The organism is Pseudomonas sp. Ag1, from assembly GCF_000278565.1.
Lineage (GTDB): Bacteria > Pseudomonadota > Gammaproteobacteria > Pseudomonadales > Pseudomonadaceae > Aquipseudomonas.
The window spans coordinates 1-48916 of the sequence record NZ_AKVH01000070.1 but is presented as its reverse complement, the minus strand read 5'-3'; the positions used below and the strand labels follow the sequence as shown (position 1 = coordinate 48916).

Annotated in this window: 66 protein-coding genes and 1 pseudogene; 51 read left to right on the top strand and 16 right to left on the bottom strand. The window is 56.4% G+C overall.

Features of this window, described 5'->3' with window-relative positions; translation table 11 throughout:
- Positions 1-300: 300 nt before the first annotated feature.
- The 4 genes from A462_RS27325 to A462_RS35040 all read right to left on the bottom strand — a co-directional run bounded on the left by A462_RS27325 (position 301) and on the right by A462_RS35040 (position 3169).
- Positions 301-1497 carry a tyrosine-type recombinase/integrase gene (locus tag A462_RS27325; protein WP_008431903.1) on the bottom strand — a complete coding sequence of 399 codons (1197 nt, stop codon included), beginning with the start codon at positions 1495-1497 and terminating at the stop codon, positions 301-303.
- Between the two features lie 680 nt (positions 1498-2177).
- A complete protein-coding gene (locus A462_RS27330) occupies positions 2178-2510 on the bottom strand; it encodes a hypothetical protein (protein WP_008431900.1) in 333 nt (110 codons plus the stop codon).
- 156 nt (positions 2511-2666) lie between these two features.
- Positions 2667-2900 carry an Arc family DNA-binding protein gene (locus A462_RS27335; protein ID WP_008431899.1) on the bottom strand — a complete coding sequence of 78 codons (234 nt, stop codon included), beginning with the start codon at positions 2898-2900 and terminating at the stop codon, positions 2667-2669.
- A 134-nt stretch (positions 2901-3034) separates the two neighbouring features.
- Positions 3035-3169 carry a hypothetical protein gene (locus tag A462_RS35040; protein ID WP_274517794.1) on the bottom strand — a complete coding sequence of 45 codons (135 nt, stop codon included), beginning with the start codon at positions 3167-3169 and terminating at the stop codon, positions 3035-3037.
- Positions 3170-3434: 265 nt separating this feature from the next.
- Between A462_RS35040 and A462_RS27340 the strand changes: the two genes are divergently transcribed.
- The 4 genes from A462_RS27340 (at position 3435) to A462_RS33090 (ending at position 5863) form a co-directional block, all read left to right on the top strand.
- Positions 3435-3662 carry a hypothetical protein gene (locus A462_RS27340; protein ID WP_008431898.1) on the top strand — a complete coding sequence of 76 codons (228 nt, stop codon included), beginning with the start codon at positions 3435-3437 and terminating at the stop codon, positions 3660-3662.
- Between the two features lie 88 nt (positions 3663-3750).
- Positions 3751-4080, top strand: a complete 330-nt coding sequence (locus A462_RS27345) for a type II toxin-antitoxin system RelE/ParE family toxin (RefSeq protein ID WP_008431897.1) — start codon at positions 3751-3753, stop codon at positions 4078-4080.
- Entirely contained in the window at positions 4073-5182 is a 1110-nt protein-coding gene (locus A462_RS27350) for a HigA family addiction module antitoxin (RefSeq protein WP_008431896.1), read from the top strand. Before A462_RS27345 ends, A462_RS27350 begins: the two co-directional genes overlap by 8 nt.
- Positions 5183-5431: 249 nt before the next feature.
- A complete protein-coding gene (locus A462_RS33090; RefSeq protein ID WP_083853181.1) occupies positions 5432-5863 on the top strand; it encodes a hypothetical protein in 432 nt (143 codons plus the stop codon).
- 53 nt (positions 5864-5916) lie between these two features.
- On the opposite strand, the gene A462_RS35170 is transcribed toward A462_RS33090, so the two are convergent.
- Positions 5917-6105, bottom strand: a complete 189-nt coding sequence (locus A462_RS35170; RefSeq protein WP_443200824.1) for a DUF2188 domain-containing protein — start codon at positions 6103-6105, stop codon at positions 5917-5919.
- 113 nt (positions 6106-6218) lie between these two features.
- Here A462_RS35170 and A462_RS27360 point away from each other — a divergent pair, with 113 nt between their 5' ends.
- The gene (locus tag A462_RS27360) at positions 6219-7355 is read left to right on the top strand and encodes a hypothetical protein (protein WP_008431891.1); all 1137 of its coding nucleotides are present in this window, start codon (positions 6219-6221) and stop codon (positions 7353-7355) included.
- 313 nt (positions 7356-7668) lie between these two features.
- On the opposite strand, the gene A462_RS34185 is transcribed toward A462_RS27360, so the two are convergent.
- Positions 7669-8151, bottom strand: coding sequence for a hypothetical protein (locus A462_RS34185; RefSeq protein WP_157222822.1), 483 nt, complete (start codon positions 8149-8151; stop codon positions 7669-7671).
- A gap of 135 nt (positions 8152-8286) precedes the next feature.
- Positions 8287-8628: a hypothetical protein gene (locus A462_RS0132295; protein WP_008431889.1), complete on the bottom strand. Its 342-nt coding sequence runs from the start codon at positions 8626-8628 to the stop codon at positions 8287-8289.
- A 179-nt stretch (positions 8629-8807) separates the two neighbouring features.
- On the opposite strand from A462_RS0132295, the gene A462_RS27365 reads away from it, so the two are divergent.
- Positions 8808-9707, top strand: coding sequence for a DUF6387 family protein (locus tag A462_RS27365; RefSeq protein ID WP_008431887.1), 900 nt, complete (start codon positions 8808-8810; stop codon positions 9705-9707).
- 193 nt (positions 9708-9900) lie between these two features.
- Here A462_RS27365 and A462_RS33085 read toward each other — a convergent pair whose 3' ends face one another.
- Positions 9901-10356 (bottom strand): helix-turn-helix domain-containing protein, encoded by a 456-nt coding sequence (locus A462_RS33085; protein WP_083853180.1) that lies wholly within the window; start codon positions 10354-10356, stop codon positions 9901-9903.
- Between the two features lie 141 nt (positions 10357-10497).
- Here A462_RS33085 and A462_RS33080 point away from each other — a divergent pair, with 141 nt between their 5' ends.
- The 5 genes from A462_RS33080 to A462_RS27385 all read left to right on the top strand — a co-directional run bounded on the left by A462_RS33080 (position 10498) and on the right by A462_RS27385 (position 12712).
- Positions 10498-10662 (top strand): Arc family DNA-binding protein, encoded by a 165-nt coding sequence (locus A462_RS33080; protein ID WP_157222821.1) that lies wholly within the window; start codon positions 10498-10500, stop codon positions 10660-10662.
- On the top strand, positions 10643-11035 hold the full coding sequence (locus tag A462_RS27375) for a DUF3077 domain-containing protein (RefSeq protein WP_008431883.1): 393 nt from the start codon (positions 10643-10645) through the stop codon (positions 11033-11035). The genes A462_RS33080 and A462_RS27375 overlap by 20 nt, the downstream gene beginning before the upstream one ends.
- Positions 11035-11823: a phage antirepressor KilAC domain-containing protein gene (locus A462_RS27380; RefSeq protein WP_008431882.1), complete on the top strand. Its 789-nt coding sequence runs from the start codon at positions 11035-11037 to the stop codon at positions 11821-11823. Before A462_RS27375 ends, A462_RS27380 begins: the two co-directional genes overlap by 1 nt.
- A 193-nt stretch (positions 11824-12016) precedes the next feature.
- On the top strand, positions 12017-12226 hold the full coding sequence (locus A462_RS34180; protein ID WP_157222819.1) for a hypothetical protein: 210 nt from the start codon (positions 12017-12019) through the stop codon (positions 12224-12226).
- Between the two features lie 3 nt (positions 12227-12229).
- Positions 12230-12712, top strand: coding sequence for a type II toxin-antitoxin system YhaV family toxin (locus A462_RS27385; RefSeq protein WP_008431881.1), 483 nt, complete (start codon positions 12230-12232; stop codon positions 12710-12712).
- Between the two features lie 54 nt (positions 12713-12766).
- Here A462_RS27385 and A462_RS27390 read toward each other — a convergent pair whose 3' ends face one another.
- Positions 12767-13192, bottom strand: coding sequence for a helix-turn-helix domain-containing protein (locus A462_RS27390; protein ID WP_005789662.1), 426 nt, complete (start codon positions 13190-13192; stop codon positions 12767-12769).
- 98 nt (positions 13193-13290) lie between these two features.
- Here A462_RS27390 and A462_RS27395 point away from each other — a divergent pair, with 98 nt between their 5' ends.
- The 11 genes from A462_RS27395 (at position 13291) to A462_RS27440 (ending at position 19751) form a co-directional block, all read left to right on the top strand.
- Positions 13291-13527, top strand: a complete 237-nt coding sequence (locus tag A462_RS27395) for a transcriptional regulator (protein WP_008431880.1) — start codon at positions 13291-13293, stop codon at positions 13525-13527.
- 89 nt (positions 13528-13616) lie between these two features.
- A complete protein-coding gene (locus A462_RS27400) occupies positions 13617-14039 on the top strand; it encodes a phage regulatory CII family protein (RefSeq protein WP_008431877.1) in 423 nt (140 codons plus the stop codon).
- A gap of 147 nt (positions 14040-14186) precedes the next feature.
- A complete protein-coding gene (locus tag A462_RS27405; RefSeq protein ID WP_008431874.1) occupies positions 14187-14669 on the top strand; it encodes a hypothetical protein in 483 nt (160 codons plus the stop codon).
- Positions 14666-15118: a hypothetical protein gene (locus A462_RS27410; RefSeq protein WP_008431873.1), complete on the top strand. Its 453-nt coding sequence runs from the start codon at positions 14666-14668 to the stop codon at positions 15116-15118. Before A462_RS27405 ends, A462_RS27410 begins: the two co-directional genes overlap by 4 nt.
- Positions 15115-15696, top strand: a complete 582-nt coding sequence (locus A462_RS27415; RefSeq protein ID WP_008431871.1) for a hypothetical protein — start codon at positions 15115-15117, stop codon at positions 15694-15696. The genes A462_RS27410 and A462_RS27415 overlap by 4 nt, the downstream gene beginning before the upstream one ends.
- The gene (locus tag A462_RS27420) at positions 15693-15929 is read left to right on the top strand and encodes a hypothetical protein (protein WP_008431868.1); all 237 of its coding nucleotides are present in this window, start codon (positions 15693-15695) and stop codon (positions 15927-15929) included. The genes A462_RS27415 and A462_RS27420 overlap by 4 nt, the downstream gene beginning before the upstream one ends.
- Positions 15929-16921: a hypothetical protein gene (locus tag A462_RS34570; protein WP_008431865.1), complete on the top strand. Its 993-nt coding sequence runs from the start codon at positions 15929-15931 to the stop codon at positions 16919-16921. Before A462_RS27420 ends, A462_RS34570 begins: the two co-directional genes overlap by 1 nt.
- Complete coding sequence (locus A462_RS27425) at positions 16905-17702, top strand: ATP-binding protein (RefSeq protein ID WP_008431863.1); 798 nt, start codon at positions 16905-16907, stop codon at positions 17700-17702. Before A462_RS34570 ends, A462_RS27425 begins: the two co-directional genes overlap by 17 nt.
- Positions 17699-19087, top strand: coding sequence for a replicative DNA helicase (locus tag A462_RS27430; RefSeq protein WP_008431861.1), 1389 nt, complete (start codon positions 17699-17701; stop codon positions 19085-19087). Before A462_RS27425 ends, A462_RS27430 begins: the two co-directional genes overlap by 4 nt.
- The gene (locus tag A462_RS27435) at positions 19084-19371 is read left to right on the top strand and encodes a hypothetical protein (RefSeq protein WP_008431858.1); all 288 of its coding nucleotides are present in this window, start codon (positions 19084-19086) and stop codon (positions 19369-19371) included. The genes A462_RS27430 and A462_RS27435 overlap by 4 nt, the downstream gene beginning before the upstream one ends.
- Positions 19368-19751, top strand: coding sequence for an antiterminator Q family protein (locus A462_RS27440; RefSeq protein WP_008431855.1), 384 nt, complete (start codon positions 19368-19370; stop codon positions 19749-19751). Before A462_RS27435 ends, A462_RS27440 begins: the two co-directional genes overlap by 4 nt.
- A 102-nt stretch (positions 19752-19853) precedes the next feature.
- On the opposite strand, the gene A462_RS27445 is transcribed toward A462_RS27440, so the two are convergent.
- A complete protein-coding gene (locus A462_RS27445) occupies positions 19854-20102 on the bottom strand; it encodes a hypothetical protein (RefSeq protein ID WP_008431852.1) in 249 nt (82 codons plus the stop codon).
- Between the two features lie 292 nt (positions 20103-20394).
- Between A462_RS27445 and A462_RS34175 the strand changes: the two genes are divergently transcribed.
- The 29 genes from A462_RS34175 (at position 20395) to A462_RS27590 (ending at position 45489) form a co-directional block, all read left to right on the top strand.
- Complete coding sequence (locus tag A462_RS34175; RefSeq protein WP_157222818.1) at positions 20395-20568, top strand: hypothetical protein; 174 nt, start codon at positions 20395-20397, stop codon at positions 20566-20568.
- Between the two features lie 710 nt (positions 20569-21278).
- Positions 21279-21611, top strand: coding sequence for a phage holin, lambda family (locus A462_RS27450; protein ID WP_008431850.1), 333 nt, complete (start codon positions 21279-21281; stop codon positions 21609-21611).
- A gap of 53 nt (positions 21612-21664) precedes the next feature.
- The gene (locus tag A462_RS27455) at positions 21665-21853 is read left to right on the top strand and encodes a hypothetical protein (RefSeq protein ID WP_008431848.1); all 189 of its coding nucleotides are present in this window, start codon (positions 21665-21667) and stop codon (positions 21851-21853) included.
- On the top strand, positions 21850-22101 hold the full coding sequence (locus tag A462_RS27460; protein WP_008431846.1) for a hypothetical protein: 252 nt from the start codon (positions 21850-21852) through the stop codon (positions 22099-22101). Before A462_RS27455 ends, A462_RS27460 begins: the two co-directional genes overlap by 4 nt.
- Before the next feature lie 8 nt (positions 22102-22109).
- Positions 22110-22718: a hypothetical protein gene (locus A462_RS27465; protein ID WP_008431843.1), complete on the top strand. Its 609-nt coding sequence runs from the start codon at positions 22110-22112 to the stop codon at positions 22716-22718.
- Position 22719: 1 nt separating this feature from the next.
- Complete coding sequence (locus A462_RS27470; RefSeq protein ID WP_008431841.1) at positions 22720-24213, top strand: terminase; 1494 nt, start codon at positions 22720-22722, stop codon at positions 24211-24213.
- Between the two features lie 8 nt (positions 24214-24221).
- Entirely contained in the window at positions 24222-25637 is a 1416-nt protein-coding gene (locus A462_RS27475; RefSeq protein ID WP_032898833.1) for a DUF4055 domain-containing protein, read from the top strand.
- Positions 25627-26673, top strand: coding sequence for a head morphogenesis protein (locus tag A462_RS27480; RefSeq protein ID WP_008431837.1), 1047 nt, complete (start codon positions 25627-25629; stop codon positions 26671-26673). The genes A462_RS27475 and A462_RS27480 overlap by 11 nt, the downstream gene beginning before the upstream one ends.
- A 411-nt stretch (positions 26674-27084) precedes the next feature.
- Positions 27085-27795 carry a hypothetical protein gene (locus A462_RS27490; protein WP_008431835.1) on the top strand — a complete coding sequence of 237 codons (711 nt, stop codon included), beginning with the start codon at positions 27085-27087 and terminating at the stop codon, positions 27793-27795.
- Between the two features lie 11 nt (positions 27796-27806).
- The gene (locus A462_RS27495) at positions 27807-28775 is read left to right on the top strand and encodes a major capsid protein (protein WP_008431834.1); all 969 of its coding nucleotides are present in this window, start codon (positions 27807-27809) and stop codon (positions 28773-28775) included.
- Between the two features lie 49 nt (positions 28776-28824).
- Positions 28825-29400 (top strand): hypothetical protein, encoded by a 576-nt coding sequence (locus tag A462_RS27500; protein ID WP_008431833.1) that lies wholly within the window; start codon positions 28825-28827, stop codon positions 29398-29400.
- A 40-nt stretch (positions 29401-29440) separates the two neighbouring features.
- Positions 29441-29833: a hypothetical protein gene (locus tag A462_RS27505; RefSeq protein ID WP_008431832.1), complete on the top strand. Its 393-nt coding sequence runs from the start codon at positions 29441-29443 to the stop codon at positions 29831-29833.
- A gap of 3 nt (positions 29834-29836) precedes the next feature.
- A complete protein-coding gene (locus A462_RS27510) occupies positions 29837-30196 on the top strand; it encodes a hypothetical protein (RefSeq protein ID WP_008431831.1) in 360 nt (119 codons plus the stop codon).
- Complete coding sequence (locus tag A462_RS27515) at positions 30196-30771, top strand: hypothetical protein (protein WP_008431830.1); 576 nt, start codon at positions 30196-30198, stop codon at positions 30769-30771. Before A462_RS27510 ends, A462_RS27515 begins: the two co-directional genes overlap by 1 nt.
- Positions 30768-31163: a phage tail terminator-like protein gene (locus A462_RS27520; RefSeq protein WP_032898832.1), complete on the top strand. Its 396-nt coding sequence runs from the start codon at positions 30768-30770 to the stop codon at positions 31161-31163. Before A462_RS27515 ends, A462_RS27520 begins: the two co-directional genes overlap by 4 nt.
- A 65-nt stretch (positions 31164-31228) precedes the next feature.
- A complete protein-coding gene (locus A462_RS27525; protein ID WP_008431827.1) occupies positions 31229-32392 on the top strand; it encodes a phage tail tube protein in 1164 nt (387 codons plus the stop codon).
- A 79-nt stretch (positions 32393-32471) separates the two neighbouring features.
- Positions 32472-32885 carry a hypothetical protein gene (locus tag A462_RS27530; protein WP_008431825.1) on the top strand — a complete coding sequence of 138 codons (414 nt, stop codon included), beginning with the start codon at positions 32472-32474 and terminating at the stop codon, positions 32883-32885.
- A 71-nt stretch (positions 32886-32956) separates the two neighbouring features.
- Positions 32957-33196 carry a hypothetical protein gene (locus A462_RS27535; RefSeq protein ID WP_008431823.1) on the top strand — a complete coding sequence of 80 codons (240 nt, stop codon included), beginning with the start codon at positions 32957-32959 and terminating at the stop codon, positions 33194-33196.
- Positions 33197-33231: 35 nt separating this feature from the next.
- Complete coding sequence (locus tag A462_RS27540; RefSeq protein WP_008431821.1) at positions 33232-36450, top strand: phage tail length tape measure family protein; 3219 nt, start codon at positions 33232-33234, stop codon at positions 36448-36450.
- Positions 36447-36977 (top strand): hypothetical protein, encoded by a 531-nt coding sequence (locus A462_RS27545; RefSeq protein ID WP_008431820.1) that lies wholly within the window; start codon positions 36447-36449, stop codon positions 36975-36977. Before A462_RS27540 ends, A462_RS27545 begins: the two co-directional genes overlap by 4 nt.
- Positions 36974-37777: a hypothetical protein gene (locus A462_RS27550; RefSeq protein ID WP_008431819.1), complete on the top strand. Its 804-nt coding sequence runs from the start codon at positions 36974-36976 to the stop codon at positions 37775-37777. The genes A462_RS27545 and A462_RS27550 overlap by 4 nt, the downstream gene beginning before the upstream one ends.
- 1 nt (position 37778) lies before the next feature.
- The gene (locus tag A462_RS27555; protein WP_008431818.1) at positions 37779-37973 is read left to right on the top strand and encodes a hypothetical protein; all 195 of its coding nucleotides are present in this window, start codon (positions 37779-37781) and stop codon (positions 37971-37973) included.
- Position 37974: 1 nt separating this feature from the next.
- A complete protein-coding gene (locus A462_RS27560; protein WP_008431817.1) occupies positions 37975-39945 on the top strand; it encodes a hypothetical protein in 1971 nt (656 codons plus the stop codon).
- Positions 39946-40116: 171 nt separating this feature from the next.
- On the top strand, positions 40117-40599 hold the full coding sequence (locus tag A462_RS27565) for a DUF1833 family protein (RefSeq protein WP_008431816.1): 483 nt from the start codon (positions 40117-40119) through the stop codon (positions 40597-40599).
- Positions 40599-40979, top strand: coding sequence for a hypothetical protein (locus A462_RS27570; RefSeq protein WP_008431815.1), 381 nt, complete (start codon positions 40599-40601; stop codon positions 40977-40979). The genes A462_RS27565 and A462_RS27570 overlap by 1 nt, the downstream gene beginning before the upstream one ends.
- Positions 40976-43993 (top strand): host specificity factor TipJ family phage tail protein, encoded by a 3018-nt coding sequence (locus A462_RS27575; RefSeq protein ID WP_008431813.1) that lies wholly within the window; start codon positions 40976-40978, stop codon positions 43991-43993. Before A462_RS27570 ends, A462_RS27575 begins: the two co-directional genes overlap by 4 nt.
- 56 nt (positions 43994-44049) lie before the next feature.
- The gene (locus A462_RS27580) at positions 44050-44475 is read left to right on the top strand and encodes a structural protein (protein ID WP_008431811.1); all 426 of its coding nucleotides are present in this window, start codon (positions 44050-44052) and stop codon (positions 44473-44475) included.
- Positions 44472-44978 carry a lysis system i-spanin subunit Rz gene (locus A462_RS27585; RefSeq protein ID WP_008431809.1) on the top strand — a complete coding sequence of 169 codons (507 nt, stop codon included), beginning with the start codon at positions 44472-44474 and terminating at the stop codon, positions 44976-44978. The genes A462_RS27580 and A462_RS27585 overlap by 4 nt, the downstream gene beginning before the upstream one ends.
- 223 nt (positions 44979-45201) lie before the next feature.
- Positions 45202-45489 carry a helix-turn-helix domain-containing protein gene (locus tag A462_RS27590; RefSeq protein WP_008431807.1) on the top strand — a complete coding sequence of 96 codons (288 nt, stop codon included), beginning with the start codon at positions 45202-45204 and terminating at the stop codon, positions 45487-45489.
- Here the strand turns inward: A462_RS27590 and A462_RS0132280 are convergent.
- The 6 genes and pseudogenes from A462_RS0132280 to A462_RS27605 all read right to left on the bottom strand — a co-directional run.
- Positions 45483-45791, bottom strand: a pseudogene (locus A462_RS0132280) (SOS response-associated peptidase family protein); the annotation flags it as partial. The gene A462_RS27590 and the pseudogene A462_RS0132280 sit on opposite strands and share 7 nt — an antisense overlap.
- A gap of 376 nt (positions 45792-46167) precedes the next feature.
- On the bottom strand, positions 46168-46512 hold the full coding sequence (locus A462_RS34170; protein ID WP_443200823.1) for a helix-turn-helix domain-containing protein: 345 nt from the start codon (positions 46510-46512) through the stop codon (positions 46168-46170).
- 530 nt (positions 46513-47042) lie between these two features.
- On the bottom strand, positions 47043-47294 hold the full coding sequence (locus A462_RS27595; protein WP_008431801.1) for a hypothetical protein: 252 nt from the start codon (positions 47292-47294) through the stop codon (positions 47043-47045).
- A 185-nt stretch (positions 47295-47479) separates the two neighbouring features.
- Positions 47480-47698 (bottom strand): hypothetical protein, encoded by a 219-nt coding sequence (locus tag A462_RS27600; protein ID WP_008431799.1) that lies wholly within the window; start codon positions 47696-47698, stop codon positions 47480-47482.
- Positions 47699-47722: 24 nt separating this feature from the next.
- On the bottom strand, positions 47723-47902 hold the full coding sequence (locus tag A462_RS35165) for a hypothetical protein (protein WP_083853177.1): 180 nt from the start codon (positions 47900-47902) through the stop codon (positions 47723-47725).
- 402 nt (positions 47903-48304) lie between these two features.
- On the bottom strand, positions 48305-48814 hold the full coding sequence (locus A462_RS27605) for a hypothetical protein (protein ID WP_008431795.1): 510 nt from the start codon (positions 48812-48814) through the stop codon (positions 48305-48307).
- Positions 48815-48916: the final 102 nt, after the last annotated feature.

Below are 48916 nucleotides of genomic sequence, written 5' to 3'. Positions count from 1 at the left end.
AGTTCTTTGATAGTCATTTTGGCCATGAAATGGAATCCCCCTACTTTTACCCCCACAAAAACGTCGGCTCTTGATGGACGTTGCTGGACTCTCGTAGAGCAGAACACCGCTGGAGCTCAAGTAAATAGTAGCTTATAAAAATCCAGAGTGAAATTTCGGAGTCTTTCAAGAAGTATGAAAAAGGAGATGGGGTGCTAGGGGTCGAGTGTTCGAATCACTCCGTCCCGACCATATTTTTCAGTGACTTAGCCGAACTCTAGCTAGTTCGGCTTTTTTACGCGTAGGGACTTTTGCGGGGGTTCATCCCGTTTTCCTCCTCAAGATCGTCAGTGCTGGCCCACGAGAGTCAGTTGCCGATACTTTGTTCGCAGCATCAATCAGGTGCTGCAACTCCGGGGTAGAATAGTGGCTCGTAATGCTGCCGTTCTTGTGCCCCAACAATGCCTTCCGATCTTCCTCTGTCACGCCTGCTGCACGTAGCCTTCTGCCAAAGGTGTGCTTTAGGTCGTGAACCCGGAATGCCCTAAACCCTGGATGTGCCGGCGACTGGTTGGCTGTCTCCCACTTGTCCGCTGCGCGCTTACGGGCTTTCCTCCATGCCGTGTCGTTCATCCTCTCCATGGCCGTGGGCCCAAATTGATTTGGTTGCCCATACGGGAACACCAGGTCTTTGTGCAGGCCGCGTTGCTTGTCGATGATGTTCATGGCCACCTTGTTCAGGATGACTAGGCGTTCATCGCCGTTCTTCACCCCCGCTTTGTCACTTCGCCCCCCGAATCCGGGAGGTATCAGAAACACGCTGGTGTTCAGTTCGGGCACCCGTATCTCCCATTCCCACCGCAGTTTGCACACTTCCTGCTCCCGGCACCCCGTGTTCACCTTATAGAGGGCCATCCTCAGCAGGTGATCCGGCAGTTCAGGGAATAGAATTGCCTGCTCTTCCCAGGACATCGGGTAGGGTTTCCGGGCAGACCTCTTTTCCTCAAGCATCGATATCATCGGTACGCTCTCTAACCACGGCCGCTTTTCAGCATCGCGCCACTTGCGGTGGCACAGGTTCAGGATCCTGACGACGCGCTGCAGGGCGATGTTGACCGTCCTGTTCGATACGCCTGGTTTGGCTTTTCCCGCTGCCGTCTTGCCTGGTCGTTGCCGGTCACGGATGAACGTCGCCAGGCTCCCATCATCGATGTGCGTTATCGGCAGATCACCGATGTACGGGTCAAGCTGTTCGATATGGGAAGCGGAAAGGCCGATCGATGCCTGGTCTTTGAACTCGACCAGAAACCGGGTAGCTGCCTCACGCCAGGTTCGCACCTGGCGCACACCGTATATCTTTTCCTGCCGCAGCTTTTCCAGCCGATGAATCAAGTACTGCTCGGCTTCTTCCCTCTCGCTAGCTCCAGTGCTTTCTTGAAGTCGGCTACCTCTGACGACTTTGTCGATGTGCCAAATCCCGTTCCTCTGGTAGAGGCCCGACATTGTTTTTCGCGCCATTGTTTTGCTCCTTGGCGCCCACTGCGGGGCGAATTGTTGTCCTGATCGGTCTGCTTTTCAATTGCCATGCGTTCGATGTAGGCGTCTGCCCACTGGTCCAGCTCATGACGGTCGAAGGCAACGCCCTGTTTTCCAATGGGGAATTCACGGACGTAGGGGCGGACGGTTTCGTCGAAAACTGCTCGACACATGCCGAGATAAGTAGGTGCGTGTTTCGCCCGGATGAAGCGGGGCGCGGTCTCTAGGACCGGCGCTAACTTTGTGTTGGCCATAGAAATACCTCGCCCACCGCTCACCGGCAGGCATGTAGGGGAATGGAGTAATGGCTTTTTGCTCGGGTTTCTTAACCTTTTGGATGGGTGTACAACAGGTGTTCAATTCGTTGCGCCTGTGGGAGGACGCGTGTCACATAATCTGGATGTGCCGATCGCTCATGAGTACCGAGGTCACACGGTATTCCTGAAGTTCGTCTGGGAAAGGCCGAACGACCCGGTGCCTGCATCCGCGACAATCATCGAGCCCGTGGACATACACGGAATGGGTGAAGTCGCAGCTGAGCTAACAGGGCCGTGGTCTGATTATCCTGCCGCCCTGGAGGAAGCGATGTCGGTCGCAGAGCGCTGGGTTGATAGTCAGCTTCCGTAATCTAGCGCGCAGCTCACTGGCAGCCCTGTGACCGATTAAGGGCTTTGTACTGACTTTCGAATGGCGAAAGCCTCTCCCTCCCATTTGCCAGGCTTGCCTCGTATCGCGCCATGCAGGTCGTAACGGTGGGGCTTCTTGCTGACGAACAGCTTTTCACACGCCTTTAGCAGGGCGCCTTCATCTTCCACTGCCAGCAACTCCTGGCCAGCCATCGAGCCCACCTGAATCCAGCCGGCTTTATCGCGCCCGTAGTTTTCTGTCTTGAACAAGCGATACCTGTTCCTGTGTCCGGTTCCAGGTGAGGAGGTCTCGGTGTTCATGTAGAACGCCACGCCATCGAGGCGCACCCGAAGTACTGTCTTAGCCATGAAGTGCACCGCCTTGAAAGTGGTCTCTCAGCACCCGGCGCGCGTCTATCCCGCACGATGCTGACATGGCGTAGACCTGGCAGAAGGTGGTTTCCCGACGATGCAGGGCGTTGAACAGCTCGATCAAGCGCTCACCCAATTGTCCGTTGCGGCGACTCATAGGCCCGAACTCACAGCTGGCGGGAGCGGGGTTCCGGCATTTGCCAGTGCGTCCAGTAGCAAGGTTTGGCGATTCTGCCCTTCCAGATACTGGCGTACAGCTTGGACGAACACGCTATTCATGCTTCGGTCCGCGGCGTTCGCGGCCGCTTCAATATCAGCCCGTAGGCCGTCAGGCAGTCGTACCACAAACTTGTCAGCGGTACGGGAATCGTATTGGTTGGTGCTCACGATGATCTCCTGGAGAGCTTCCCAAATATTGGGAACTGATTGAATGGGCTAATCGCCTGATTTCGGCGTGGTGATGAGGAGGAATAAGCAGGCGCTCGCGATCAGCCAAACTGCGGTACCGAAGAAAGCCGCCGTCACGTCAAAATCGAGGAGCTGCTGATCAGGTCGCGGGCTGCAAAAAGCAGCCAGGCCCCCGAGGCGGTGATGTAGAGCAGGATTGAAATCATCACCTTGAATAGCTGAAGCGGCGTGAGGGACTTACGGGACATTCACTTTCTCCAAGGCGAGCAATGGCCCGCCGCGTTGTTGGCTTTCGCAAAAAATTGAGGTGCTCTCGTTTCGCCATGAGGTAGCGAAGGAGTGGCTATAAATTAGCAACAGCTAAATAAATTAGCAAATAGTTTTATTATTTTGTGTTTGCTAATTTTTTAGGGAGGAGGAGGGCTGACTCGTAGTGGCCAAGTAATGGTGTTAAATTCCTCGAATTAAACGCGCCTGTTTATCTGGCGCCTTTGGGCGCTTCAGGAGACCTCCATGGGCCTAACCAAACCCAATCAACAACTGCGCCGCGATCTGAAGGCGATGGCCTCAAACCTTGAGCAATCCTGTGTCGACTTGGGAAAGCTTGCGGAAAAGCTCAGCGATGCCGATGCCATAGCCCTGATGGGGTTGGTGGGCACGCTCTATGAGGAAGCAGACAGGTTGGTGTGGTATGCGGATGAGGTGAAGGCGGGAAGGATTGCGCGGGGGAAGGCTGAGTGATGTATAGAATTGCAATTTGTGACTTCTCGTCGCATTCCAGCATCTAATCTTTACCAAGCAGGTAAAGACCGGCTACTATGAGGTAAGCTTGGAGATCAATTTCAAGGACAAGAAAATCCGTGAGCTTTGCGAAAAGCAAGCTACAGCTCAGAAGAAGCTTGGAGCAGATTGTGCGAAAAAACTTCGCATAAGGCTCGGCGCGATCGAGGCCGCCGCCAAGGTAACTGACCTGGTAGCAGGAAACCCTCATCCGCTCAAAGCCGACCGCGATGGTCAGTTTGCCCTAGACCTTGCAGGTGGTTGGAGACTGGTGTTCGCCCCTGATAATGATCCTTGTCCGCATGATGCTGATGTAAGCATTGACTGGTCTCAAGTAACCATCGTCTGCATTGAATACATTGGGGATTATCATGACTGAGCAAAGCGCTCCATTCGCTCCGGATTGGATTTCTCATCCAGGCGAGTCAATTTTAGACATCATTGAAGAGCGTGGCTGGTCTCAATCAGAGCTAGCCCAGCGCCTTGGCTATACAGAGAAACACGTCAGCCTACTCTTGAACGGGAAAGTCGCGCTAACAATGGACGCTGCTGTGCGTCTAGAACGAGTCCTGGGAAGCACCGCAGAATTCTGGCTGGCACTAGAGACCAACTATCAGAGACACAAAGAGCGCTTAGAATCCGCAGAGCGGCATTCCGCATGGGTTGGCTGGCTTGATAGGCTGCCAATCAAGGACTTGATGGATTGCAAGGCTATTGAGAAGAAGCGCATAGACTCCAGAAGCAAGCCCAGCATAGTCGAGGCGTGCCTTCGTTTCTTCGGCGTCGCCTCCCCTGACGAGTGGCATTCCCACTACGGTGGAATGGAGGTCTCTTTCAGGCGCAGTCGAGAGGAACAGTGTGACGTTGGCGCTATTTCAGCCTGGCTGAGGCTTGGCGAGCAGCAAGCGGAGCAATTCGACGGGCCCAAGTACGACCGTGATAAATTTCAAAAAGCGTTGGCGCAGATCAGGAGTTTCAGCACCGAGGAGCCGAAAGTATTTCAACCTAAAATGAATAGGCTACTCACCGAGGCGGGAGTTGTATTCGTTCTGGTACCAGCCATTCCACGGTCGCATGTAAGTGGTGTGGCTCGCTGGCTAAATACCAGTCGCCCCCTCATACAGATGTCGCTGTACGGCAAGTGGAATGACAGATTCTGGTTTACTTTTTTTCATGAGGCTGCGCACATTCTTTTGCACGCCAATGAGAAAAAATCAGTCTATCTCGATGATCCTGGCAAAGGGGCATCGAATGACCCGAAGGAGCTGGAGGCCAATCAGTGGGCTGGAGACTTCCTGATCCCAGATAAATATACGCACCATCTTGCCAGTCTCAAGACAAGGGACGCCGTCAAGGCTTTTGCTGGAATGCTTGGCATTCATCCCGGTATCGTACTTGGCCGGCTTCAACACGATGGATTGATTGACATTAAGTGGATGAACGACCTGAAGGTCAGATTTCAATTCAGTACTGAAGCTTGAAGCCTCAAAGCCCGGCCCAGTGCCGGGCTTCTTGTTTCTGCCCTTTCACACTTCGGCTCCTTTGGTCATCCCAATTCTCAGCACCCGCTTAAGCCCGCCCTCCGTAGCCGAATCCATCACGGCATATCTTGTTACAACCATTCCCCCGTAGGCGCCGCCCACGGAGAACTTCAAACTTCTACTCCAGTCCTAATGCTAGGCGTGCTTTAAACCGTGAGCGCCTGCTGACAACCCATAGAGGTTCACAAAATGAAAATGACACTGCCCGCCCTAGTTTTGGGTGTCCTCATTTCGCAAGGAGCAATGGCTGCCGGAGATGGCACAGCCGCTCTTGGAGGTGGCGTTGGTGGTGCACTTGGCAATATCGTAGGTCAACAGCTCGGCGGCTCAACTGGCGCGGCGGTAGGCGCAGGCGTAGGTGGTGCTGCCGGCAGTGCTGTCGGCGCTCAGAGAGGCAACAGAGCTGAAGCCGCATTAGGTGGCGGTATCGGCTCGGCTGGTGGCTCGCTCATCGGTAACCGCCTCGGCGGCACGACTGGCTCGACGATCGGCGCAGGTCTCGGCGGCGCTGCGGGTGGCGCGCTTGGAAACAACCTGGCGGATGATGAGAGCAATCATCGGTCGTATGGTAAGAAGCACAAAGGCAACAACAAGCATAAACACAAGAACAAGCATCGTTAGTTTCTGACGCGGTTACATCGAGCCCGGCCCGGCGTCGGGCTTCTTGTTTCTGCTTAAAATCTCAGTTCCTGGAATGTGCCGTTCTCGTTGTGAATCTTCACTGAAGCAGCCTTCCCTGCAATCAACGGGGCAGCGATTTTTACCAGCCCATCCTTTGTGTCGGCCTCTGCGAGCGGCTTTACGGAGCCAGCCCGAAACAGACCCCAGCCTATTTTAGTTTTCACTATCCTGTACGAATTCATGGCCACCCAACGGCTCGTAACAGTCGACTTCTGCGAGTCTAGCATCGTCTCCTGCCAATGGTGGCTGTACGCCACGAATGGTAAAGTGCGGGCTCAATTACGGGAGGGATGCCATGCGTCATTACGGATACATTTTTTGCCTGCTAGCAGCCATTAGTCTTCAAGGCTGCGGGGAAAAAGACCTTACTCCTGAGCAAAAGGCATATGTTTCAAGCCTAGAAGCTGAGCTTTTGCAGACAAAACAGGATATTGATACTGGTACCAGGTCGGCGGCTGTATACAGTGGCGGGTTGATAAAGGACTTGATATCAACTCGGATTGAGATTCTTAAAACCAATCAAGCTTTGCTAGAGCAACGAATTTTGGCCGTCCAATCTAAAGCTAACGTGACCGTAGCCACTGTCGCTTCCAAGGTGGACGATGATCTCGCCAACAAGCTCGCTGGTGAAATAGCTCAAGCAAAGGCAGGTATAGCGTCTGCTAAAGCTGAAGCAGCCGGTTACAGCGGCGGCCTCATCCAAGCGTTGAAGCTCTCCGCTATAGCGACTAGCGAGCAGACTCTTGCGATGTTAGAGCAGCAGTACCTAGTTGCAAAATATGGTTTGAACCCCATCCGCCGATCTTCAGTGCAGCCATCTACTATGAGCGCAACCCAAGGCGCCTCCGTGAGTTCGCCTCCACCTGCATCCAAGTCTGATCTTCTCCCTCCAGGTGCTGGGCCTTTTGGGTTTGAGGCGGGAATAAGCGCAGATGTCATTGAAAAAATGACAGGCGAAGCTCCAAGACTCGTCAAGGAGTCTGAAAATCTATATTTGCTCGATAAGGCCCCTAAGCCTAATGATGCTTTTGATCAGTATGGCTTGGTCATATCTCCTACGGTCGGCCTTTGTGTTGTTAGAGCCGTAGGTAAGACGATCCAGACAAATGACTTCGGGCATCAGCTGCAAGCAGGCTACGGCACGATGAAAGATGCACTGACCACTGTCTACGGGAAGCCAAAGACCTATGACTTCTTGATGCCGAGCAGCATCTGGAAAGACTCGAATGATTGGATGACCGGACTTTTCAAGCAGGACCGAACTTTGGCGGCAGAGTGGAAGGGGCCCGGAATTAAAAACGATATCAGCAGCATCTCAATTGATGCTCGAGCGCTTGCCAGAGACAAAGGTTATTTCGTGGTGGAATACGCATTCAACAATAGCCCAGAATGTACCGCGGAGCTGAAAAAAACAAAGAACGACTCGCTTTAATCCGTCACTGCAAAAAAGCCCGCCACTTGCGGGCTTTTCGCTATCTGCTGATACGCTCCTGATACTGTCGAGCGGAGCCAAAGCTACGCAATCTTCCGAGCACTTAGTACTCGCCACCCTTGACGGATGTATGAGAGTCAGTTCGCCCTGAAAGTAGCCCTCAGAGCGCTGGCTTAGTGGTTGGGAGACAAGGGAGGATCATATGTGGGTGATAACGTCCGTGGTGTCCCCAAGGTAAGCGAAGAAAGCGCAGGGCGATTTAAGCGAGAACTTTCTTGGCTAATATCTTGGGGTTGAAATATGTGTTTATTTATTATGGTCTTGGTTTTTTTTTGGTGGGCGTGATTTGTTCTGTTGATTCGTTGTTCGTTATGTTGTTTATCTTTTGAGTTGAGACGATTATTGTAGGCTTCTGAGTTTTTTGTGCTTTTGCTTTTTTTATTAGGCTTGCGCAGTCTGATGCTGCGATGTATTTTCCGCTGTGAGAATTTATCTTGGTTATGATTTTCTGTATTTCAAGATTAATTTCATCTGCTGGAAAGTTTGGTAGCATGGATATTTCATATTCTATATTTTCCTTTATTTTTTTATCGTATTTTGGCGTTGTGCCTGCTCCGGATGAGTTCCCACTTCCTTGTTGTGTACAATTATTTTCTTTGAAGCTGTCAGAGGCCGTCTCTCGGTTTTTTGTACCGCTGGCGGCGCCTCGTTGATACATATAGTAGAGTATGGTTGAAATTAGCGTTAAAATTAGTAAAGCTACCAGGGCGAGTATTATGGTTGTGTTGGTGTTCATATTCTTAGTGTTCTCAATATGTATGTTTTAATGTTTGTGTATTATTTTATGGTGTTCGGCTTTCAGCAGGGATAGTTTTTATGATGAGTCTTCTGAAATATAATTCCAGATATTCAGTGTGCATACGTTTATCGCTCAGAACATGCTGGGACATTTGTAGAGATTGATCGATGAGCTGTCGAGACGGGAGCCTAGAATGTACAACGTCTGGACCTGATTCTTCTGAGCAATGAAGCCCTCGCACGAGAAACCGCACGACACATTTGCGGTGAAGCAGATGTTCTGCATGCTGAATTTGTAAAGATCGTGCGGCCACGTCATGCAATCATATTTTCCGCCGACTGGGCAGTGGACTTGCTCTAGCTCGCCTGACGCAACAATCGTCGACCCCGTAAGGCGATCGATCTCTCCGTCGGCCCATGCAGTCTGGCTCAGGCCAGCAACGATCAGCGGCAACATCCAGCGCAGTGTGGTCATCATCTTTCCATGATTCAGGTGGTAGGGCGCTGACTCTACCAACCCAAAGCGCACGTCTCAACGCCTGCTGGCATCGCCTTTCTGGTTGTGGTCCTCGGATGCGCCCGTGACCCTATTACATTTTGCTAACGAGCTCATTAGACTGAACGCATCCCTAGTTGACTGCATTGGAGGCGTCAATGGCCCGGCTGAGTAATCCTATACGCGGAGTATCAGATATTCCGAGTTGGTTTTCTTTAAATAACTATGAGTTTTTAGCGGGGCTTGATAGTGCAGGGTGGTATGAGCAGCTGTTTGCAAGGGAACAGCTCTTTCTTATGCTTGGTTTTCGAAAAAATAATGAGGTGCAAGTTGCTGGGGGGGATTTGGCATATAGGGCTGCCGAAGAGATATGGGGGAAAACAAATATCTCTTTAAAGGATTCCAGTGTTTTGTCTGCTATGTGTGGGCATGATGGTGCGAATGGTCGTGTTAAGTCTGAATATGCAAAGTCCATTCATTCGCTGACTTATAGGCAGTATTTACAGCAGGAAGGACAGATCAGAGATGAAGCAAAGGAAAGGGCTAATCAGTGGTGGGAAAATATAAGTCGTGACGACTTCGGTGTAGGTGGCAGTGATCTAAAACTTGCATATGAAGTTATGGGGTTTATAGATCTGCCACTCTATATGTCACAAAAAAGAACATCGCTACATGCTATAGCGGACGTGGATTTAACGATGCCAGATGCGATTCTGCTTGAGGCTTTTAAAGTGTGGCTTGCAAAGACGAGGGATGATTTCTATCTAGGCTCACCAAAGCAGTATAGGAAAGCAGATTTTGCGTCTTGGATCAGGCTTGGAGTATTACCATTTATAGACCTTACTTCTTGGGCTGAAGTTACAGGGGTAAGTATTCCTAACAGGTTAATGGCGAACTTGATTTTTCCAACGGGAGATGGAGGGGAGGAAACGATTAGAAAAACAACCGCTCCTATCGCTTTGGAAATGGTTGGGCGGGGAGGGTATTCAGATAGAACTATTCTCGACACATTGTTGGCAGTGGCTGCCCATGAGGCTCGATCAGCGAGCAAAGATTAATTCGGAAGACTTTGCGTCTTGATTATTTCCGGAAAGAAGATGGCCCTTTTTAGTGCCTTTCAATTATCGATTTTGTGTGAATAATTGGAAACCATCGTAATCGCAGACGCTTCGTTAGGAGTCCGATGGTATGTATAGCGGTTTGAGCAGAGAAGATCATAGGCGGAAAAAACATGGCACGTCGCACACGAGGTTAATTACCGACCTTAATATCTCCATCATCATCTGGGGCTGGCAGCGCATCAAACCGATCGACCATGCCTGGAAATTCCTCTTCCATCATGCGCCGTGTCTCAGGATCCTTAAGTTTCATCCGGAGCCCGATGATCGTCAGTTTTCGCATCAGTTCTTCAGTCGAAATGCCAAGTTTTTCCGCCTCCGTATCGAACTGCTCGGCTTCTTCGGCGCTAAGCTGAATCTCGATTTCCTTAGTGGTCTTTTTCAGTTCCGGCATCAGATCGTAGGCGTCCATTTTCAGAACCCGGGCCAATTTGAGGGCGCCACCCAGGCGGGGTTTGGAGCGACCAGCTTCATATCGGACGATTTGAGGTTGGCTAATGCCGCTTTGTTCGGAAAGATCTTTTTGGGTCAGACCTGCTTCGGAGCGTGCCCATAGGAGTCGTTCAGCAAAAGATCTGGTATCGGTCATGAGCCCTCGAAGCCTTTTAATTACTGTGTTTCATATCACTATATCAGACAACAAATGATCCCCAATGATCAGTATTGACATGTGATATCAAGTGGTATCAAATGATCACAAGTGATCACACGCATATCGACGGGGTTAAGGATGAGGCAAGAGAAAATTCCGCTGGTGATTCGTTTGCCAATTCAACTGAGGGGGTGGCTGAGCACGAAGTCAGAGGAGAACGGAAGGACAGCGAACGGGGAGGTAGTTTTCCGCTTAAGGAAAATGATGGAGCAGGAGCTTGTTCATGAAAAACAACAGGCATGAAAAAGCCCCAAGCGCGCCAACGCTTGAGGCCTATGAAGCAGTGAACATTTCTGAGGACATTCACATGACGAAGCATACCGAAGTAAACGAAAAACTCAATGCTGGCGCCTTCAAGGGACCGGTGACCATGGGGCTTTCATTCGCGCGTTGCAACATTGAGGGGCAAGATTTGTACGGCGTCCGTCCAGGCGTTCCCGCTGTTGATGCTTTGAATCAGGCATCTTGCACTCTTCATAGCGTGAAAAAGGCGTTAGAAGACGCGGGCATGGCAGAGCATATTGTGACACCCAGTCAAGCATGGTTGCTACACATGGCGGTCGAGTCTGCTAAGGCTGCTATCGACTCCGTCACTGAAGGCCTGGAGAAAGCATGATGAATAATCTCTCCATCCAATCAGGGCAGCTCTCTAGTGACACACCACATTTCCTGCAAGCGCAAAACGTGGCGCAACAAATGTCATCGCGAGAAATCGCCGATCTTGTGAGCTCACGCCACGATAGTGTAAAGCGGACTATCGAAAGACTGGTTGAGCGCAAGGTTATTGGTTCTCCACCGGTGGTGGAATATCTTGACGGCTTGGGTCGTAAGGCCAATGAGTACATGGTCTGCAAGCGCGATAGCTTCATCATCGTGGCCCAGCTCAGCCCTGAGTTCACGGCTCGCCTGGTTGACCGCTGGCAAGAGTTGGAGGCTTTGTCAGCCAAGCCCGCCTTCGACATTGCCAGCCTGAATGACCCCAAGGTACTGCTCGCACTGCTGACCGACAATGTCCGCAAGGTTGTTGCCCTGGAAGCTGACAACACAGAGCTCTCGAAAGAGAACCATGAGCTGGAAGCGAAGGTGGAGCAGGACGCTCCCAAGGTAGCCTTTCACGACATGGTTGTGGTGTCGCACAAGAAGTACAACGCTGCCCAGGCTGCCAAGATCATTGGCACTGGCCGCACCAGGCTGCTGCAGTTCATGCGGCAGAAAGGGTGGGTGACCCGTTCGAACGAGCCATACCAGGCGAAGATCGAGGCCGGCCTGCTTGATGTGAAGCTGGGCACCTTCGAGCATCCAATCGATGGCACGATCCCAACGTGCTCCACGCTGATCACTGGGAAGGGGCTGACCAAACTGGAAGCGTTGTGGCGGGAGAGGGACGCAGACTTGTTGGCGTAGCAATGAAGAGAGCCCGGTCCAGCGCCGGGCTTTGTTCGACGGTGCGTAAGTAGTCGAGGCTGCTTAACTCAACGTACGGGTAAAATAAGCCACGCGTAGCCACATGCGTCCACACGAAACCACACGAAACCGATTTTGTTGTATAGTTCGTACATTAGTTAGCAAACCGTAGCAGCGACTCGAGGAGTGAGTCATGTCTAAAACCAAGGCGCAAGTGGTGTCTATCGCCGCTGAACGTGAAGCACAAGAAGCCAAAAGGGCGTTTCTTGGGCTTCTGCATGCCGACATAGCCGAAAATCCTGGGCGTATTGAGCCGATTTCAGCATCGTTGCTGGGTCGTATAGATCGGCTGCGCGCAAAGGCACAAGCAAATCGTGATCGTAGCGAGCTTCTTGAAGGGTAAGAAATGCAGTCAGGGACGATCACGGTTATCAACGATTGGGCGCTATTCGGCCATCCATTATTCCTAAATCGTCTAGAAAACTTGCTTGAAGAGATTGAAACCCTCTCTAACGAGGATCCAGACGGCTTTCACCAGCATCCGCACTACAAGCTGCTTGAAAAGGTAGACAACTCCATTAGAGAGCGAGTACCTGCTAACCCGGCAGCACCTGAGTACCTTCAGGGGAACACCCTTGGGAAAAACTGCCGCCATTGGCGTCGAGTAAAGGCGGGGCTCCCGAATCGCTATCGCTTATTTTTCCAGTTCAGAAGCGATGCTCCCAAAAGCATCATTTATGCTTGGCTGAACGATGAGGTAACACTCCGGAAAGATGGCGCAAGAACTGACGTTTATGCTGTATTCAAAGCAATGCTCAAAAGCGGTGAGGTGCCTACCACCTACGCCGACTTGATGAAAGCATCTGCGCCAGTGCCGAAGCACGGTTAATGTCTTGATTTGTTAAACAAAGCCCGGCCATGTGCCGGGCTTTCTGCATCTGGCTCAAGGCTTTTCAGCGTTGGCCTTCTCAAGCAGGGCGGCTATGCCCTCCAGCAGCACCAAGTCCGACTCCTTGAGTCTTCCTTTCGCGGCGGCCCTGGCGAGTTTCTCAATAACCGCAACTGCCCGCGGCGTAGCCTTGTCCTGAAGGGCCTGGTAGGCCGAAGCCGCCTCTCGCACCACATCCTGACGAGTGTACTCACCTTCGATCAGCGCCGGCCCGTGCCCATTCGGGTTGACCAGCACACCAGGCGTGAGCCCGATTTTCTTCTCGAGGTTGAGCGCCGCCTTCTCACCCAATGAGCGGTGCCCATTGAGGATCTGTGACAAATACGAAGCGTCCAGATCGTGCTGGTCGGCGAAGTCTTTCTGGCTGAGTGGGCCTATGACGCGCCGCAGCGCGTCGACCCGAAGAGTTTTGATATCCATAGGCGAATAGTGTCCCTGCGTTAGCAAACAGTAAATTATAAAATGCTATTGCTATTGAGATTAGCAAAATGTAATCTGGACTTCTTTCGGAGACAAACATGACGCTACTCGAACTCATCCGGTCCCTCGACACACCTTCGGTGGAGTCGTTGGCCAAGCGCAGCGGCACCAGTGCCGGGAACCTTAAACAGATCGCCCATGGCTTCCGCCGCGCAGGCCCAGGCCTCGCCATCAATCTTGAGCGGGAGTCGAGCAGGGCGGTGACCTGTGAAGAGCTCCGGCCCGATGTCGACTGGGCCTATCTGCGCAATTCAGGCCAAGAGCCGAATCTTTAAACCTGTTTAAAAGAAGCCCTGATCGAGGGCGCATATCTTCGCCCTGAGCTGAACGTTCCGCCACGACAACCACGAAGAGGTTTCCCGAAATGGAACAGGTACACCGCGCAATACATGAGGCAGTTCTGGAGGCGGGGCCAAAGCAACTGGCTCACCTGATGGGTATGAGCCACACCGCATTGCTCAATCGCAGCAACCCAAATGATGACTCGCACCGCCTGAACCTGGAGCAATTTCTCCAGATCCTGGTGCACAGCAAGAATGTTGAACCGCTGGAACACCTGGCCAACACATTGGGCTATGCCCTGGTACCGCAGGCGCGACCGGCGAGTAAGAACCTCATCGAGGCTCTGGTGCACCTTGCGGCTGAGTACGGAGACGTTTCGCGTCTCGTCCATGACGCCCTTGCGGATGGCCGCGTTTCACCTTTCGAGAAAGCAAACATCCAGAAGGAGATTGGCCATGTCCGGCAAAGCTTGTTGGTACTGGAGGAGTCGGTCAAAGCGGCGTGATTACCTGTCCGAACGGCTAGGTATCAGAGGAATAAAACGGGCGGAGAATGAATTTTGCCCGGTGCAGAAAGCAACAAACCCGGCGGGAACCGGGCTCATCTAATCGTCCTGTGTGATCAGGACTACACAACTGCAGAGGTGTGAATCATGGCACATGCAATTCGTAGTAAACAAGTTCGGTCGCCTGTTACTGAGCGCATCCAATCTAAACCCCGGCTGGTCAGTGTGCCCAAGAGCGTGTCAATCACGCCTACGGTGCAGCCTTTTGATGAGCGGGCAGGCTTTACCTACTACGAGTTTCAAGTTGTTTATGAGGACGCGGGATTAAAACAAACCTACCCCGGCGTGCTGGATGAGTGTCTTGCATTAGAGCTGAAGGCCATGCTTGAGCCGGAAGTAGCCCCGTACCCTGTTCGTATTTCGTGGGTAGCAGGCTGGGAAAAAGGATTCGAAAACTTCCTCCGGATGAACGACCGCGTAACAGACATGATCCAGTCAGTTCGATCGGCTGAGCGTCCTGGGCACGAGTTCCTGGCTCGTCTTGGTCAGTTCGGTCCGTATGAAGGTTACGCGCCACAAAACAGCCAGGCAGAAAGCGTGGCGCCGAATCTCTCGGAGGTTCGGCCATGAACCAGGTCATTGACTCTAAGAGTCCAGGCTTCAACAAAAAACCTTTCTACCTGGTTGAGGTTTTCGACGGGCGTGGTGTGTACGGTTTCGGCCTTGGGCTAACAGACGGGCGAGTTGCTCGTGACCTGCTCGAGACTCTCGGTCGTGATCTGCTTGGCCGAATAACAAAACTTCACACACTAGCCAGCCCACCAGAAGAGGCTCGGGGTTACCAAAAGCATAGGCAGTTTACCGAGCAGACTCAGCGCATAAAGGCGTTGATTGATATGTGCGCGAACGAGCCTTCGCCTGGCCGCGCCTTCTTGGTTGCCTTTGTGCAACAGCATCGCGCTGCAATGCCCCTCAGTCATATGGCTTCAATGCTTGAGCATGCCAAGTACGAGCCCGACTTTGATGAGTTTGCCTATATCCCACTTCACCAATCTGCAATCGGGAGGGCATACCCATGAGCGAAATATCCCAAGAGCTACCTGTCACCGTCATCGACGAAGCGCACTTCGAGAAATATCCCGATGCAGCGCTGTTGCTGAAGTGTTTCGAGGTCGTCAAGGACGCGCTGGACGTCATCAACGAGCCGGAGTACTCCATTGAGAAAGAGGACGACACTCACCTTGACCTGTACCGAGCCTACTACGCACTCATGGTGTTGTTCAGGCGTAGGACTGGGCACGACGCTAGGCAAGTGGCCCAGGATCATTTTGAGGCAATGAGCCGCCACTTGTTGGAGGGGAAGCCGCGACCAGAAAACAGCATTCCCGTCGTCGTGTTCCCTGGTGAGTGCCTACCGGATGAGGCATTCGCCGGCTTTACGGACCAACAACTGGCTTGCGCAGCGTTCAACTACCGCGATCGCGTTCGAGTTCTGATCATGGACCACTCACCGCAGGCTTTGGCGTTGGACGAGGCTCGCACGCTCTCCATTGACTCCACCACAGCACTGCGCCTGCTGGTGTTGCGCCTGTCTGGCGGCTCGATGGAAACCATGGGCACCGGGATGTGCCGCAAGCATGGGGAGACGCTGCAATGATCGGCTCTGTCGAATCAACTACAGGAATCCCCGTAATTAAACCTGCAGGGGCCTGCACCATCGCCGGCCCCTGGCCAACCTACGGCAACTTCCGAACGCTTTCAGAGCGCGAGCGCTGGGTGCTTTACGGAAGCGCTAAAGCCTACCGCGAGTCGCTAGAGCGCCAGGGTTTCGAGATGGCTGAAACCTACGATGCCTTCATCCGTCGCGTGACAGAGGAGCTGGATATCTGATGGCACGCATTAGGACGATCAAGCCAGAGTTCTGGAGCAGTGAACAGGTGATGGAGTGCCAAGCTCTGACACGCCTGCTGTTCATTGGCATTTGGAATTTTTGTGACGATGGCGGTAATCATCCTGACTCAGAGAAAACCATCAAGGCCCGGGTTTTTCCCGGTGACGAAATCAGCTCGTCGAGTATTCGTCGAATGCTCGACGAGCTGTCGTCGAACGGTCTTTTGGCCTTCTACGAGCACTCTGGCAAGCGGTATTTGCATGTTTGTGGTTGGGAGCACCAAAGGATCGATAAACCAACCTTCAAGTACCCGGAGTTCTTACCTGCTCTGACGGTGGACAAACCTCAGCCAGGAGAGGCGGGCAATGGTACCGACCAGAAACCGGGGGCTGCAGGTGATTCTGTCGATGACCACTCTGCGAACATTCGACCACCGCTCGACGAGGACTCTTCGACTCCTCTGCTAGGCCTCGACCCCGGAAGGGAAGGGATGGGTAATAGGAAGGGAGAAGATCAAGATCAAGAGCATGTCCATCGTCGCGATGCTCCGCCGGACGCCGCGACGCTGAAATCTCAAACTGAGGCAAATGGGCAGGAGCAATTGGTGCCTGATCAATCTGCTTCGACAGACCCGAAACCGATGCGGGGCATCAAAAACGGTGCTGTGGATCCGCTGGAAGGCTTCGACCAGTTCTGGAAGCTGTTCCCTAACAAGAAATCGAAAAAGGATGCTCGTACGGCATGGGGGAAGCTCAAGCCATCTGTCGAACTTCGTCAGACCCTGATGACCGCTTTGAGCAACCACTGCGGTTCTCGTGACTGGACCAAGGACGGCGGCCAGTACGTGCCCATGGCTTCGACCTGGCTGAACGGCGAACGCTGGACGGACGAACTGGTACCAGCATCCGCAGCAAAACCTTCGGCGTTCAACAACCTGCCCACCCACACCCCGGATATGTACCAAGGAGGCGACAATGGCCCAGCGTTCTAACTTCCATCGTCAGCCCGAACAGCGGACATTCGCCGGCGAATGCCCGGTCCATGGATCTGTTGATCGCTCCGAGGTTGAGCAGTTTGACGGTTCCATGGCTGTACGCCCATGCAAGCAATGCCAGTTCCACGGGCTGCGTGTAGCACCACAGGGCAGCGACGAGCATTCGAAGGCGCTGGCCAACCTGCAAGCTGAAAGCGTCAACAGCGCGCTTGTAGGCTCTGGCATCACGCCTCGGTTTGCCGATAGCACCTTCGCGACCTACCGGGTCACCACGTCGGATATGACCCAGGCCCTGGAAACGTGCCGGGGATATGCCGACAACTTCGGCGAGCACTTCCAGGCCGGCCGCAACCTGTTGCTGTGCGGCAACGTCGGAAACGGCAAGACGCATTTGGCCAGCGGTATCGTCCAGCACGTCATCCGCCAGCACCGGGCCGTGGCGGTAATCACCACCGCCGCCGAGATTATCCGAGTGTTCAAGCGCTCAATGGTCAGGGATGCCGGTTACACCGAGGGCGACGTGATCGACGAACTGGCGAGCTTTGACCTGCTGGTGATTGATGAGATTGGTGCCCAGGCCGGCACTCACTACGAGCTGTCGGTTCTGCATGAGGTGCTGGACCGCCGTTACAACCTGGTTCGCCCGACGGTAGTGGTGTCCAACCTCAACGCCAAGGGCCTGGGCCAGTACATCGGCGAGCGAGCCCTTGACCGTCTGCGCGAGAACAAGGCGCTGCTGGTCGGGTTCACGTGGGAATCGGCACGGGGGCGCGTATGAGCCAAGAGGACAAATACTACCGCCTCGAATCTGAACAGGGCGTGCTGGGCTCGATCATGCTGGCCTCGCTGCAGGGGGACATCGGCATGGTTGAGGACATCGTTTCGCAGATGACCTCTGCGGATTTCCACCACCAGGACAATGCCGCGCTTTTTGAGGCTATCCGGGATTGCCTTGGGCAGCGAATGCCAGTGGATGCGGTGACTGTTGGATCGGTTCAGCGATTGCTTCCCAGCGGACAGACCACCATGGCCTATGCCGCAACGCTGTCGCGTGATGTCCCATCCACCGCGAACTGGAAAGCTTACGCCCAGCAGGTTAAGAAGTGGGCGCTCGTTCGGCAGTTCCGCGATCTTGGTAGGGCTGTCGATGTCGGCGTGGGTGAAGACCTGCCGGCGGACGAAATCCTAGATCAGTGCCATATGGCACTGGCGGACCTGCGAGACCTCGACACGGGGGAGCCGGACTACAAACGCATGGACGATGTGGTCGCTCGAAACGTCGACATCATCGACGCCAAGTTCAATGGCGCCATTCAAGCGGGGCTCTCCACGGGCCTGTCAGATCTCGACAAGCTGATCCGCGGCCTGCGCAAAAAGACCGTGACCATCGTCGCGGGACTTCCGGGGAGCGGCAAGACAACCCTCGGCCTGCAGATCGCCCAGCATATCTCTTGCGCCGGCCTCGGCGTCGGCATGGTGTTCTCGTTGGAAATGCCAGAGGAGGAGTTGGCCAACCGTGCGCTGGCTTCACTCGGCAGCATAGACCTGCAGGTGCTCGACAACGGAAAGCTGGAAGACGATGACTGGCCGCGCCTGACCTGCGCGGTCAACAAGATCATGGACAAGCCTCTCTACGTCAGTGACAAGTCGGGCCTGACGGTGCCGCGCATCCGCAGCATCTGCCGCCAGGTCAAGAGCAAGCACGGCCTCGACGTGGTGGTGATCGACTACATCGGCCTGATCGGTTCCGACGGCAAGGCGTTCAACCGCACCGCCGAGCTGGGCAAGATATCCACCGGAATCGTCAACATCGCCAAAGAGCTGGATGTGCCGGTGATCCTGCTGGCCCAGCTCAACCGTGACTCGACCAAGCGCCTGGGCAAGAAGCCGATCGCCTCCGACCTGCGCGACTCCGGCCAGATCGAGGCCGACGCCCACTGCATCATCCTGGTCCACCGCGATATGGACAGCGAGGAGGGGCAGAACGGCGCTACCGAGTTGCTCATGCCCAAGTGCAGGCACGCACCGGTGGGCTCCTGCATCGTCCAGCAGCAGGGCAAGTTCGCCCGGTTCGTCAATTTCGCGGGCCGCGAGCCTAGCCAGGAAGAGGTGGAGATCGGCCGCCCCTTCTCCGACCAGTACAAGGGGAGGAAGAAACCATGAGTAACGTCACAGCGGCATTGCCGCGTAAAAGCATGAGCGATTTGGAGCGGCGATTTTTGAAGATCGCGGGTGAAGAGTTGGCCAAGGTCAAAGTCGGCGGCCCGAGTGCACTGGCTTACCTGCTGGATATGGTCGCCAGTTGGCACGGTAGTCGGGCTCAGATCGGGTTCCACGATTTCGGGCAGCGCTGGCTGATCGAGGGCAACGCCAAGAACAAACTCGCTGACCGGTTGCTGCGTGACTTGTTTGGCTTGAGTGATCCAGATCCGAGGAAAGCCGCATGAATACCAGAAAACCAGCGCGCCTCCCTCTGGGGGATACCGAGTACATGCTTGAGCAATGGGGCTTCTGGCGCATGGACGGCATGGGCGTCCCGGGCTATGTGTCACCGTCCTGGGCGATCATGCGGGACATGATCCCGTCGACGAGCAAGTCCTACGTCATCACGGACGAACTGGCCAGCGTCGTTGATGGTGCTGTCGCCAGGCTGTGCAAGCGGGCCCCGGAGATGGGCGACTTTGTTTGGCTGTATTACGCAGCCAAGTGGCCAGCCAAGCGGATCGGCAACAAGTACGACATGAGCGAGGCGAAGGTCAGGGAGATCATCAAGACGGGCGTCGGCTGGATTGACTGTTCGCTTGAGAAACTTATCGAAGCCGCGTAAAAACTTGCACTCGCGGAATAGCTCTGTTCTCATGGCACCGTGTTCAGCTTTTCAAGCGCGACACGCCAGAGAAAGCCCGGCCATTATGTCCGGGCTTTTTTGTTACTGGGCTTTCAACCCCCATTCTTTATCCAACCAAGCGTTGAGATCCGAGCGCATGTGCGGCGCGCGTCCCGGCGAAGCTTCAAGTTTATGCGCGACCTTGCTGCGGTTTTCGTCGGTCACTGCGCGGCCTCGAGTCTTCAGATAATGATCGATGTAGTACTCCACCTCCCATGATTCGGTGAGGGATACATAAATCCGATCAATTTTGCCGCGATACTTCTTGTTGTCATCGCTTTTCCAAACCATTTCGATACCAGTTGGTTGAGTGGCGTATTGCCACGCTTTTTGATATCACCAATTTAAGATTGGATCCACTCGCCGAACGTCGTGTAGACCGACGTGATCGTATGCTTACTCGATACCCAAAGAAGCCCGGGCACCAAGCCGTTTTTTTATTGCCCAAATGCAGGCGAAAGACCGGAAAGACCCTCCTGGCCAATCGATACAGAGGAACCGTCGATGTCGCGATATCAATCGCTGCAAAATGACTATCCGCTCCAAAGGGCCTGTTCAGGGCTCGACGGAATCACTGACACGCGTGCACTTCGGTGCCGTGTGGTCGGCCAATCCCGCTGAAGAAGACGCGATCTACGGCAAGTACACGCCTTACGGTGAATACACCTTGAACGTGGCCGCCGACCGCGCCGAGCATTTCGAAGAAGGGAAGGACTACTACTTCGATATCTCGCCCGCTTTCTCATTTCACCTGTAGCCACGGCAGCCTTAAGGAAGGCCTGGACGCTGATAAGCCGGTTCAGTACTACAGGAATACGGCCGCAGCCTGCGCGCCCACCACGCAAAAAACCGGGGCTTGGCCGGGTTTGTTTTGAAAGCTATTGTTCTATGCGTTACTTGATGCAGGGGATCATTTTCCCGTCCGCCTCAAGCACCAACTGATTACTTGTCACGCGATTGACTTGGTAAGATGAGCTTAGGTTGGAGCTCTGATAATTGACATTTCGATAGTTTGTCAACAGAAAAATCCCGTTAATAGAGTAGGTGCCTGAGTAGTCGCTACCGCTGCCGGCATGAGACTCGTATTTCCCTTCAGGAGTGAACGTCATTGTGTAAGTTCTACCAGGAATCATGCATTCCCAGGTACCAGAGATATCCGACTGTGAATATGCATAAGCCTGAGAAGCCAGTAACGAAGTAGCGAGAATGAGTAGTCTGTTCATAGATATTGCCCCGTAGTTTGTGATGTCTAATCTGGCAATATGATATCACTGCCATTCATCTGAAGGAGATATCTCCGGAAGTGAATTCTGACCACCATTTCTTGAGCCTCAGCATTTGCTGGGGCCTTTTCGTTTTCGGCCCCGCCACACCCTTCGCCATGAGCAGGGAGTGCCGCCGGGGCTGATTCAAATCAGCAGGTCACGGCCTGCCGTATTCCTAACTCCCTGACGGGGAGGAACTGAGATGTCCAACATGCCAGACAAACCAGAAACCTGGACGATTGCGCTTGCGTGGTTGAGTCAGCATTCGCCAATCCTCTATGCGGCTGCGTTGTCCTGTGCCATGGCCGTCCTTCGAATCACCTACGGCGGTGGCACGCGGCGACAGATGATCGTGGAAGGCGCCATCTGTGGTGGTCTAGCCCTGACCATCATCAGCGGGCTTGAGTTCTTCTCGCTCCCGCAGAGCATGGCTACATTCGTCGGTGGCTGGGTTGGCTTCTTGGGCGTGGAGAAGATCCGCACAATTGCCGACCGCGTGACGGACTTCAAGCTGCCAGCCCGCAAGGTTGATTAAACCGCGCCACGTTTTCGAATGCGCCGAATCGTGGCGCGGGATTGGAGAAGGTCATGAAAGTTAACGTCTATGACATCGCCGACCAGCGCCCGCACCTGATGGTGGTAGCCAGTGATGGTGCCCACGTAATCCCGCACGCCCTGGTTCAATCGGTGATCGCTGGCGACAAGCCGTCCTCAATCCTAACTGAGCTCGTGGTGAAGCGGATCATTGAAGAGTGGCTGCAGCAGGTGACCGAATGACCGTCAAGGTTCTTGAATTCAAGCGGGAGGATTGGCGCGACGCCGCCAAGACCCTGCGCAAGATTGCTGATGACCTTGATGCCGGCGAGCACCCGGAATGCACTGTAGGCGCGCTGACGCTGATCGGCGCCAAGGGAGAGGTAACCGTGTTCGGCCTCGGCCCCAAGTGCGATGACCTGCAATGCCTCGGTGCGATGCGCCTGGGTGAGCAGAAGCTGATTGATGTGCTGCTGGACAGCCAAGACTAAGGATTCCCATGACAACCAAGCAACCCGACTGGGAGGCAATTGAACGCGCCTACCGGGCCGGATTGCTTTCCGTCAGAGAGATCGCCGCTTCCTGTGGCGTGTCACACACAGCCATCCAGAAGCGTGCCAAGGCCAATGGCTGGGAGCGCGACCTCAAGGCAAAGATCAAGGCCAAGGCTGATTCGCTGGTTGCCAAACGAGAGGTTGCCACACAGGTTGCCAGCAAATCGGTGGAAACCGAGCGCGAGATCATCGAGGTCAACGCTGAGGTCATTGCGAACATCCGCATGGCTCACCGCGGTGACATATCCCGTGGGAGGCGACTCACCAACAAGCTGCTGGACGAGCTTGAGGGCCTGACCGATAACCGCCAGCTGTTCGAAGAGCTCGGTGAGCTGATGCGCTCCGAGGATGACAACGGGCAGGACAAGCGCAACGACCTGTACCAGAAGATCATCGATCTGCCTGGCCGCTCCAAGACGATGAAGGAAATGGCGGAGACGCTGAAGACTCTGATCTCGCTGGAGCGCCAAGCCTACGACCTCGACACCAAATCCGGCGGCAATGACGCTGACGAGCTGTCCAAGATGATGGACGATCTATCGAAGGACGCCTGATATGAAACCCGAGCATTTGAAGCTGCTCCGGGACAAATACTGGCGCTTGAACAACCTCTACTTCATCACGGACAAGCAGGGCAAGAAGGTCCGCTTCCGGATGACGGATGAGCAGATTGAATACTTCGAGGGGATGCACACTCGCAACCTGATCTTGAAGGCTCGGCAGCTTGGCTTCACCACTGAGTGCTGCATCATCCAGCTGGACGCGGCGCTGTTCGAATCAGCCAAATGCGCCCTGATCGCTCACACCCTGAACGACGCCAAGCGCCTGTTCCGGGAGAAGGTGAAGTACGCCTACGACAATCTGCCGAAGGAGATCCGCGCCGCAAACCCTGCGAGCAACGATGCCGCCGGCGAGCTGGTATTCAGCAAGGGCGGCTCACTCTACGTCAGTACCTCGTTTCGGGGTGGCACTCTGCGCTACCTGCACGTTTCCGAGTTCGGGAAGATCTGCGCCAAGTTTCCCCACAAGGCCAGAGAGATCGTCACCGGCGCCTTCGAGGCTGTCGCCACCGATTGCTTCGTCACGATTGAATCGACGGCGGAGGGCCGGGCAGGCTACTTTTTCGAGTACTCGCAGAGCGCAGAGAAGCAGCAATTGTCCGGCGTGGCTCTCGGCCTTCTGGATTGGAAGTTCTTCTTCTTCAGTTGGTGGAACAACAAGGCCTACTGGCTCGACCCGGCCACAGCGATCATCCCTGACCGCCTGATCACCTACTTCGAAGACCTGGCAGCCAAGCACGGGATCGTCACGAACCCAGGCCAGCGCGCCTGGTACGCAGCCAAGGAGAAGACGCTCGGCGACGACATGAAGCGGGAGTACCCGTCGATCCCCGCCGAGGCCTTCCAGCAGTCAATCGAAGGCGCATATTACGCCAGGCAGTTCACCAAGCTTTACGCCTCCCAGCGTATCGGGGTGCTGCCGGACAACAGCCACCAGCCGGTGATGACATTTTGGGATATCGGTGTCGGCGACTCCACGGCCATCTGGTTCGTGCGTCAGGTCGGAACCGAGTTCCACGTCATCGACTTCTACCAGAACAGCGGCGAAGGCCTGCGGCATTACATGAAGGTGCTGAAGGATCGTGGCTACGTGTACGCCGAGCATTGGGGGCCGCACGACATCGACAACCGCGAGTTCAGCAGTGATGCCAAGACCCGCCGAGAAATGGCCCGTGAGGGCTACGAGATCGACGGCCAGCACTACCGCATGACCTTCCAGGTGGTGCCCAAGATCGGCGTAGACGACGGCATCGACCAAGCGCGCGAGATCCTGGCCCATTGCGCATTCGACGAATCCAAGTGCGAAGAGGGCATCACCGCCCTGGAGAACTACCGCAAAGAGTGGGACGACAAGAAAGGCTGCTGGAAAGACCGGCCGCTTCACGACTGGGCATCCCACCCGGCTGACGCCTTCCGCTACTTCGCGGTGGCCAAGACCAAGCGCGTAGCAATGACCCACATCCCCGTCACATTCACATTCACATTCTGAGGCCATCAATGCCAAATTTCATTCCACGGGCAGAGTACGCGCAAGCCCTGGCAGGCTGGCATCTGGTGAAGCGTTGTGTGGCAGGGGCGCGAGAGGTTCGCAAGCATGATGAATACCTGCCAATGCCAGACCCGGAGAACAAAACACCGGAGAACCAGGCCCGGTACAAGCAGTACAAGAAGCGGGCTATGTTCCTCAATATTACTGGGCGCACGCGCACCGGTCTGATGGGGGCGGTGTTCCGCAAGACTGCTGAACTGACTCTGCCAGGCGCCATTGAGTACCTGAAAGAGAACGCCAGTGGTGACGGAACGAGCCTCGAGCAACTTTCTAAGGAGTCTGTTGGCGAATGCCTGGACACGGGGCGCGGCGGTTTTCTTGTCGACTTCCCCCCCGCTGAATCTGAGGACGGCGTCAGCTCTATGGCTGACCTGGCAACAAAGCGCGCCCTCATTCACTTCTATGACTCCCTGGCAATTATTGACTGGGAAGAGCAGGTGATTGATGGCGTTAAGCGTCTGGTGTACGTGAACCTGCAAGAGTGCGTGACCGAGTTTGACCCGGTAGAGCTTGCGCGTGAGAAATACGTACAAAACAGAGTTCTGCTGCTGGTCGATGGGAAATACGTTCAGCGTGTCTACCGGGAAGGCTCCGACGATTACGACGAGGCGCTGCCGACCGACAAGGCAGGGCAGCCTTTTGACCACATTCCGTTCAGCTTCTTCGGCGCCCAGAACAACGACGCCAGCATCGACAAGTCGCCCCTTGAGGACTTGGCCGATGTGAACATCCTGCATTACGGCAACAGCGCCACGGTGGAGGAAAGCGGGTTCATCAGCAGCCAGCCGACGCTATTCATTACTACCGATATTGATCCCGATAGCTTCATCAAGCTCAATCCCAACGGCATGCACATAGGCTCGACTCGGGGCTATAACCTCGGCAAGACCGGTTCAGCCGAATTGGTCCAGGCAACAGAAAGCCAGCTGGCCCGAACGCTGCTGAAGGACAAGGAAGAGCAAATGCTAATGATCGGCGCTCGTATCGTCCAGCAGGGTGGCGGCGCCGAGACGGCAGAGGCTGTACGCATCCGGTATAGCTCTGATAACTCTGTCCTCGGCACTATTGCTGGCAACGTTTCGGAAGCCCTGAAGCGCGCCATTCTTGACGCCGAGCGCTTCATGATCGGCGAGCCTGACGAGAAGGGCACCGTGTTCTGGCTTAATCAGTCGTTCTTCGATGAGACCATGACCGCCCAGGACATCCTCGCCCAGGTACAGCTTTGGCAGCAGGGCTTCATTGCGAAGTCGGATGTGCGAACCAACCTGCGCCAGGGGGGCGTGCTTGAGGCCGATCGGACTGACGACAAGATCGACGAAGAACTGGCAAGCCAATCACCGGTAGGCGGAATCAATGAGCAGTGAAGGCTATCTGACGGACGCCACCACCAGGCACCAGATCTACGTCCAGCGATATGCGGGCGGAAACCTGAAGCGGGTGGCTGCGTTCATCAGTAAGGCCATCAAAACAGCCAAAGATCGCGTTACAGCAGGCCTGAGCGATTACGGCACTCGTCGTTACACTTCGCAGATAGAAACGCTCCAGGGCGATTTGCGAGGCATCTACGACGACTTGAAGGGCCGCGCACAGCTGGACCTTGGCGAATTTGCTGCCTATGAGGCTGAATTCAACGGGAAGATGCTGGGCAAGGTCATCAAGGCCATTGTTCAGCTCAACGTGCCGTCAGCGGAGATGGTGAGCGCTGCGGCGCTGGCTGATCCTCTGCTGCTGGAGGCTCGCAAGGGCATTCAGCGCATCAGCATCAGCGGCGCCCTCGACCAGTTCGGCACCAAGAAGGCCGCCGAGATCATCGGTGAGATTCAGATTGGTTCAAGCCTGGGCGAGACCAGCCAGCAGATCGGCCGGCGGCTGACAAGCATCCACCAGTTGCACCAGGATCAGGCCTCATCGCTCGTTCGCACCATGACCAACCACATTGCCAGCACGGCCAGGGTGGAAACGCTCAAGGCGAACGACGACATCCTCAAAGGCATGCGGCGGATCGCCACGCTCGACTCCAGCACCACACTGTATTGCATGGGCATCGATCAGACGATCATCCCCTTGGATGGGCCAAAGCCTCCGTATCACTGGGGGTGCCGCACAACGCTGGTGCCTGTCCTCAAAGACGAGTTTGCCCGCGAGATACCAGGCTCTACCCGGCCCTCAATCGGTCCTGACGGTGTGGCCATGGTGTCGAGCAAGACGAGCTATCAGGACTGGCTGTCACGCCAACCGGCAGCCTTCCAGCGCGACATCCTTGGCCCGAACCGCTACGCGCTGTTCAGCAAGGGCGAGTTGACCCTCGACAAGTTCGTCGATGACAACGGCAAAACCCTGACCCTGCAGCAACTGAAAGACCTTGAACCGCTGGCCTTCGAGCGAGCGGGACTTAACTAACTGCCTGCATGGCAAGAGAGTGAGCATGTGTGACAGACCGAATTGCTTCGTAGACGGTGGATTTGCCGGCCAGCAGGCGCTTGTTCCAGGTTTCGGCCTCGATCCTCTCGAGTCCGCCATCAGCAATGCCGCAAGCTCTGCATCTGGCGCCGACGGCATGACCCTTCTGATACTCCAGGGTCATCTAAAGAAGCTGTGCAAGTTGCAGCGAGACAATTTTTCCTCGTCTCCAACCACTCGATTTGAGGTTCATGTTTCAGATGCGTTCAGCGTAACCGGCGATCCCGCGACCGCCACGAACCTAAAGACCACTGGTTGTGAGATTAAGCCAGGACGTTAACTCCAGCCGGCCATGAGCCGGTTTTTTTACGCCCGCAGGCAGGGCCTGCACCAAGTCTCTGGGAGACAGCAATGACCTTGAAATTCCAACTGGACAGCCTCGAAGGCGTCGACGAAGCCACTCAAGCCATGTACGTCGAGAAGGGCGGTAAGTACGTCCTGAACATCGATGGCTTGCCAGCACAAGAAGACGTTACCGGCCTTAAGGCCAAGGTTGACGAACTGCTCGGCGAGAAGAAGGCGGCCGAAAAGAAGGCGCGCGAGGCGGAAGAGGCTGCGCGCCTGGAGCGCGAAGAACTGGCCCGCAAATCCGGCAACGTCGAGGAGCTGGAGAAGTCCTGGTCCGAGAAGTACGCCCGCCGTGAGGCTGAGCTGTCGGGGCAGTTGGAAAGCACGAATAGCGCCCTGCAGGGCCAGATCCGGGATCTGACCGTAGGCCGTACCGCTACAGATATCGCCACTACTCTGGCGATCCCTGGCAGCGCCAAGGCATTGCTTCCTCATATCGAACGCCGGCTGAGCGTCGAGCAGCGAGACGGCAAACCAACCGTCGTCGTGCTGGATGCCTCCGGAAAGCTCTCGGCGGCAACGCTTGAAGAGTTGAAAGCAGAATTCACCAACGATCCGGCCTTCGGTCCGCTGATCGCTGGCAGTAAGGCATCGGGCGGCGGGGCCGGCGGTGCTGGTAAGGGCGGCGGGGCCGCAAAAGGAAAAATCGGCGGCACCAAAGAGGAACGGACGGCTGCAATCGCAAGCCGGTTCCCAGATCTCCCTCAATCGTAAGGAAATAACTCATGTCCCTGTCGCAAATGCAGGTTTTCAACGAATACATCATGCCGGCGACTCTCGAGACGCTGGATCAGTATCTCGCCGCTTTCAACGCCGCCAGCCGCGGTGCAATCGTGCTGTCTCCGGACGGCTTCACTGGTGACTTCCTCCAGGAGTCGTTCTTCCAGACCCTGGCCGCTGCCCAGCGCCGTGTGGATCGCTACAGCGCGAACGCCGCCGTCGCTGCAACCGACCTGACCGAACTGAAGAACACTTCGGTGAAAGTCGCCGGCGGCTTCGGCCCGATCCGCTACGAGCCATCGCAAATGACCTGGCTGGAGCGCCCAACCGCGCAAGGCATCGAAGTCGCCAGCCGTGCTTTCGCTGAAATCCTGCTGAAGGATCAGTTGAACACCGCGATCGCCGCCCTGGTTGCTGCGATTACCGCCCAGGCCGCTGCGGTCAACGATGTGTCGGCTACCGCTGGCATTACCTACGCCGGCCTGAACAACGCTCACGCGAAGTTCGGCGACGCAAGCCAGAACCTGGTAACCCAGGTAATGCAGGGCACCAGCTACCACAAGCTGGTAGGTCAGAACCTGGCGAACCAGCAGCAGCTGTTCCAGGCGGGCAACGTCCGCGTGGTGGACATCCTCGGCAAAATTTCCGTTGTGACGGACGCCCCGGCGCTGATGCAGGCCGGCACCCCGAACAAGGAAATCATCCTGTCCCTGGTGCAAGGCGCTGCGCTGGTCCACGACGGCCGCGACATCATCAGCAACGTCCAGACCACCAACGGCAAGGAGCGTATCGAAACCACGCTCCAGACCGACTACACCTTCGGCCTGGGCCTGAAGGGCTACACCTGGGACACCACCACCGGCGGCAAGTCGCCAACCGACGCCGAACTGGCGACTGGGACGAACTGGGACAAGACCGCCACCAGCATCAAGCACACCGCCGGTGTGGCTCTGATCGGTGACGCCTCCAAGTAACCCTGACAGCTGAGTCGGGCCCAGTGCCCGGCTTGGCGAGGAAACGATCATGATTAACAAGAACATCTGGTATCTGCCTGGTCCATTCCACCAGTACCAGGAAGACGTGAAGGCGCTCGCCAAAGCAAGCGGCCTGCGCATCGTCGACGCAAGCGTTACCGAGAGTCGCGAAGATGCTGCCGACAATGTGCCTGACGTGACGGTCAAGGAAGTGCCGAAGGTGCTGCTGATCGATGGTGGCAACTCCAGCTTCAATATCGATGCCTTCCGTGCTGAACTCGAATCTGTCGGCCTGATCGTCGAGTCATTCGCTGATCAGGCGCTGGTGCGCCCCGAAGGCGATCTGGGACCGAACGCTGATCGCCTGTTTCAGGTGTTCGAGGCGATCAATGCAGGCGTGCAGAGTTTGCGCAATGAGCGTGATGGCGAGGTGGAGAAGGTGAAGACCCTGCAAAAGCAGGTCGACGATTTGCTGGCCCAAGCCGAGCAAGCGCGCCTGGCGGACGCGGAGGCAAAAGAAATTGCCGACCTGAAGGCCAAGTTGGACGCGGCCAAGGTCACCTACCGCGCCAACGCCTCGAAAGAGTCTCTGCAGAAGCAGGTAGACGAACTGCCGAAGGCGTAAAACCCGGGGCTTAGGCCCCACTCATTCAAGAGGAGGCCAGATGGCTACCTACATCACTGTGGCGGACGTTGACGCCATCCTGGGCTCTGCATGGGCGCCAGATGACAAGAAAGCCCGCGCAGTGTTGCAGGCGAATGCCTATCTGGCCTCGCTCAACCTCGTTGGCGTCGATATGAGCGCCATCCCTGACGAGGTTAAACAGGCGGGCGCCGAACTGGCGTCTGTCGCTGCCCAAGGCAAGCTGTACCAGCAGCAGACCGAAGGGTCTCTTGAGGCCAAGACGGTCAAGGCAGGCTCGGTCAGCACCAGCAAGACGTTTGCTTCCCTGGACAGTAGCAAGATCATTGCTCAGCCTGGTGATGTGCAGTTTGCGCTGGCGCTGCTTTCTCCCTGGCGTTCCAGCCCATTTTCCTTCCGCGTAGACAGGGGGTGAGTCGTGGGCCTTCGCGAAGACATCCAGAAGGATTTGGCCGAGGCCTTCGATACCGACCTGGCTGATGCTGTGCAGCCATTCGCCGGCGGCGTGACACTACCTGGCACGTGGGACCCCGTTACAGAGGCTGCTGGTCCGCCAGTGGTAATTGCTTACACCGGCCGAGGCGTGTTCGACGCATTCAAGATGGACAGGGTGGACGGCGTGAACATACGCGCCACCGACCAACTGCTGATCGCGCTGACCAACGAAACAATCGGCGGCACGCCTGACATCGACCACAAGATCAACGGTTTCGACGTGATCAACGTGCAGACCGACCCGGCCATTGCCCACTACGAGATCCAGCTGAGGAAAGTCTGATGACAGGTAAAGCCGGTTGGAGCCACAGCCTCACCGACTTTGCCGACCAGGCCGGGGATGACATAACGCAGATGGCCCGCGTCATCGCAATTGCCATGCTCACCGAAGTTGTCAACCGGTCGCCGGTGGGTAATCCAGCGCTTTGGAAAGCCAACATTGCGCTGAAGGCGAAGAATGTGGCCCTGGCAGATGCATACGACGCGAACGTCGACGCCCGCAATGCCAGCAACACCGGGAGCAAGAAGTTCAAGAAGCTTACCCAGCGCGAACGCAAGGAAAACTTCTATGTCGACGCCAAGGCGGCCGGCAAGGGCTACATCGGCGGCACGTTCCGGGGCAGCCATATGGTTTCTATCGGCGCGCCAGACCTGTCGGTGATTGATCGTGTTGACCCAACGGGATCCGCGACAATCTCCGACGGCGTGTCGCAGATCAATGCGTCCGGCAAGTTCCCGGTCATCTACATCCAGACCAACAGCCCGTACGGCGAGATGCTCGAACTGGGCCACTCCACACAAGCGCCCGACGGCGTGTATGACCTGGCCTTCATTGGCGTATCCGAGGCCTACAAATGACCTACGAGCAAATCAGGGCGGCGCTCACTGCGAGGATGGTCGCCTTCACGGGTATTGACCAAGCGCGGATTGACTACCCCAACCAGCCGACCGTATTCACGCCACCGGCCGCCGGCCTCTGGTGTCGCTTCAACGTGCAGTACGCCACGGCATTCATGGCTGGCATGGCCGACAAGCCATACACGCGAAAGCCCGGCCAAGTAAGCATCCAGTGCTTCGCTCGGCTCAATACGGGCACAAAGGCGATCAACGAACTGGCCGACGCACTCGAAGCGCACTTCGCCTACTGGATGTCCGGCGATCTCGAATGCATGGAGGCCAGCCAGGTGGTCGCCGGCGAGTTCGAGGGCTTTTACCAGATCAACGTGAACATCCGGTTCCGCGCCGGCTGAGCCAGGCAACACCATCCACCCGCCTTGAGCGGGTTTTTTTATGCCCGCAGATAGGAGACTCACCCATGAGTTCCGGCGCAAAAGTCGTTTCGCACATCATCAAGGAGGTCACGCCAGGCGTTACCCCCACCGGCATCTGGGACACGCTGCGCCTGACCGGCAACGCACTGACCCCTACCGTCAATACCGCAGTCAGTGACGAGATCACCGACTCCCGCATCAGCCAAGGCTCGGTGGCCACCAGCACGGACATCGGGGGCGACCTAACTGCTGAATTCTCGTTTGCCTCGTTCGATCAGCTTCTGGAGGCCGCTTTCTACGGCACCTGGACCGGCAACGTGCTGTCTGTTGGCGATACTCGCAACACCTACAGCATCGCTAAGGGCTACAGCGATGTAGGCGTGTACAGCGTGTTCAAGGGCGCTCATGTGTCTACCTGGGCGTTGGATATCCCGTCCGATGGAAAGGTGACCACCACCTTCAACATGGCCTGCCTGGACTATGCCGACAGCGATACCCAGATTGTGGTGTCGCCGAACGCCCCGACCACCACGCCGTTTCTGTCGAACAACAACGTCGGCACGATCTCGGTAGACGGAGAATCGCTGGAAGGGGTGGCCTGCGTATCGGCCATGACCATCAACCTGGACAACAGCCTCCAGGCCCAGCGCTGCATCGGCAACACCAAGCTCGGCCCGGGCGCGCAGATCGCAACCGAAGCGGCCATTACCGGCACCATCACCCTGGCCTGGTCTAAGCGGGCCTGGGAGATCTGGAAGAAGACCTTCACCCGTCTGCCAATCTCCGTGGTGTTCCCGATCACCGATGCCCTTGGCAACAAGTACACCTTCAACTTCCCTGCGGTGGAAGTGGATGGCGAACTGCCAAGCGGCGGAAAGCGTGACCTGATTGAGGTGACGCTGAACTACACCGTCGCCAAGATCAGCCCGACCATCACCCGACTGGCATCGCCGACCGCTGTTACTGGCGTGACCGTCGCGCCGGGCACCGCCTCGATTGCTGTCGCGGCAACTCGCCAATTGACAGCGACCGTCGCACCGGCTGGTGCGAATCAGGCTGTGACCTGGACCAGTGCAACCCCATCGGTTGCCACCGTCAACAGTTCAGGCCTGGTCACGGGCGTTGCCACTGGCACATCCGTCATCACCGCCACCAGCGTTGCGGACGGCACCAAGACCAGCACCGCAACCATCACGGTCACCGCATAACACGATAAACCTTTTGGCTTCCCGGGCTCTAACGCCTGCCCGGGTGGCCTTTTTTATGGCGCGGCGTTGAGGATTTAGCATGGCTCTCAAACTGAGCAAGAAGGCCCCGGTCACCAATCTGCGATGGGCCAAGTTCGATGACGACACCAAAATTCAGCTGGGTGGTATCGACAACCCTGAATACCTGGTTGCCCTTGAGCGAGTACGCCGGCGCATCCAGCGCAACGACGCGACCTTCGCTCAAGACGAAATTGGAGTGGTTGCTGGCGAGATGACTGAGCACCAGAGCCATTGCGCTCTCCTGGCACAGTTCATCGTGAAGGACTGGGACGGTGTGCAGGACGATCAGGGCAGCCCGCTCAAGTTCACTGCGGGCGCGTGCACGGAGCTGCTCGAGGCCAACATCGACTTCTTCCTGTTCGTCCTGCAGGAAGGCAGCAAAGCCACGATCCAGGCAGGTACAGAACTGGCTGAAACCGTGGAAAAGCAGTAACCCGGTTCGAGTGGGAAAGGGAGTGGGGCGGTCAGGCTGACAAGCGCCGGGCCATCTACGAGCGCCTGCGCATGGAAATTCCCGAAGAGCCGCCAACCGACCCCATCACCAAGCACCTGCTCGCCACGTTCTTCGGCGTCTGCCGGGGCCGCCGCTTTATCACAACCATGGTGGGAGCCTTCCCGCTGCCGCTGTCTGCCCGCGAAATCTCCGACTGGCTCGACGCTCACCCATCCCCCCTGGATCGCCGGGAAGTGGATGAAGTGATGTTTGCGCTGGATGCGATTTGCCTGAGCGAAGAAGACGACTGATCCGCCGCCCTGCGGCAATTTTGCCCGGAGGCAACATGACTCAAACTTCACGTCTGGTCCTTGAGATCGACAGCCGCGACGCTGAGCAAAAGGCCGAAGACGTCCGCAAGGCTCTTGGCGCGCTGGAGGCAGTAGGCCTGCGCGTGAAACCAGCGATGGATCAGGCCGGGGCCGGTATCGATGGAGCCGGTAACAGCGCCCGCAAGGCAGCCGGCTCCATTGACGTGCTGGCCGAAAGCTCTGAAAAGTCGGGCACATCTACCAAGAAAGCTGCAGAGACCTACGACCAAGCCAAGGGCCGATTGGTTGAAATGGCTAAAAGCTCGCTTCACGCGAGCGAATACATCAAGGCCATGTCTGCCAGCACGGAAAAGGCTGGTTCTGTTTTCGATGTGGCGGGGTCCAAGGCAAGCAATCTGGCGGCACTGGCCAAGCGCCTACAGGCCGAGTCTGATGCAAATGCTCTGGCCAATGGCCGACAAGCGGACTCTTCAAGGAAAGCAGCCGCTGCGAACGATGAGCAGGCGGCAGCGCTGGCAAATTTGCTCGGAAAGATTGACCCGGTCACGCGAAAGCTCAATGAGCTCGACCAGATGGAAAAGGATCTGGCCAAGAACAAGAAGCTTCTCGACCCCGAAACATTCGCCGACTACCAGGGCAAGCTGAATACAACGCGCGCCGATCTTGGTCGGTTCAATTCCGACATGAACAAAACCGGTATGACCGCCAAAGCGACCGCGGCGGCACTGCGCGGTGTGCCTGCTCAGTTTACCGACATCGCCGTTTCCCTTCAGGGCGGGCAGGCTCCACTGACCGTGCTGCTCCAGCAAGGCGGCCAGCTCAAAGATATGTTCGGCGGCGTAGGGCCAGCGGCCAAGGCCCTTGGCGGATATATTCTTGGGCTTGTGAACCCCTTCACCGTGGCCGCCGCCGCTATTGGTGTCCTTGGCCTGGCCTACTATCAAGGATCGAAAGAGCAGGATGCTTTCCGCCTCTCGCTGGTTTCCACCGGTAATGCCTCTGGCACCACCACCGGCGCCCTGGCTGAGATGGCCAAGCGCATCGGCGACACGGTCGGCACCACCGGCCAGGCCGCGTCTGCTTTGGCGCAGCTGGCCGCATCTGGAAAGATCGCCAGCAGCAGCTTCGAAGAAATCGCGATCGCTGCAATCTCTTGGGAAAAGGCGACAGGGCAGGCAGTCTCAACAACGGTTGCCGAGTTCAATAGTCTCGCGGACGATCCGGTTAAGGCAATTGCCGAACTCAACAATAAGTACAACTTCCTCACGGCTTCCGTATATGAGCAGGTTCGCGCGGCTCAGGAGCAAGGCGACAAGCAGGCGGCAGCCGCAATTGCGGAAGAGGCCTACGCCAAGGCGCTTACCGAGCGTGCCGGCAACATCAAGCAGAACCTGGGCACTCTTGAACGCGCCTGGAACGATTTGGCAGGGGCTGCAAAGTCTGGATGGGATGCAATCCTCGATATCGGCAGAGAGTCGAACAAAGGGCCTGACCTGACTGCCATTCAGCAGAAGATCAATTACCTAAAATCGACGCTGGATACCGGCTTTGAGGATGGCAACGCCCGCCAGCGTATCGCTACTCTCCAGGCAGAGCTGGATGGCTACACGAAGAAGGCCAAGGCGGAGCAGGATGCCGCAGCAGCAGTTGCCCACGCCGCACAAGTGCAGCGGGACGGACAGGTGGCCTACGAAGGATTCCAAAAAAGCATTGAGCAGAACTTCACCAAGCGCCAGAAGATGAACAAGGCGCTTGAGGATGATGAAAAGCGCATCAACGCAGCTCGAGCCGCCGGCTACATCATCAGTGAGCAGCAGGCAGCCGCATCGCAGAAGGCCATTCGCGAAAACCCGATCTACAAAGAGTCGGCTCCGAAAAAACAAAAAGCCTACACCGAAGATGCCGGCATGAAGGCACTGGACGCGGCGCGCCAGACTCAGGCCGTGCTGCTCCAGCAGAACGCTTCGCTGAACGGCCAGGGCATCGCCACTGAGAAGGTCGGTGTCCAGGCGCAGGCCCTGATCAAGTGGGAGCAGCAGCTCGCCGACATCAAAGGCAAGAAGACGCTCACCGCCGACCAGAAGTCTCTGCTTGCCAGCCAGGACCTGATCACCGCCCAACTCAAGAAGAACGTAGCACTCGAGCGTGAAGCGGAGATCAGCAAAGGCATCCAGCAGGCGCAGAAGGACCAGGTGCAACTCTTGACGTTGACCGGGCAACTGCGCGAAGCCAATAGCCTCAAGTCATCCTTGGATGATGCTGCGCAGATGGCCGAGTACGAGCGGCAGGGCAACACGGAAGCGGCGAAGCGCCTGGAAACCCTGATCAAGATCCGGGACATCAACCTGAAGGCGGCGCAGAAGCCCGGGACCATTGAGGGCGTCACAAAAGCTCCTGCGGCACCTGGCCTTGACGCGTCCGTCGGTGGCGCAGGAAGTGAGATTGACAGGCTCGACGACGCAGCGAAGAAGCTTGAGGCCTGGCGCGCAACCGAGCTTGAAAAGCAGGCTGCATACCTCGACCTGAAGGCAATCAACGAAGAGACCTACGCCGCGCGCGTGGCGAACATCGATGAGCAGACCACTCAAAACCGCCAGAAGATAGAAGAGGCCAAGAACCAGGCATTGCTGGTGGGCGCTGCTGATTTCTTCGGCAACATGGCGACTCTCAGCCAGTCCTCTAACAAGAAGCTTGCGGTGATCGGCAAGGCTGCAGCAATCACACAGGCAACCATTGACGGCTACTTGGCCGTTCAAAAGGCGCTGGCTGCATTTCCTCCGCCGTTCAACTTCGCTGCTGCCGCTGCTGTGGGCGTTGCGACTGCTGCAAACGTCGCCAACATCGCAGGTATTGGCTTCTCGAATGGTGGTTACACCGGCTCTGGGGGCGTGAACGATCCTGCGGGCACGGTGCACAAGGGTGAGGTCGTCTGGAGCCAGAAGGATATCCAGCGCTACGGAGGGGTGGCGGCAGTTGAAGCGCTGCGCAAGGGCAACGTCGCGCCGATCCGGCCGGGCGCCAAAGGGACAGGGCCGGATGCAGTAGCAAGGGCGCAGGTCGGTGCAGCTCCAGTGGTAAACGTGATCGAGGATGCCAGCAAAGCTGGGCAGAGCCAGTCGCGGATGGATGATGGCCGATGGGTGATTGATCAGTTCGTTGCAAACATCAATGACAACGGAAAAGGCGCCAAAGCCATTCAACAGATGCTCGGCATGGGAAGGGCTGCACGATGATTCAGTACCCAAAGGAACTCCCGTACCCGCTGCGGGATGGGTACGGGTTCAACCCTGTGAGCCCCTTCAAAGCCACGGCCATGCAGACAGGGCGAGCTCGATACCGACGGAATTACTCGTCGGTACCGACGAACGTCAAGGTCATCTGGAACCTAAGCGGTGCCGAGGCTCAGTATTTCGAATCATGGTTCGAGGAAGTGCTGGTTTCTGGCTCGCAGTGGTTCGAGTGCGAGCTGAGAAGCCCGCAGGGCCTTCAACCCTACAAGGCACACTTTCTGGAGATGTACGACGGCCCCGAGCTGTTCGGGGTTGATCGTTGGACCATCAGCGCAACGCTTCAGTTGTGGGAGCGGCCAATCCTCACCGGTGGCTGGGCGGTCTATGCCCCGCAATTCATCCTTGGAATGAACATCTTCGACATTGCCATGAATATCGATTGGCCACGATTCGTTGAGTCTGGGGATCCGCTTCTAACAGAAACCGGCGAAAACATAATCACGGAATCCGGCGAGGAAATTCTTGTATGAGCAAGACAATATCTGCTCTTCCTATTGCGACCGATATCGCTGGCGCCGAGCTTGTCCCGGTGGTGCAGGGAGGGGTCTCGAAAAGGGCAACAGCTGCACAGCTTCGGGCTGGCTTGGCCAAGAGCGGATCCAATAGCGACATCACCCGGATTACCGGGCTTACGGTATCGCTTGAGATTGCATACGGCGGTACCGGGTCAAGCACCGCTTTAGGAGCCAGATCGAATCTTGGCCTAGGCTCCTTGGCAACCCTATCATCTGTCAGCGTAGCGCTAGGAGGTACTGGCGCTACTACCGCAGCCGGAGCCCGCACCAACCTCAGCGCACTAGGGGTAGGTGATTTTGGTGTTGGCGGGGTCAACATCACCGAATCCGGAAACCTGAACAGCCTGGCATTCACGGAGTTTTTTAACAGCACCGCCGCCACCACGAACGTCCCAATTGGGGCTGGCACCGCGGCAGGGCAGGGGTGCGGCATCCACAATCAGCACCCGAACGGACAGTATGCGGCGCAGTACTGGACTCAGCTGACCAGCAATCGAACCTTCGTACGCGTGAAGAGTGCCGGAACTCCGCTGGCATGGAGTGAGTTCGCATTTCTCAATGCGCCAACCTTCACCACCTCGCTGGCCGTTCAGGGGCCCGTTCTGGTTGGCCAATACCTTCTGGCCAGCCTGCCGGCGGCCAGTGCGTTCTCCGGTTTCGAAATAGATGTCACAAACGCCACCGGCGGCCCGAAGCGATGCCGCAGCAACGGTAGCGTCTGGCAAATCCTAAACACAACCACCACGGTGAGCTGATATGGCACTTACTGAAAGCATTCGTCCCTATGAAGTGCTCGTTCGCATCCACGCGGACGGCACCGTGAGCGGACAGAAGCAAACTATTTCCGAGGTGTTCCGTGATGAAGTTTTGATCGCGGCCACAATCAACCCTCCGGAAGAGCTGAGCGAAGATCAGAAAGCGCTTGCCCAACAGATCGCCGACGAGGTTTGAGATGACAACTTTTGCCACCTTGAACCCAGTGCTTCCGAACGGCTCATCTGATCCCCGCGACCTGAAAGACAATGCCGAAAATTTCGACGTTGCCGTCAATGCGCCCAATTTAAATTGGATTGACCGCCTGGGCGTAATCCGCCTCAGCTGGGCGGGGCTTGAAAAGCAGTTCGCCAACTTCCTGCTAAACCAAGGCTTTCAGTTTCTCGGCGACTATGCGTCTGGCCCGATCACGATCGGGGCACAGAACCAGGTGTTCAGCCGGAACGGAAACTACTATCGCCCAGGCCCTTCGCTGGTGCTGCCCTACACAACGGTCAGCAATTGGGCCATCGACGAGCCGAAGTTCCTTGTTGCTGGTGACGGTGTTCTGCGAAATGAGCTGACATCGACCGCGCTCGACAAAGGCATCAGCCTGCTGCCTGGTGGCCAACGCATGGTATCGACATTGGCCGTGCTGAAGACGATGCCCTCGACCACGCCCGCTACAGAAGTGAAGCTCTCCCGGTATCGCACTGGCGGCCCAATCATCAACACCGAGTACGAGGCCGACTTCTCCGACATCACAACGGTGGCAAACGACTTCGACACCATCCGCACAAATGCCGGACTGCTTTACCGGATGAAGCATACGGGGTTCGCGACGTATCAGGCTGCCGGGGCTATGGGTGACGGCGTAACCAACGACGCGGATGCGCTGGACAGGTTTCACAATAGCAGCCTTAATTTGGCCGGCATTGGAAAATTCCTTGTGTCCAGGGGCATGACATTCCCGTCTCCGGCGGGGCGTGTGATAAACGGTATCACAGGGCAGTTCACCATCATCTCGCAGGCGAATACGTCGCATGAGACCACGTTCCGCTCGGCGAACCCGGTAGGACTCAAGATCACCGGTCTTGACGTAGATTCGAACTCATTCAACCGAACAGGCGTGCTCACCACGCGCACTATCGCTATCGAGATCTCATCGGGAACGGACTGCGAACTCATCGAATGCACCGGCCGCAACGTTATCGGATCTCCAGTGGCGCCTTCGCAAATCCCCGGCGTCTGTATTGCGACTTCAGGCAGTGGGGTCCGCGTGAACACGACGCGGTGCAAGGCCATCAACGGCGGAACAGCTGCGCGCCCTGCTGATGGGTTCTTTTGCTCAAGCGCCTACTCAACAAACACCGACGCTTATGCGGAAAACTGCTTTGACACGGGCGGCGTAATTGAGTCTTGCAGTTTCTCGGGGTTTACACGCCTGGTATCCAAGAACTGCGGCGCAGCAGGGGCAATCTCCAACGCTGTCGGATTCGATACGTTTGGCTGCTGGCTTGACGTTACCGGTGAAAACTGGCGAAGCGCGGTAACCGGTGGCGTCCAAATTCTTTGCGCGTCATCTGGGAGCTTGATTGACTGCTGGGCCCGCGTAACGTTAACGGCGGTTGCATATGGCGTTGGTCCCGCTATCAACTTCCGTGAGAGCGGTACCGGGCGAATCAATGGTTTCGACATGACGCCGACCACTCGCGGCGGCTCTGAGCAGGGGATAGTCGGGACTGGCAAGGGAATCCGCATTTTGAGCCCGAGCATTTCCGGCGCATCTGGCGCGGGTATCCAGTTCGGTGGCGACTCAACAGTATCTGTGCAAGTGGGGTCTATATTTGGCTGCCTTACTTCGATGGCAACCACGGGCTCAGCTCGTATGGTGGCGAGCGGCACGATCTGTGATTCCCCGGTCGCATGGTGCATGTATGCCTACGATACAAGCTCCATCTATTACAACTCGGTCGTGCCCTTCACGCCAGGTGCTGGGTTTGCCGGAAAGGATGCAGGTGCGACTCTCAACGCTCTTGGCTCTCTTGGTGGAGGCCTGCTGCTGGGAAGCGCTATTGCTGGCGCCGCTAGCGGAACACCAACGACAAAGTTCCGGGTATCCGGACCGGCGGGTGAAACCCTCGGGTATGCCCCGCTGTACCCATCCTGATGACCCTGAGCAGTGTCGATTGCATGCTTCGAGGACGTGCTGGTTTCTGGCTCGCAGTGGTTCGAGTGCGAGCTTAGGAGCCCGCGGGCGAAGTGGATTGGCCATCTACGCGCCAGAGTAATTTCCTTGGATGAGTCTCCCTGATTTGGCGATAGAGAAGGAACGGCCACAATGACAAGCTTTGTACTCAACCGGCTCTACTCCAGCGGTGGGCCGGAGATTCTGCACGGCACCCTGGAAGTGACCGACGGGGTAGCACGCCACTTTCTAACCGACGGTTACGAGGATCTGCTGGTGGGCCTGGAGACGGGCGGCACTGCGACTTTCCTGGCTTGTGGCATTTCCATCGCTCTCCCGAAACGGGGTAGTGACGGAAAGCAGGACCTGAAGTTTGCCCTTTGTAACATCGACGGAAGTGTTTCCGGCTTCCTGCGGGCCGCCTTGAAAGACCGCAGGGAGATCAACCTGGTGTACAGGGAGTACATCAGCACCGACCTGGCCTACCCGTCGAAAAACCTTCGCTACAAAGTGAAGAGCGGTTCTGTCACAGCGACCGAAGCGCAGATCGTGGCCGGCTACTTCAACCTGCTGGAAACCCTCTGGCTGCGTCACAACTACACCGGCGAATTCGCCCCAGGCATGCGGTACCAATAATGATCGATCACGACAAATACCCTGCGGGCAAGTACCGCGAGGGGGGCAGGGTGTGGCCGTTTGTTGACTGCTACGGCCTCGTGCTGGAGGTCCGGCGCGATCTTGGTTTGCCGGACTGGCCGGAGTGGGCACGCATTCGCGCCGGCGACGGATCCATGGTCGAGGTGGCCGGCAGGTGGTTCCCGACGCTTACGCCGTGCCAGCCGGAGGAGGGCGCCTTGATTGCCCTGTACGAAGGCAGCGAGATGCGCCACGTCGGCGTGGTCGTTCGCGTCGATGCCTCCCTTGAGGCAATGGAAATCACCGAGAAGCACAACGTCATCTGCCTGCCTCTGCACAGGCTCAAGCGCCGCTTCGTGCGGGTGGAGTACTACAAGTGATCGAGATCTACCCATCCCGGATTGGCATTGAAAAAGGCGACTGCGTGCCGCTGGAGATTCACCAGGTAAAGGGGACGATTACCCTGGCTGGATGGCTGGCGGCCAATGTTAAAGGCTTCGATATCGGCGCGGTGCATCCAATCTGCATTGAAGTGAATGATGCAGTTGTTCCTGTGGATCAGTGGCATTCGGTGGAAGTTGGCCCGGATACCGCGGTGAAGATCTTCCCGGAGGCGAGAGCGGCGGCTGCCGCCGTCGCGGCCTGGGTCGCTGTGGCGCTGGCAGCTGTTTCCATCATCATGGTCATGAGCATGCCGAAGGCCAAGGCCGCGAAGCAGCAGCAGGGCGATGACCTCGACCTGGCCACGGCTACTGGCAACCACGCGAAGCTGAATTCGCCGATTCGCGAGATATTGGGCAAGGCCAAGGTGTATCCAGACCTTTTGGTCCCACCGGTCTCGAGGTTCGTGAACAAGCGCCTGATGCGCACCAGCCTGTGCCTGTGCGTTGGCCGCGGGCGGCATCTTCTTCCGTCCAGCGCACTCAAGATCGGCGACACGCCGGTAGCGGCGTTCGGTTCTGACGTGGCCTTCAGCATCTACGAACCGGGTGCATCACTCGCAAATGATCCTCGCGCCCAGAACTGGTACCCGGTAGGAGAGGTTGGCGGCACCAACGCAGGCACCGCCGGCCTGGACCTCGGAAGTACGGCACCTTCGGAATCTACCGCGCTGGCTGACTCGATACTGATCAGCGGCACAACGATCTCCCTGCTGGGTAACAGTCCGCGCTTCCCCGACAACTGGGCCGCCGGCACGGTGCTTACGGTAGTCACTCCTGACACATTCACCGTTTCCACTGCTGGCGGATATAGCAGGATCGCCGGTGCGCTCACTGATCTTTCGCCGTTCGCTGGCATGAAGGTGACTCTGCGCAGTGATACCGATCTGGATCTGATGGTTGCCAGCGTAACGCCTTACGTTCCGCCGGTGCCTGGGGTAGGGGGGGCTCCCTCTTCTGTTACAGCCAGCGCGTCCCCAACCACCTACGACTTCAGTTCGAGCGCTGTGGTCTGGACCGTGACCTTCCAGGGGGTCACCAAAACCGTTTCGCTGAATGCGAACTACGGAAGTATGAGCGCCCTGGTGTCGATCATAACGTCGCAGCTCTCAGGCATCGGCCTGGTGGCTCAAGACAACTCGGGGCGTTTGCGCTTGATTGAGCCGCTGAGCCCCTACAAGGGCGGCACTATTTCGCAGACCAGCGCGCCTGTGCCGATCTTTGGTTCCGGCCCGACGTACGTGGTTGGTACCGCCTCGACTGGCGGCTCTGCTGAGCAGCAGGCATCCATCACCTTGCAGTTCGACAACGGTACACCTTTCACTGGGCTGGCCGTGGGTCAGCAGCGCCTGGCTTTGGGATATCGCGGCTTCCGCTATAGCGTTGTCTCGATTGACGGGCTTACCGCCTCGATTAGCCGCATCAATGATCTCGGCGCTATTGATACAAGCTGGGGCGGATTCACTGCTCGAACCCTGCTGGACTTCTCATTTACGGGGCCTGGGGGAACCGTCAACTGGATCGGCCCCCTCATGGGATGCCCTGAGAACGAACTGGCAACCATGGCCGAGTACGACGTATTCTTCAACAACGGCCTGTGCTACTACAGCAAACAGGGGAACATCAAAGTTTCCTCGAAGTCGGTTGAGGTTCGCTGGCGGGATGCGGCCATTGGCGGGGCCTGGACGACGATTACCCACACTTATGTCGAGGCAACGCCAGACCAGATCGGTTTCACCCACCAGCTGGTTTTCCCGTACCCGCTGCGTCCAGAGTTCCAGATGCGCCGGGTTGAACCGCTTATGGGGGGCCAGGCTCGAGAGTCCATTCAATGGCTTGGCCTACGCACGCTTTTGCCGTGGCCAAAGTCTTACGAGGGCGTGACCGTCATCACAATGGACGTGCGCGGCGGCGATCGCCTCAGCGCTCAATCGGAGCGCCAAGTTAACTGCGTTCCAACCCGGATCTATGACAGCGCGCCGATGCGCTCAATCAAAGGCGCGGCCCTGCACGTCTGCCAGAGCCTGGGAATTGATGAGTCGCTGATCGACATGGATGCGCTCAACACGGTTGACCAGGATTACTGGACTCCCCGCGGCGAGCTGTACGACATGTCCCATGAAAAGGCCGTTCCGGCCCGGGAGATGCTGCAGGGGATCTTCACCGCCGGGATGTCCCATTTGTCGAACGGCAATGGGCTACTTAGCGTGAAGCGAGAGGGCATCCAGCCACCCCGCGGAGTCATCACGCCACATGAGATGGCCAGCGAATTGACCGCCAGCTTTACCGCGCCCAGCCCGGACGACTTCGATGGCGTTGATGTCGAATACGTGGACCAGTACACAAACCGCAAGGAAACGGTGCAGTGTCGGCTGTCTGGAAGCCTTGGACTCAAGGTCGACAAAATCCAGCTGGACGGGGTGTCAGACGAAACGCGCGCCTGGCGCATCGGCATGCGGCAGTTGCGCAAGTATCAGTTCTCCCGCTGGGCTTACTCAGTGGATACGGAGCTTGATGCGCTGGTGTTCGAGGACATTGATCGAATCACACTGGCCGACGACATCCCCAACACCACCACTAGCGCTCTGATCATGGAAGTGGAGCAGGTGGGGGACAAGTACATGCTCACGCTGAGCGAAGAGATGGACTGGACGATGGTTGCGCCCCGGGCTGTAATTCGCCGCCATGATGGAACCGTCACCAGCTTGTTCGAACCGCAGGAGGCGGGCTTCCACCAGGTGATGGTGCCGCTCAGCGCAATTGACTTCGACATCATTACCGACCTCAGCATTGAGCCGGCCCGCTTCCTGTTTGGGCCGAGCGAGCAGGTTGGGTATCCGGCGATGATCACTGAAATAACCCCAAACCAGGATGGAACCTGCGCGGTTACTGCGAGCGAATATTCACCCGTGTTTTACGCAGACGACGACAACTACGCGCCCGCCGCGGCGTAGAGACCAACCTTCCAAGGCCCGCCACTGAGCGGGTTTTTTATTGCCTGGAGAAAAGCATGCCGATCACCGAAACCCGAGGGGTGCGCAACCGCAACCCCGGAAACATCGATTACGTTCCGGCCAACCAATGGCAGGGCCAACTCAAGCCCGACCCGGCCATCGAGAAACGCTTTGCCCGGTTCGATACGCCGGAGAACGGTATCCGCGCCCTGGGCAAGTTGCTGCTGACCTATCAGCGCAAGCACGGGCTCAAGACGGTGAAGGCAATCATCAGCCGATGGGCACCGTCTGTGGAGAACGACACCGCTGCGTACGTCCGCGCAGTCGAGGCGAACACCGGCACCCAGCCCGGCGCCGAGATTGATCTGGCTCAGGCACCGGTAATGGCCGGTTTCGTCAAAGCGATCATTCATCACGAGAACGCTGGCTATGTCTACCCTGACGCGGTGTTGGCCGAAGGCGTGCGGCGGGCGCTGGTATGACTCCGGTGCAGAAGCTGGCCTTGGTTCTGCTGGCCATGGCCGTGGGCTTCGGCGCCGCCTGGCAGGTACAGGACTGGCGGTATGACGGGAAGCTGGCAAAGCAGGCGGGACAGTTCCAGACGGACCTTGACTCGATCGGCAGTGCCGCTACCGCCCAGGCCCGCGCCGAGCAGGACAAGCGCCTGGCTACCGAGCAGCAACTGGCCGCTGCCGATCAAAAACACACCAAGGAATTATCCGATGCCCAGCGCAACCAGGCTCTGCTGCGTGACCGTCTTGCTACTGCTGATGTGCGGCTGTCAGTCCTTCTCGACGCCACGGATTCAGCCAGTGGCTGCGACGTGCCTACCACCCCCGGCGCCGTCGGCGTGGTTCATGCAGCCCGTCGAGCCCAACTTGACCCAGCGCATGCTCAAAGAATTATCGGCATCACCGACGATGGGGATAAGGCCGTGATCGCGCTGCGGGCGTGCCAGGCCTATGTCAGAGTGATTGCGCGTTGATAGCGATAGGCTACGCTTGCCGTTTGCGTGTGTTGGCCCGCAGCTATCGAACTGGCAGGCTCTTATGGACAAGCAGCTGGCAGGTCTCTCTTTTCTTTTGACCCTGGGATGGGTCGTTGCTGTTGTGGGCGTCATGTGGTTTTTTGGTACCTGAAAAAGCTGTAGGGGGAACTTGCTCTGTACTCAATGGCTCCCATGAGTACACCCATTTGGATACACAGTCATGAGCATCGGTGCAAGATTGAAATCTGAACGCCTTAGACTTGGATTGTCCCAATCTGCCATTGGTGCGATTGGTGGAGTGGAAGTGAATGCTCAGGGAAGGTACGAGAGTGGGATTCGTTTTCCGCGGGCGGATTACCTCGCGTCGGTCGCGAAATCCGGCGTCGATATCCTGTTCGTGATTACTGGAAAGCGCACAGAGAACGGTAGTGCGGATTCGGCCAAGGCTGCTGAGGCGCTGGATAGCGCGACGGAGTGTCTTGAAAAGGCAAAAGAGCTCATTCACTGATTCATTATTTTATGTATCAACGCCGGCCCTTTGTTTCGCACATTGCCCACGGCAGTATCGACCTTGAACCATTCGAAGGCCTCGGCCGGTTCGCCCTGGTGTAGCACCATCTGTTCTGCTCGCTCCTTGGGCGTGGCCGGGTCAAGCCATTCCCTAGCCAGGTCCGGCGTCAGCACCACGGGCCGCCGGTCGTGGATGTCCACCATTCCGCCAGCGCTGTCGGCGGTGATGATCACGAAGCCGTCATGCTCGCCTGGGCCTTCATCGTTGCCGGGCAGTTGGCCGATCTCGGCGAATATGATTTAGCACAGGTATCCCGCCTATAATTGGACCCGCGCTTTACCGTTCTTGGCGTACAGCCACCATCGACCGGAAGGGCCGTGGATCGGCCGGAATCGACTACGCTTACGTATCTGATTGAATGGATCTGCGCATGAATTCGTACAGGATAATGAAAACGAAAGTTGGTTGGGGTTTGTTCAGGACTGGCTCAGTCAAGCCACTTGCAGAGGCAACCACGAAGGAAGGGCTTGTGAGGGTGACCGCACCACTTATTGTAGGGAAAGCCGCCTCGGTAAAAGTGCACAACGAAAATGGCACCTTCCAAGAATTGAGATTCTAGCGAGCGGGGAGCCGGCCCAGTTGGCGGGCCTGGAGTTTGGAGGTGTTCGTCGCGCACTATCGGATTTTTGTGAGACAACTCATTAGATCTATCACGGCTTTTCTTTCGCGCGCAGAGAGCATTGATAGCTGTTCAAGGAAATCCAAATCGGAGATGCGACTGTCACTGAGATGAGGAGCAGCCCGCCTACCAGTGACGACGTAAAGTACATCAACGCCCAGGGATGCCAACTGTGCAAGGTAGACGGCGTTAGGGCTTCGTACACCTCGCTCATACTTCCCCTGAGCATTTGCCTGGACACCACCAATATTCGCAAGCGCGCCCTGCGTCATGCCGAGCTTTTGGCGTTCTTGTTTAAGGCGCAATCCTATTTTCTTCATCATCAGCTTCTGGCTGTTCACTCACTTGCGGCCATTATAGATAGGTGAATCGTGGCAAACGGCTGCGGCAAAAGGAGGTAGAGGTAGGAGGCGGATCCTCGCGATTTTCGTAGGAAGATCGACGTAACCGTACCTAGATCAAAGTGGCACATAGGGAGCAGGGCGTGTAACTGATTTATGCCGCGACGGGGATAAGAGGGGGGGATTGCCTGGGCAATTTATCCTGTTCGCCTTGAATCATTGCGGCGAGAGGACTGCCTCGAAAATACCATCTCCTCAAGAATTTCTCGGGCTAGCCTACTAATGCCAGATTCTCCCTGATACTTGCGCCGGTCGATGTTCACTATCGTGAACAGATCAGATTCAGGGCCTGTCACGTCGATTGATAGCGTGCTGTCAGCGCTAATCGAGCACGAGATTAGACAGTTCGGCAGGCGGCTGGCGAGGACCGTTTCGATTTCCAGCCTGCTTAGGGTGTCCATGGTTGTCCTCCCAATTCAAATGCGTGAGTTTTTAAGGGTAGGCGCTCAGGACAAGCTGTAAATAGTGGCCTATTGCTCCTTCAGCGCAACTCCGCGCCTGGTCAGGCGAATAGATAAAACAGAAGACAGCAACGGCCCGGTGGCGTCTGAGTACTCGCTGTAGTACCGCGCACCAGAGATCAAATTGAGTCGAATCATTTCACGTAGCCCGAACAGGATCTGGTTCTGATCGCCAATCAGGTTTGTCGAATCGACGCCGGTTTCGGCAGATAGTTGGCTCAGGAGCATGCGTATCAATTGAGCATTTTCGAAGACGGACATAGCGCCACCGAACGATGGAGTGATGTCCGTTCGATTTTTTGATTTTTTGAAAGTTCCACGCTCCGGCACGCTGACGGCCGGCGGGCGCGTACATAAGCGAAGGGCAGATGCAAGAAGCTCGGCGCTGGGACAGGTGCTTGATACAAGTTGCCAAGCCCCTTTGGCTGAGTAGGTGTGCGACGAAATCAGTGGCGCGCAGCGGAAAAGAGCACCCTGGCAGCTTCGTCCAATAACCTATCGATCTCAACCAGTTCGGCTTCTTTGATATCAATCGCGCTTTTGTAGGCGCACGCCATGAGCTGCAGCACCTCAAGGTCTGAAATCTTCGCAAGTTCATCTTTCAGGTCGGGACGCTGGGAGAGCAGAAGCGCTCTAATCTCCTCTGCGGTTTTCGACTTTTCCATGCGTAATTCCTCCATAGTTCGAGACTATTTTAGCCCCATGAGAATGTGGAGTAGTGTCCGCTGATCGTAAAATTGAATGAGGTAAATGACCCTAGACACCCCTGCAAGGCTCAGCCGCTCCGCAATCCTCATCAGCTCTACGGATGACCACTTGAGATCGGAGGCGACGCCTTGCAGGTATTGATTGGGTTTGGTAAGGGGCAGGGAGATGCCTTAGGTATTTGCCCATCGAACGGCGAGTATGGCCGGAAACAAAAGGCGAACTCAATGTTGAGATGCCCTGAAGGTTGCCAGCAGCGCAATTTGAGGCGAGGAACTGCACGTTTACCCGACGATCAGTCAGGTGCCATCAGGACGGCCAGCGTCAGCTTAATGAACTCTTCGTTCTCATCGATGGTGTGCAGCGCGCCGCGCACGTCCTCCGTCAAAATAGAAGCTTTCATTAAGCTGGCATAACGAATGCAAAACCACCCATTCTGGCCCAAAAAAGGCGCTTCCGATAAATGCTAAGAGCCTGATTTGTATGGCCTATTTTATATATTCTGGGGTATTGGAATCGTCGGCTGGGCCTTTATTCACGCGGCCAACAGCGAAAAGGCTGCCATTTCATCTGCAGCCTATCGCAACGCTTCCATCAGACCTCATCCAGACGCCGATCCGACATCCTTGGACCGTAGTGTCCGTCATGAGAATCCCAGACACCTGTATTCCGCCTCCATCTTTACCTAAAAGTTCTGGCCGGGCAGTCCAATATTTCACGAAGTATCCGCCAGGCGTATAGAGCTCCGCCGCAGTCTTTAGTGATGCGGCTTCCTCTCGACGTATTTCAAATAAGATTCGTCCGTTGAGTTTGCACACAGTGACCTTGTCGAGATGCTGCAGAGTTACGCCAGCCTTCACACCATCATCAGTGCTGTGTAGCCTGGAGCCGACAGCCTTAGCGAGGTAGGTTCCGTCCTCATGATAGATTGGAATACTCGTTGTGAACCCAGCTTCTTCTGTTTTAACGACTTGGATCAGCGGGGTATCATCGAACTGGAGGACCGTAGGCGTATCTATGAACTTATTTGATCCGAGTTTTACAATGGGCGCATTTTGAAACACCAACTTATCCATGGATTTTATCCTGGGCGGCGGCAAAAACTGAGTGCAACACCTGACCTTTCCGGTAGGGTGTTGCCATGTCTTATCACGAACTCAGCGTTGAAGAACGCTCCG

What these genes read in the sequence shown, in the direction of transcription:
- A462_RS27505 (WP_008431832.1), top strand. Translation starts at nt 29,441, where the DNA reads ATGGCTACCTACATCACTGTGGCGGACGTTGACGCCATCCTGGGCTCT.
- A462_RS27555 (WP_008431818.1), top strand. Translation starts at nt 37,779, where the DNA reads ATGGCACTTACTGAAAGCATTCGTCCCTATGAAGTGCTCGTTCGCATC.
- A462_RS27605 (WP_008431795.1), bottom strand. Translation starts at nt 48,814, where the DNA reads ATGGATAAGTTGGTGTTTCAAAATGCGCCCATTGTAAAACTCGGATCA.
- A462_RS27600 (WP_008431799.1), bottom strand. Translation starts at nt 47,698, where the DNA reads ATGGAAAAGTCGAAAACCGCAGAGGAGATTAGAGCGCTTCTGCTCTCC.
- A462_RS27585 (WP_008431809.1), top strand. Translation starts at nt 44,472, where the DNA reads ATGACTCCGGTGCAGAAGCTGGCCTTGGTTCTGCTGGCCATGGCCGTG.
- A462_RS27440 (WP_008431855.1), top strand. Translation starts at nt 19,368, where the DNA reads ATGAATACCAGAAAACCAGCGCGCCTCCCTCTGGGGGATACCGAGTAC.
- A462_RS27395 (WP_008431880.1), top strand. Translation starts at nt 13,291, where the DNA reads ATGACGCTACTCGAACTCATCCGGTCCCTCGACACACCTTCGGTGGAG.
- A462_RS27380 (WP_008431882.1), top strand. Translation starts at nt 11,035, where the DNA reads ATGAATAATCTCTCCATCCAATCAGGGCAGCTCTCTAGTGACACACCA.
- A462_RS27590 (WP_008431807.1), top strand. Translation starts at nt 45,202, where the DNA reads ATGAGCATCGGTGCAAGATTGAAATCTGAACGCCTTAGACTTGGATTG.
- A462_RS27375 (WP_008431883.1), top strand. Translation starts at nt 10,643, where the DNA reads ATGAAAAACAACAGGCATGAAAAAGCCCCAAGCGCGCCAACGCTTGAG.
- A462_RS35170 (WP_443200824.1), bottom strand. Translation starts at nt 6,105, where the DNA reads ATGAATTCGTACAGGATAGTGAAAACTAAAATAGGCTGGGGTCTGTTT.
- A462_RS27570 (WP_008431815.1), top strand. Translation starts at nt 40,599, where the DNA reads ATGATCGATCACGACAAATACCCTGCGGGCAAGTACCGCGAGGGGGGC.
- A462_RS27450 (WP_008431850.1), top strand. Translation starts at nt 21,279, where the DNA reads ATGTCCAACATGCCAGACAAACCAGAAACCTGGACGATTGCGCTTGCG.
- A462_RS27540 (WP_008431821.1), top strand. Translation starts at nt 33,232, where the DNA reads ATGACTCAAACTTCACGTCTGGTCCTTGAGATCGACAGCCGCGACGCT.
- A462_RS34180 (WP_157222819.1), top strand. Translation starts at nt 12,017, where the DNA reads ATGTCTAAAACCAAGGCGCAAGTGGTGTCTATCGCCGCTGAACGTGAA.
- A462_RS27580 (WP_008431811.1), top strand. Translation starts at nt 44,050, where the DNA reads ATGCCGATCACCGAAACCCGAGGGGTGCGCAACCGCAACCCCGGAAAC.
- A462_RS27360 (WP_008431891.1), top strand. Translation starts at nt 6,219, where the DNA reads ATGCGTCATTACGGATACATTTTTTGCCTGCTAGCAGCCATTAGTCTT.
- A462_RS27330 (WP_008431900.1), bottom strand. Translation starts at nt 2,510, where the DNA reads ATGGCTAAGACAGTACTTCGGGTGCGCCTCGATGGCGTGGCGTTCTAC.
- A462_RS27560 (WP_008431817.1), top strand. Translation starts at nt 37,975, where the DNA reads ATGACAACTTTTGCCACCTTGAACCCAGTGCTTCCGAACGGCTCATCT.
- A462_RS27340 (WP_008431898.1), top strand. Translation starts at nt 3,435, where the DNA reads ATGGGCCTAACCAAACCCAATCAACAACTGCGCCGCGATCTGAAGGCG.
- A462_RS0132295 (WP_008431889.1), bottom strand. Translation starts at nt 8,628, where the DNA reads ATGACCACACTGCGCTGGATGTTGCCGCTGATCGTTGCTGGCCTGAGC.
- A462_RS27530 (WP_008431825.1), top strand. Translation starts at nt 32,472, where the DNA reads ATGGCTCTCAAACTGAGCAAGAAGGCCCCGGTCACCAATCTGCGATGG.
- A462_RS27435 (WP_008431858.1), top strand. Translation starts at nt 19,084, where the DNA reads ATGAGTAACGTCACAGCGGCATTGCCGCGTAAAAGCATGAGCGATTTG.
- A462_RS27500 (WP_008431833.1), top strand. Translation starts at nt 28,825, where the DNA reads ATGATTAACAAGAACATCTGGTATCTGCCTGGTCCATTCCACCAGTAC.
- A462_RS27515 (WP_008431830.1), top strand. Translation starts at nt 30,196, where the DNA reads ATGACAGGTAAAGCCGGTTGGAGCCACAGCCTCACCGACTTTGCCGAC.
- A462_RS27460 (WP_008431846.1), top strand. Translation starts at nt 21,850, where the DNA reads ATGACCGTCAAGGTTCTTGAATTCAAGCGGGAGGATTGGCGCGACGCC.
- A462_RS33085 (WP_083853180.1), bottom strand. Translation starts at nt 10,356, where the DNA reads ATGACCGATACCAGATCTTTTGCTGAACGACTCCTATGGGCACGCTCC.
- A462_RS27495 (WP_008431834.1), top strand. Translation starts at nt 27,807, where the DNA reads ATGTCCCTGTCGCAAATGCAGGTTTTCAACGAATACATCATGCCGGCG.
- A462_RS27565 (WP_008431816.1), top strand. Translation starts at nt 40,117, where the DNA reads ATGACAAGCTTTGTACTCAACCGGCTCTACTCCAGCGGTGGGCCGGAG.
- A462_RS27525 (WP_008431827.1), top strand. Translation starts at nt 31,229, where the DNA reads ATGAGTTCCGGCGCAAAAGTCGTTTCGCACATCATCAAGGAGGTCACG.
- A462_RS35040 (WP_274517794.1), bottom strand. Translation starts at nt 3,169, where the DNA reads ATGTCCCGTAAGTCCCTCACGCCGCTTCAGCTATTCAAGGTGATGATT.
- A462_RS27475 (WP_032898833.1), top strand. Translation starts at nt 24,222, where the DNA reads ATGCCAAATTTCATTCCACGGGCAGAGTACGCGCAAGCCCTGGCAGGC.
- A462_RS27390 (WP_005789662.1), bottom strand. Translation starts at nt 13,192, where the DNA reads ATGGATATCAAAACTCTTCGGGTCGACGCGCTGCGGCGCGTCATAGGC.
- A462_RS27455 (WP_008431848.1), top strand. Translation starts at nt 21,665, where the DNA reads ATGAAAGTTAACGTCTATGACATCGCCGACCAGCGCCCGCACCTGATG.
- A462_RS33090 (WP_083853181.1), top strand. Translation starts at nt 5,432, where the DNA reads ATGAAAATGACACTGCCCGCCCTAGTTTTGGGTGTCCTCATTTCGCAA.
- A462_RS27535 (WP_008431823.1), top strand. Translation starts at nt 32,957, where the DNA reads ATGGAAATTCCCGAAGAGCCGCCAACCGACCCCATCACCAAGCACCTG.
- A462_RS27520 (WP_032898832.1), top strand. Translation starts at nt 30,768, where the DNA reads ATGACCTACGAGCAAATCAGGGCGGCGCTCACTGCGAGGATGGTCGCC.
- A462_RS33080 (WP_157222821.1), top strand. Translation starts at nt 10,498, where the DNA reads ATGAGGCAAGAGAAAATTCCGCTGGTGATTCGTTTGCCAATTCAACTG.
- A462_RS34570 (WP_008431865.1), top strand. Translation starts at nt 15,929, where the DNA reads ATGGCACGCATTAGGACGATCAAGCCAGAGTTCTGGAGCAGTGAACAG.
- A462_RS34185 (WP_157222822.1), bottom strand. Translation starts at nt 8,151, where the DNA reads ATGAACACCAACACAACCATAATACTCGCCCTGGTAGCTTTACTAATT.
- A462_RS27445 (WP_008431852.1), bottom strand. Translation starts at nt 20,102, where the DNA reads ATGGTTTGGAAAAGCGATGACAACAAGAAGTATCGCGGCAAAATTGAT.
- A462_RS27325 (WP_008431903.1), bottom strand. Translation starts at nt 1,497, where the DNA reads ATGGCGCGAAAAACAATGTCGGGCCTCTACCAGAGGAACGGGATTTGG.
- A462_RS27545 (WP_008431820.1), top strand. Translation starts at nt 36,447, where the DNA reads ATGATTCAGTACCCAAAGGAACTCCCGTACCCGCTGCGGGATGGGTAC.
- A462_RS27430 (WP_008431861.1), top strand. Translation starts at nt 17,699, where the DNA reads ATGAGCCAAGAGGACAAATACTACCGCCTCGAATCTGAACAGGGCGTG.
- A462_RS27465 (WP_008431843.1), top strand. Translation starts at nt 22,110, where the DNA reads ATGACAACCAAGCAACCCGACTGGGAGGCAATTGAACGCGCCTACCGG.
- A462_RS27490 (WP_008431835.1), top strand. Translation starts at nt 27,085, where the DNA reads ATGACCTTGAAATTCCAACTGGACAGCCTCGAAGGCGTCGACGAAGCC.
- A462_RS27405 (WP_008431874.1), top strand. Translation starts at nt 14,187, where the DNA reads ATGGCACATGCAATTCGTAGTAAACAAGTTCGGTCGCCTGTTACTGAG.
- A462_RS27425 (WP_008431863.1), top strand. Translation starts at nt 16,905, where the DNA reads ATGGCCCAGCGTTCTAACTTCCATCGTCAGCCCGAACAGCGGACATTC.
- A462_RS27550 (WP_008431819.1), top strand. Translation starts at nt 36,974, where the DNA reads ATGAGCAAGACAATATCTGCTCTTCCTATTGCGACCGATATCGCTGGC.
- A462_RS27385 (WP_008431881.1), top strand. Translation starts at nt 12,230, where the DNA reads ATGCAGTCAGGGACGATCACGGTTATCAACGATTGGGCGCTATTCGGC.
- A462_RS27420 (WP_008431868.1), top strand. Translation starts at nt 15,693, where the DNA reads ATGATCGGCTCTGTCGAATCAACTACAGGAATCCCCGTAATTAAACCT.
- A462_RS27365 (WP_008431887.1), top strand. Translation starts at nt 8,808, where the DNA reads ATGGCCCGGCTGAGTAATCCTATACGCGGAGTATCAGATATTCCGAGT.
- A462_RS27595 (WP_008431801.1), bottom strand. Translation starts at nt 47,294, where the DNA reads ATGTCCGTCTTCGAAAATGCTCAATTGATACGCATGCTCCTGAGCCAA.
- A462_RS27415 (WP_008431871.1), top strand. Translation starts at nt 15,115, where the DNA reads ATGAGCGAAATATCCCAAGAGCTACCTGTCACCGTCATCGACGAAGCG.
- A462_RS27410 (WP_008431873.1), top strand. Translation starts at nt 14,666, where the DNA reads ATGAACCAGGTCATTGACTCTAAGAGTCCAGGCTTCAACAAAAAACCT.
- A462_RS27480 (WP_008431837.1), top strand. Translation starts at nt 25,627, where the DNA reads ATGAGCAGTGAAGGCTATCTGACGGACGCCACCACCAGGCACCAGATC.
- A462_RS27470 (WP_008431841.1), top strand. Translation starts at nt 22,720, where the DNA reads ATGAAACCCGAGCATTTGAAGCTGCTCCGGGACAAATACTGGCGCTTG.
- A462_RS27400 (WP_008431877.1), top strand. Translation starts at nt 13,617, where the DNA reads ATGGAACAGGTACACCGCGCAATACATGAGGCAGTTCTGGAGGCGGGG.
- A462_RS27350 (WP_008431896.1), top strand. Translation starts at nt 4,073, where the DNA reads ATGACTGAGCAAAGCGCTCCATTCGCTCCGGATTGGATTTCTCATCCA.